This is a genomic window from Paenibacillus zeirhizosphaerae (assembly GCF_030705605.1).
Taxonomy (GTDB): Bacteria; Bacillota; Bacilli; order Paenibacillales; family Paenibacillaceae; genus Paenibacillus; species Paenibacillus zeirhizosphaerae.
In genome coordinates this window covers 1-55,869 of sequence record NZ_JAPCKK010000004.1, presented here as the reverse complement: position 1 = coordinate 55,869, position 55,869 = coordinate 1, and the positions used below count along the sequence as shown (strand labels likewise).

Below are 55,869 nucleotides of genomic sequence, written 5' to 3'. Positions count from 1 at the left end.
CCGGTAATTCAGCCAGGACCCGAACGCCGCGACCCCGATGGTCTGGCCCAGTGTTCGCAAAAATGTGTTGAGCGCAGTGGATGCACCGCGCTGCCGGAAACCGACCGAAGACTGCGCAATGATCGTAAACACGGTCATGGAGAAGCCGAAGCCCAGACCATACATAAAGGTTCCGACAAGCAAATACCATACAGGGGAGGATACACTGATCAACAGCATTATAACCGCAGCAGCCGTGATAAAGCTTAGACCGAGCACAGAAGTAAAACGTGAACCGAGTCGTATAATCATTCTGCCTGCCCAGACTGAACCAAGCAGCCAGCCTACCGCCATGGGAGAGAGCGCAAGCCCTGAAGAAGCCGCATCCCCGCCACGAACCCCCTGAATCCAGAGCGGCAGATAACTCGTCAGGCCGATCAGCAGCGAGCTAACCAGCAGGGCTGCTATGCAGGACACCGCGATATCGCGGATGCCGAACAGCTTAAGCGGAACCATCGGCTCCTGCACCCGTTGTTCGATAATCAGGAACAGAATCAGGAACACGGCCGCAATCGCAGCAAGTCCAAGAAGACCTGGCGAGGACCAGCTCATATACTGCCCGCCCAAGGTCAACACAAGCAGGAGAGCAGCCATTCCTATGGTAAAGGTAACGGCCCCCGGAATATCAATTCTGGCGGTCCGTTTCTCCACCCGCTCGTGAAGATAACGCGCAATAAAGAACATAGCCAATATCCCAAAGGGCACATTGAAACCAAATATCCACTCCCAGCCGAAATAAGAGGAAACGTACCCTCCCAGCAGAGGTCCCAGCAAGGAGGATATCCCCCATACAGAGCTAATCATACCCTGCACCTTGCCGCGCTCCTCAATCGTATACATATCCCCGATAATCGTAAAGGTGACCGGTATGACTGCGCCTGCCCCTATCCCCTGAATTGCCCTGTATAGAATCAGTTGATTCATATTCCCGGCCAATCCGCACAGCAGCGAGCCGATGACAAAAAGAGAACAGCCGATCAGAAAAATGGGCTTACGGCCGAATAAATCGGTAAGCTTGCCGAAGATCGGCGTTGTCACCGCCATCGTCAGCAAATACGAAGTAAATATCCAGCTTAGCAGCGTCACGCTTCCCAGCTCACTGACAATCGTCGGACCGGCGGGCCCGATGACCGTGCCCTCAATGGCTGCCAAAAAGGTGGCCAGCATCACACCGACCAGAACTAAACCGCGCTTCATAGATGGTTGTGTATCCACGATATGCTTCAAATCCTCTCCGGCCGCCTTGTAAAATTCATGTTATATTTTGGAGGTTTACTGAAGCTTTGTCAACCGCAGCGTACGGTCGGGAAGCGCATTCGCCAGCTCGGAATCATGTGTAATAACGAGGAGGGCTGCCCCTGCCTCCGATTGTTCCCTGCACAGTCTCATGAACGCCGCAGTTCCCTTATAATCGGTTCCGGCCGTTGGTTCATCCAGGATATACAGCGTTCTCGGGAGAACAAATTGAGCGGCTGTGCTGAGCAGTCTTTTCTCTCCGCCGCTTAGCAGGTAAGGTGAGGCCTGCAGCTTGTCCTGCAGGCCGATCCTGCCCAGCAGTTCAGACGCCCGCCGCTCATACCGCGCAGGAACGCTCTCATGCCTGCGCAGGCCCAAAAACGCACGGACACTGTAGAGACATTCCTCCCACACAGTCGCAGCGGCGAATTGGTACTCCGGCTGCTGGAATACATAGCCGATCTCTGCGGCCAGCTTCCACACAGGGAGCTTCGCCATATCGGCTCCCCTCCAGAACAAGCGACCGCGTGGCACGGGCAGCAGGCCCATCAGCAGCTTGCCAAGCGTCGTCTTACCTGTACCGTTCTCGCCCAGCAGCACGACGGTTTCGCCCGCCGCCAGCGCAAAGCTTGTGCCGGCCAGCACTGGCCGGCGGCTCCCCGGATAGGTGAAGGACAATTCCTTCACCTCCAGCAGGGGAGCGCCCGAGGTCCGCTGCGCAAGGACCTCGTCAGCAGGCCTGCCCTCATGTGGTGAGGGCAGCAGCCCAAGGGCGGCAAGCTGCGCGCCATGGGAGCGCAGCAGCTCCCCCGGCGGGCCGTCAAGCAGCACGGCCCCGCCAGCCAGGACGATGACGCGCTCGGCAGCCCGCGCGGTCTCGTCCATGCGGCCGGACGCGGTGACGACCGTCCGGCCCTCGTCCCGGAGCCGCCGGCAGAGGCGCACGAAATCGTGCCGGGCCGGCGGGTCCAGGTTCGCCGCGGCGTCGTCAAATACGACGAGCCGCGGCTGCAGCGCGAGCACCGCCGCGATGCCTGTGCGCTGGCGCTGTCCGCCTGAAAGGCGGCGCACCCGGGACTGGCGCTCAGCGGCCAGTCCGACCGTCTCCAGCGCCCCTACCAGGCGACGCTCGATCTCGTCCGGAGACACGCACAGGTTCTCCGGCCCAAAGGCCACCTCATCCTCTACCGTTTCACGGATCAGTTGCGCATCCGGGTCCTGCAGGACCACGCCTGCAGCCGAAGAGACCACGGCAATCTCAGCCTCAGCTGGATCTTGCCCAAATACGGTCAGCCTCCCCATCCGTTCCCCCAGACCTGCCCGGGACAGTGTGCCGTTAAGGAGCTGGCAAAGGGTCGACTTCCCGCTACCACTGGCCCCGATAATAGCTGTATGCTCACCGCCCCTAATCGACAGCGTCAATTCACTAAGGGCAGCCAACTGCTCTCCGTCATAATGGTAACTCAATTGATTCATCACAATAACGGGGGACATGCCGGTACCGTCGGCAGGTCCCCCGTTATTCTCCTTCAATTCAGGCACGCTGGTCACGGCTCCAGGCATAACGACGCAGCAGACCTGTGCGGCCGAGCGCGTCACCAAGCCATTTGGTTAGCAATCCGCACAGCAGCACCCCGCTGACTAAACGCACCACAAACGCAATCGCAAGCACCTGCCAGCCCCAGCTCGTATAACCGAACATATAGGCCGCTACGATAAACCAAATCGGAACCATCGCGCCGCCGACAAGCATGAGCGCCCCCGTATTCCACACCTTGTGGCGCATCAGGGCAAAGACCAGCTCGGCTGCAATCATGTAGCAGAGCGCCGCCGCAATCGCCGACATGAAGCCGTAAGCTGTTCCCATGAACGATTGGACAAGCGCCCCGAACGCATAAGTGATCACAGCCGTGCCAGGCTTGCGAATGATGTAATAAGCCAGCAGACCGTAGATCATATACAGCCCGACAATGGAGGAGGTAGCCACCGGGCCGCCAAGGCTATTCAGCGTCTTGTTCACAACAGACAGATAAAAGGTCATCGCCCCATTTGCTGTGGCGAGCATCGCCATCAGAACAATGTCAAACGTAGTAAATGCTGAAAAACGAATTTTTTTCATAAAATGCCGCTCCTTATCTCCCTATTTTCTAAAAATTCTCTTTCATAGGGTATGACAAGCCTGTTTTATTGTCAACCATTTTAGAATGAACTAGGTTGACAATGAAGTCGCACAAATCCCCTCATGCTCACGAGACAGAGCTTGACCGGCTCCAGGCTCAAACCGCCCATGCCAGCATCAGCGCTGTGGCCGCCAGCGCCGATGCCCACCCTAATCCGGCTGGAGAAGCCTTGACTGGTCTCAGATACGTTCTGTCGGTGTAGGCACCGAACCCGCGGCCCTCCATAGCCGATGCTGTCTGCTGCACACGCCGGATCGCGTTCACCAGCACCGCCTGGGCGTAGCCCCCCCACCAGCGTGCTTTGCCGCCCAGACCGCGCGGTGGCTTGCTTCCACGTACACGCCGCGCCGCAGCGATGACCTTACCTTCCTCCTCCAGCAGCGGGAGAAATGTCAGCGCGATGGAAAGGCCGAAAGCGAACCGATACGGCACTCTCAGCCTCTGGTGAACCGCCTGTACGAAATCGCGCGGATTCGTGGTCGCAATATAGATGAACGAGGCTAGAAATAGAACGAACATGCGCAAGGTCAGAGCCCCTGCCGTATTCCAGCCTTCATATGTGATCACTAGTGGCCCCCACTCCCGCCACACACTGCCTGTGCGGACAGCCAGCAGGGTCAGGACGAAATAAGGAAGGCCCATCCATACGAGAAAGGACATGGCCTTGAACTGCCGTGGAAGGGAGACTCCGGCCAGCAGCCTGGCCGCCAGAATCAGCACCATGAGCAGCACAGCCTGCAGCAGCACCGTATTCCATACCATGCCGAGCAGACTGACACTGATGAGCATGACAAGCTTGCTGAGCGGACCGACGGCATGAAGAGGATAGGCCCCGCTAGTATGGTCAGGAATTCGCATAAGCACCCTTCTCCTTCCTTAACCATTCTTCGTACAGCAGCGAATAGATGAGCATATCTTTGTAGCCTGTTGACGTGTACTGAACCTGTCGAAGCAGTCCTTCCCGGGTCCAGCCGAAGGCTTCCAGCAGACGCTGTGACGGCTCGTTGCGCGGATCAACCATCGCTTCTATCCGATTCAGCCTCATCGTCTCGAATCCGAAGGCATGCAGCAGTCCCAGCACTTCGGACATATACCCCTTTCTCCAGTGCAGTCGGGACAGCTCATATCCGATTTCCCCCTTAAAGGCTCCATCCAATTGCCAGTGATTAAACCCGCAGCTTCCGATCAATTCACCGTTCTCCTTCAGCTCGATACCCCAACGGATCGCGTCCTCTGAACGGGACAGCCGGTTCAGCAGCAGAATCATATCTTCCGCATCCTCCGGTGCGGACATAGATTCTATATTCATATAACGCGTGACTTCACAGTCCGACCAGAACGTGAATACCTGTCGCGCATCCTTCGCCTCCATTTTGCGCAGCCGGACTCGGCTGCCCTGCAATATAGGAATGTTCCCCTTGCATTCATACATGGCCATCTTTCCTCCCACTTCCGGTACACCGCTTGTACTTTCTAACCTTGTACTTTCTAACATTGAAGCATAGGCCGTATGGAAATACAACTCGGTACTCCGGGGAAAATAGAAAGCACATCCTCAGATACGGAGCGGTATACGCATACCTTCCCCGGCTTTAAGAATGTGCTTTTATATGTGCTTTTATATGTGCTTTTATAAAACGGAACTTGTCCTGTCCTCCTACGAAGATATGCCCGACAATGGTTTCCCCGCTCCCTCCACCACTTCACTGCACAGCAAGCCCAATACATTTCGGATCTCCTTTAATTCCTCGATTCCCGTACCTGTAATGCTGAATTGGTCGTCATGGGCAGTCAGGAAGTTTTCCTGTGTCAGATGCTCAAGCTCCTGCTTAACCTCACGCTCACCCACTCGGTATCCCCGTTCCTCCAGAACAGGCTGGATATCTCTCACAGTCAAATCCTGTTGTTGTGCAAAATACAGCATATGGATGCGTAAAAAGAGATTTTGTACCTCTGCATGCATGGTTAGTTCTCCTCTCCGGCTTTAGGCCCGTTATTTACAGTTACTTACCCTTCCGGCACGGAGCAGAAACAAAGCACGTCTCCCATGGTATATTTCTTAGACCTTTCCTCTTGACGAGAGCGGGCAAAACATTATATCTTAAACTAATTAACCGCTGGTAGACAGAGCATATGTTCCCCAACCAGCATGTTATGAATGTCCAGCTATGGAAAGACAGGAGTGAGATAATCATGTTTCAAGCAATGCCCTACGAAGGGACACGTGCTGAGCAATACGCCTCGGTATTGAGTCAGCTCAAAGGACTGATCCATGACGAAACGAACAATATAGCCAACCTGGCTAATGCATCCTCGCTGCTCTCGCACTTTCTGCAGGATGTCAACTGGACAGGGTTTTATCTGTTTGACGGCAAAGAGCTGGTCCTCGGACCTTTCCAGGGCCTTCCTGCCTGCATCCGAATTCCATTGGGGCGTGGTGTATGCGGCACAGCGGCTGCTGAACGCCGGACGATTGTTGTGGAGGACGTGCATAAGTTCCCTGGTCATATTGCCTGTGACGCCGCCTCCAACAGTGAAATCGTCATTCCGCTCATCCAGGGTGGAGAACTGATCGGCGTTATGGATATCGACAGCCCGCTCAAAGGCAGATTCGATAGCGAGGATCAGGCCTTTCTGGAGCAGTTTGCAGAGATTCTCACAGCGCAGCTTCAGATCGGCTGAAGTAAGAAAAACGTCTACCATAATTTTTGCGATTATACAATTTTTCATCTCCGCTGACAACGAAGTGGCTGTCCATCAAAGCATGAAGTGCTTTCGGGCAGCCACTTTTCTGTTTATTAACTAATCCCACATAACAGCACAGCCCAAAGCACCTGCAATTACTTGACTATATGCTTGCATTTTTACTGACGATTGATCACAATCAGCTTCACTTCCAGCATTTCTTCAACTGCATACTTGACACCCTCGCGGCCGATGCCGCTTTGCTTGACGCCGCCGTACGGCATATGATCGACACGGAAGGTCGGAATATCGTTGATCATCACTCCGCCGACATGCAGTCTGTCTGCCGCGTTAAGAGCTGTAGCAATATCCTTTGTATAAATTCCCGCCTGAAGGCCGTAGATGGAATCATTAACTTTGCCCACAGCCTCATCTACGGAAGACACGCGTTCTATCACCACAAGCGGCGCGAATACTTCACGACAGGACACACTTGCCTGTGGATCGACCTGCAGCAGCACCGTTGGGTTCAGTATTGAGCCAGCGGCTTCACCGCCAAGTGCAACGATAGCCCCGTTGTTAACCGCTTCCCCGATCCATTCCTGCACCCGCTGCACATCCTTGGCAGAGATGAGGGCGGATACATCCGTATCCGGATCTAACGGATCTCCCATGCGCAGCTTCTGCGCCGTCTGAACAAATTTGTCCGTGAATTCATCATAGCGGTCTGCCAGCACGTAAATCCTTTGCAGGGAGATGCATACCTGCCCCTGATTGGTGAACGCTCCGCTGACACAACGGGACACAATAGCATCGATGTCCGTGCTGCTGTCGATAATTACGGCAGAGTTGGAGCCTAGCTCAAGCGTAACACGCTTCAGCCCCGCTTTGGCGCGAATCTCCGTTCCTACGGCAGGACTGCCTGTAAAAGTGACGAAGTTGACGCGCAAGTCCGTAACCAGCCTGTCACCAGCCACTCTTCCGTCGCCGCTCACAACGTTCAAGGCCCCGGCGGGCAGTCCAGCCTCCTCAAGCAGCTCGGCCAGCAGATAAGCAGACAATGGCGTCTGCTCCGCAGGCTTGAGTACAACGGTATTACCGGCTGCAATAGCCGGGCCAACCTTGTGGGCAACCAGATTCATCGGAAAATTAAACGGCGTAATAGCCGCTACCACACCGATAGGCTCCTTCACTGTGTATGCCAACCGGCCTTCCCCTCCCGGTGCGGCATCCATGGGAACCGTCTCGCCATGGATGCGCTTGGCTTCCTCCGCCGCGAACTTGTAGGTCTGCACAGTCCGGTCTATTTCGGCTAAGGCCGTCTTCATAGGCTTGGCAGCTTCCAGCGCTATCAGGCGTGCAGCCTCATCCTTTCGTTCCTCCAGGAGCATGGCCAGCTTTTCCAGGATTGCGGCGCGGCGGTGAGCCGGCAGCGAACGCATGACCGACTTCGCTTCCACTGCAGCCTGCACGGCTGCATCAACATCTTCGGCAGAGGCCTCCGCGACTTCAGCTATAACCTCCCCGCTGTACGGCGAGCAAAGCGTCCGGTATTCTCTGGTTTCCACTCTACGGCCGTTAATATATAAATCCTGCTTCATAGAATGTTCTCCTCTCCCTTCCCGGCCCTCCGGGTTAGTGACCCAGCTCCATTCGGAGCTGATGCACATGATGATTGCGGATCATAAGTACCACAACACCGAGCAGAACCATCAGCACTCCGAAATAAAACGGTGTCCTCTGCAGCATACCATTCAGACAATTTTGTAGCCAGCCATAGAGAAGCTGATCCGACAGGCCGTACTCCTTCACTACTTTATCCATTTTGAACAAGCATAGAACGCGCACGCTCAGACACAGAAAAAAGCTCTGACGCCAGTTAGCGCCAGAGCTTATCCTTAACATTGCATTACAATGTTAAAGAGTTACATATTTGGATTTATATAAAGAAAGTGCGGGAGATGATCACCAGCAGGATGAAGAGAACCAGAATTACACCTGTGGAAGTCCAGACACCGCCGTACCCAGCACCGTACCCCGCGCCGTACCCTACGCCTTTACATGCGCTCATTTGCTCGACCTCCTTTCCAAACCGGTTTCCCGTTTAGATCAAGAAAGCTTTGGAGATAATTACCAACAATATAAAAAGCACCAGGATTGCACCAGTAGATGTAAAGCCACCGTACCCCATACCTGCAGCTACAGCCGACATGCTAATTCCTCCCTTCCATCGTTTACATAGGCATCATATGCGCTTATATAGACAAACGAACGGGGCGAATAGCCCTCCTTGCCGCCTATTTTTAAACGAAGTAGAGCATAGCCCAAGTCGTTATGCTTTAATATATGCTAATCCCCGTTTAACAGGAGACCATTAAACAGCAGAAGGCGGGTCTGCTCCGCCAAATGAACAGGGTCATCCCTTCCCGGAAGCAGCTTGGTTAAGGTCAGCCGCTCCATAATGCCAATCAGGGCCTCGGCCGCAAAGCTGAGATCCACATCGGTACGAAAATAACCCGCTTCCCGTTCCAGCTCCATCTTCTCCTCCAGCATCATGGCCAGCTTGGCCTTGATATGAACCGATTCCCTAGACTGGAAAAAGCCGATCCTCGTTAATGCAGGATTTCCTGACAAAAAACGAAACCCGTTGACAAGCGCGGTCTGCACTTCATTACGCACGTCATGTATTGCTTTACCGGGCTCAAGCCGGCTGTTCTCTACTAACTCACTCAATTGCGACTGGAATTCGTCCACAAGCTCGGCGAAGACCTCTTCCTTGCTCTCGAAATACAGGTAGAAGGCAGGCTGGGTCACACCGGCACGGGCTACGATAGAGCTAACCTTGGTCTGGTAGAAACCGCTCAGGGCAAATTCTTCAGCAGCCGCATCAAGCAGGCGCCGTCGACTCTCTTTTCCATTCGTGCCTTTTTTACGCAAGTGAGTCCTCTCCTTTATGCACAAATTGAATCGTATTATACGGTTATCGACGGCTCAGGTCAAGGTTATCGAAGCACGGTGTAGAATCAACGCAGCCGGCTTTTGTAAATACAAAATCCCTGTCTGATGCTCTTCCTTCAGACAGGGATCCGCAAGCTTTTCAACGGAATTATTTCATAATATCACTGATAATCTCATAAGATCTTAGGCGATCCTTATGATCAAACATCATGGAATTAATAATAAGCTCATCCGCGTTGGTTTCCGCGATAAAAGCCTCCAACTGGCCGCGCACCTTCTCCGGCCCGCCCTTCATGGTGGATTTTAACTGCTTTTCTACGACGGATTTCTCATACTCGCTCCAGCGTCCTTCCATATCGGCAGGCGGCTGAACCTGTCCGGTTTTGCCCCGGATGATGTTCAGAAACTGCTGCTGCATGGTCGTGCCCAGCCATTCAGCCTGTTCATCCGTATCTGCGGCCATGGCATTAACGCCTACCATGACATAAGGCTCCTGCAGAACAGCAGACGGCTGGAAGCTGCTCCGGTAAGTCTGCAGCGCACGCTGGATATAGTCAGGCGAGAAGTGGCCGGCAAACGCAAACGGCAGCCCCTTCCGACCGGCGAGCCTAGCGCTGAAGTCGCTGGAGCCGAGCAGCCATATCGGGATATTCAGCCCTTCTCCGGGAACAGCCCGCACCGGGGCATGATAAGACGTGGCCGACGGATCAAAATAAGCCATCAGCTCATCCAGCAACTCGGGAAAATCCTCCCCGCTATCCAGCTCTCTGCGCAGCGCCAGCGTCGTTCTCCTGTCACTGCCAGGTGCTCTGCCCAGCCCCAGGTCGATCCGACCCGGATAAAGCGACTCCAGCGTACCGAACTGCTCGGCTATGACCAGCGGCGCATGGTTCGGCAGCATAATCCCCCCGGAACCCACCCGGATCGTGGATGTGCCGCCGGCAATATGGCCGATGACCACTGAGGTGGCTGAGCTCGCGATCCCCGGCATGTTGTGGTGTTCAGCGACCCAATACCGATGGTACCCCCAACGTTCGGTATGCTGTGCGAGGTCCAGGCTGTTGCGCAGCGCCTCCGCCGCCGATCCATCAACTACGATCGGTGCCAGATCCAGTACAGATACTTTGACATTTTGCAGTGAATTGCCTTTCGGCGATCTATGTTCAGACATCGTTCAGGCCTCCATTTCTACGTGTTCAAGGTAATTTCACAAAATTAAATTACCTATACTATAATATCCGCTTTTTTGGTTCATAACGCAAGAAGCAGTATTCGCAACGCCACGCAAAATAACAGACTATATGCATATAAAATCATCCAAAATTGTATATACTAAATTGATATACTTTAGTATACTAATAAGTGTCATAACCTTTTTTTCTCCTCCAGGTACATGCGTATCTGGAGTTTTTTTGCGCCGTATTATACGAAGCCACAAAGGGGCTTACCCCCACCTACCCCAAAATAGGCAAAAGGACCTCTTCCACAAGTGGAGGATGAGGTCCTTTGCTCCCATTAGTGCTACCATGCGGCTACCGTCCCGTCCGTACGCCACTCCGTCCCGCCGATCAACACACCACTGTCCTGATCGCGCAGTATAATTTGCCCGCGTCCAAAGCCTCCGACACCGCTCGCCCGCTTGATCTGATGCCCTTTGCGTATGAGACTTTGGGCCAGATGCTCGGGGAACGACGGCTCAATCTCAATCGTCTTGCCCTCAATCCACTGCCAGCGCGGTGCATCCAGCGCAGCCTGTGGATTTAACTGGAAATCCACCATATTCATGACCACCTGCATATGCCCTTGGGGCTGCATGAAACCACCCATGACGCCAAATGGGCCGAGAGCCTTACCATCCTTTGTAAGGAATCCAGGAATAATCGTATGGTAGGTTTGCTTGCCCGGCTCCAAACGGTTATCGTGGGACGGATCCAGCGAGAAGGAATGGCCACGGTTCTGGAGCCCGATACCGGTGCCGGGAATGACGATACCTGACCCGAATCCCATATAGTTGCTCTGTATATAAGAAATCATATTACCTTCGCCATCTGCCGCAGCCAGATAAACCGTTCCGCTGCGTACCGGCTCGCCCGGCTCTGGCAGCAATGCTTCCTCACCGATCAGGGACCGGCGCGCCTCTGCATAGGCTGAGGACAGCAATTCCTCTACACTCACATTCATTTTGTCATGCTGTGTAATATATTTAAGTCCATCCGCAAACGCCAGCTTTATCGCTTCCATCTGCTTGTGATGCGTATCCACGGCATCTCGGGCAGAGAAATCGTATCCATTCAAAATATTCAGGGCCAGCAGTGCGACCAATCCCTGCCCGTTCGGCGGAATTTCCCACACATCATAACCTTTGTAGTTTACGGAAATCAGATCGACCCATTCAGGATAATAGGCCGCAAGATCCTCCTTACGCAGGAAACCTCCGTGCTCTCTGGAGAACGCGTCAATCTGCTCGGCCAGCGCTCCACGGTAGAACGATTCGGCGTCGGTCTCGGCAATGCTGCGAAGTGTAGCCGCGTGCCCCGGCGACTTCCAAATCTCCCCGATGCGCGGTGCCCTGCCTTCCGGCGCAAACGTGTCGAACCAGCCTGCAAACTCGGGTCCTTTCAGCGCCTCCGCGAAGCGGCGGTATCCCAGACCCCAGTAATGACCCAGTGTCGGGGAAATCGGGAATCCGTGCTCGGCATAGTCGATTGCCGGCTTTAGCACCTCTGTCAATGGGAGCTTGCCGAACCGGTCCGACAAGGCCCTCCATGCCGAAGGCCCCCCCGGTACGGTTACCGGCAGCCATCCGTAGGCAGGCATTTTATCATGTCCCGCCTGCTTCACCACCTCGATCGAGATGCCTTGCGGGGCAGGGCCGCTTGCGTTCAGTCCATGCATTGTATCGTCCTTCGTCCACACGATGGCAAAGGCGTCACCGCCGATGCCATTGGATGTCGGTTCAACGACCGTAAGGCATGCCGCAGTCGCTATCGCTGCATCTATAGCATTTCCGCCCTTCTTAAGAATATCCAGACCGGCCTGTGCGGCGAGAGGCTGGGAAGCAGCCACCATCCCGTTGCGTGCATAAACGGCGTTTCGCTGCGATGGATAAGGGTAAGATAATGGATCGAACGGTATCATAACATTCACTTCCATTCATATATTTTTCTACTCGACTCATTTTTTACATAATAATCCAGAAACTCAGTTGAATCAACGCTTTCCGACAAAAAAACACAAAAAAACTGACACCCATTTACTTATTTAGTGTCAGCTTGCGGTCCATACCTACAATTACGAAGAAAGGAGCCGCAGCAGGATGAACCTGCTACAGCTCCTTGATGTCGTTAGAACAAAATCGTCTACGTCACTTGTTGTAGAATCATGATGAATTGACGTAAACGATTTGTTCTTTGAATTCTATACCTTACATGAGAAGTTGTCAATTTGTCAGTTATTTGAAATCAATGGACTCGTTCATTTCATCCCAGACATCCTGTCCAATCAGTCCAAGCCTCCAAACGGCAATTCCCTTCAGGTCATAGCGCTTCGCCAGTCCGATTTTGGTGTTGACCGACTGCTTGTTCTCACTGGCCACGGAAATCCCGAGCACCAGCTTGTCCTTCCCTGTCTCCTTTAGTGCCAGCCGTATCGCTTCGTCCACCTTTGCCGCAGGCTCAGGGCTCTTCTCGTCTCCATAAGCATAAGCCATAATAATGAGTTCATCAGCAAGCTTGCCCAAAGTTCCATAATCATAGCCTGTATACGCGCTGTTCAACGGATGAAGAATAACCGTCAGCTTCAAGCCGGCCTGATGGGCGCGGGAGGCCAGATTTTTGACAAAAGCATTGTAATCCGAGCGTGCCTTCGCTTTATCTCCGCTCCAGCCCAAGCCTTCCAGGTCCAGTGCAATTCCCTTAAATCCTTTCTCTGTTGCCGTACTAACCATTTGCGTCACAGTCTGCTCCTGTAGCTGCTTGTCCTCCAAATTTTTGGTCAGTTCCAGATTACCATCGACCGAATACACCATTAGATAAGGGGCCGTCCCTTGTGCCGAAGTATTCTGAATGATAGTTTCAGGTGTGATGTCCCCGGCCGCTTGTGGCCATCCATATTCCTTTGCTCCCGTCGTAAAGCCCCCATCCGTGCCAATGCGGCTCCAGCCGAAGGCTACTGAGTCAAATTCAGGAACCCGGCTGATCTCGCTGTAAGAAGACAAGGCGTAGAAACCAACCGTGTACAACTCCTCCTTAGGCGACGTAATCGAGACCGTCTTGGTCCCCTGGTTCCAGGACACCTCCGCACCAAACTGCTGGCTGAAGAAGCTGAGCGGGATCATGGTCGTGCCGCTGATCATTTGCGGAGCAACGGGGAGCTGAACATTTTGCCCTCCTGCCTGGGCTGTTTGGCTCCCCATGGCAAGTACAACCTGCTGTGTTCCTCCCTCCCCCTGCTTTGTGGCGGTAATCGTTTGTGCAACCTGATTCCATACGACTTGAATGCCAAGCGCTTCCGAGATAGCGCGGAAAGGAACCATGGTCGTACCTTGCATGACCTTCGGTTCCACCGGAAAAGGAAGCGGATAACCGTCTAGCATAATGCCTACACCTGCTGCTCCCGCATTTCCCGCCAACGTGCCGGTCCCCCCGAACCCGAGCAGCAAGGCGGAGCATAGAATCCATTTGTGCCTCTGTTTCATGGACATTCTCCCTATTTTTTGAATTGGAAGGATACTTCCCCCTCCCTATTACTCTATCAAAATAGGACAGATTTTCCACCTGTAATTTGCCTGCTGCGGTACCTCCTAGCTCGGCCAGACGCTTTTCAAATCTGGAATGCGTCCGGCCAATTGCCGATGAGTCTCCATCATCTGTTCCAGCTTAGCGTGATGCTCCTCCCACTCCGGGGACAGCAGCTCTGCGGGCAGCATCGGATCCAGCAGGAACAAATCGCTAATCGACTCCCCGATGGACAGATACAGCAAGAACAGCTCCAAAGCGGCGTCCTCCTGCACATCTGCCCGCCGCAGGAGCGGCTCGAATTCGCTCTTGTACCACTGCCATTTGTCATGATACAGAGCGGCCACCTTATCAAGCTGCCATATTTTCTCCGCATGCTGCGATGTAATGGACCCGATTTCCATCGAGCCGCTAACGCAGGTTACACAGCCGGATAATTCCAGGCTATCGACCAGGCTGCCTACCTCCTGTGCATTATTCCACGGATTAACGTACACCCCGTTATACAGCATCCCAAAGCCAAACTGCAGCAGTCCAACACGCAGGGCATCCCTCTTTCTACGCTGTTCTTCCGGCACTCCCGCCATCACAATGTGCCAGCGCCCGTCCCACGCTTCCCTAACCCGCTGTGGCTTGCCGTTAATGGAGGTTACAAACGACCGGCCAATATCGGTAATCCGATACATGGAGCGGGATGGAGAAATAACGTATCCCCCTTTTTTCAGCCTGGACAAGGAGCTGCGGATGTAGGTAGGGGCATAGCCGCGTTTTTCATAGATGCGCAGCAAATCCTGAATATTCATTTTCTCTGTACGAGACATTAAGAACAGCATTTGCTTCTCAACCGATAACAAAAGATGACCCCCTGCTTGACACGGAATACCTTAAAATATATCTTAAACATGTACGATCGTTATTGTTTATGATATATCTGAAAGACTTAAAATTCACCCTAGAACAACTAAACGCTCAGACCTTCAATGATTCTACTATGTATAAGGAGTGAACCGACATGCAATTAATCTATCACGGACATTCATCCATTCAAATCACGGCAGGCGGCAAATCGCTCGTGATTGATCCTTTTCTCAGCGGCAACGAGCTGGCGGTTACCCAACCGGAGGACATCAAGACCGACGCCATTCTGCTGACCCACGCTCATATGGATCATATTCTGGACGCCGAGCCGATCGCCAAAGCGAATAACGGCATTCCGGTCATTGCCAACGTCGAGCTTGCAACCTACATGTCCTGGAAAGGGCTGAACACGGTCGGCATGAACATCGGAGGCACCTATGACCTTGGATTCGCAACTGCCAAAATGATTCACGCCTTCCACACCTCAGGTATTGTGGATGAAGAGAATCAGACGATTATATACGGCGGTCAGCCTGGTGGTTATATTGTACAGGCTGAAGGCAGGACGATCCTTCATGCAGGCGACACAGGGCTGTTCAGTGACATGAAAATGTTCGGTGAACGCTATTCCATTGATGTTGCGTTCATCCCGATCGGCGGCCATTACACCATGGGACCGGAGGACGCGCTGCTCGCAGCCGAGTGGTACAATGCCAAGCTGGTCATTCCTGTGCATTACAACTCGTTCCCGGTAATCAAGCAGGATGCCGAAGCCTTCGTCTCCCAACTGGAAGCCAAAGGGCTGAAGGGCAAGGTGCTCGCTCCGGGCGAATCGATCGACATCTGATCAGACAAGCCGCTCTTCTATGGCTGCACGAGCCGCTCTTCTATGGCTGCACGAGCCGCCTTGGTCATGCCTTTCAGGACAAGCTCATAGGAATGGTCAATCATGGCATACAGCTCGGACTTTGGTATAGACCCGTCAACTGTAACGGTGTTCCAGTGCTGCTTGTTCAGATGGTATCCGGGACGGATGGCTTTATTCTGCTCCCTCAGATTTTCAGCGATGACGGGATCACATTTCAGTGAAATGAAAGGGATTCCGTCTTCTTCGGTGAGGAGAGCGAATATTTTGCCCCCTACCTTGACCACTAGTGGAGACGGGCCGAAGGGATAGGTTTCGACCGCTCCCTTTTTTTCCAGACAGTATGACTTGAGCTTCTTATACATGCACTGCCTCCTTGTATGAATTTGCTGCTCCTATCGATAATAGTACACAAAAAAGCGCCGAATTCCTATCTTCGGCGCTTTTTTGTCATGCTATATATGAAAAGTTATTTCACAACTTTAACACGTTCTGCAAGCGACTTGAATTCCTTCTCTCCCGGCTGTGCAACAGGCTTGCCAAAAGGCATTTGGGCAATCAGTCTCCAGCTTTCCGGAATGCTCCACTCCTGCTTCACTCTCTCGTCGATCAGCGGATTGTAATGCTGCAGCGAAGCGCCCAGCCCTTCCTGTTCAAGCGCCGTCCAGACCACAAGCTGAAGCATGCCGTTCGACTGGTTGGCCCATACCGGGAAGTTGTCGGCATAAGACGGGAAGCTTTGCTGCAGCCCGGCTACAACATTATTATCTTCAAAGAAGAGCACCGTGCCGTATCCGCTGCGGAAAGCTGCCATTTTCTCTGCTGTAGAAGCAAATGCTGCCTCATCGCCTACAACCTCGCGCAGGATATCTTCCGTATGGTTCCACAGTTTGTCATGCTGTTCACCGAGCAGCACAACAGCGCGGGCGCTTTGGGAGTTGAAGGAAGAAGGCGTGTATTTCACAGCCTCTTCCACGATCTCCTGAATGCGTGCATCCGAGATGACCGATTCCTTGCTGATGCCATAGTAAGAACGTCTGTCTTTAAGTGCAGTGAAAAAATCTTTACTCATGGGTGTTCCCTCCAATAATCATATATTTTTTAGTACCTTACTTTTTTAATCATAGCAGCATTTTATCTCAATATCAAGCTACTTTATTTAAAGTTATTTTACTTTTCTTCCGGTTTTTCAATCGAAAGCCCTTCGACATGCTTGCGTTTCATAAGCTTGCGCTTCTTCCGGTTCTCTTTGGTGTCAAGCACGATATCCAGGTCATAATCGTCCGGATACAATTCTTTACCCTCAATATGCAGACGTAGGCGTTTTTTGTGGATTTTCATTTTATGCTTGCGGATCAGGACACCTACAATTCCTTTGCTATCCTCCGCCTCGCACACAATGCCACTCTGCTTCAGATAAGGAATGGTCACTCTATCGCCGAGCTGGAATGTCGGCAGCTCATTTGCACCGTTCATCTCAGAAAGGTCATTTTCTGGTACGCTGCTGCCAGCTTCCCGCCTGATCACCTCAATAGCCTGCGCCTCTGCTTTCACGGTTTGTTCAATAATATTCGCTGTTTCTCCCGTTTCTATAGCGGGGACAGCCTGTTTTGCAGCAGCAGGATGAGCAGCTCCTTCCTGGGCAATAACACGCGAACGCTGAATGATCGACTCCGGAATGCCCAGCTTCAGAGCAATCTGGAAAGCGTAGCTCTGGCCCGCTTCCCCGATGCGCAGCCGATACAAAGGCTGCAGCGTCTGCGGATCAAACTCCATACGCGCATTTTCAAAGCCTGATGCGGCCGCCGCAAAGCTCTTAATTTCGTTATAATGGGTCGTTGCTATGACAGAGGCCCCTCTCCGGTGCAGCTCTTCCAGGATCGCAATCGAAAGGGCGACACCCTCTCCCGGGTCCGTACCTGAAGCCATTTCATCAATCAGCACCAGCGTCCGGTGATCTGCGGCATCCAGTATTTCGATTACGTTCCGGATATGTGCCGAGAAGGTGCTCAGCGCGTGCTCAATGCTCTGGCCATCACCGATATCGACCGCGATCTGATGAAACACCGCGAATATACTGCCTTCACGGACCGGAACGAGCAGGCCCGACTGCACCATGACCGTTAATAAACCCACCGTTTTGAGTGCCAGTGTTTTGCCGCCGGTGTTCGGACCGGTAACAATCAGCGAGGAATACCCCTTGCCGAGGGCGAAATCCAAAGGCACCATGGAGCGGCCCATGAATGGGTGCCTGGCTTCATACAGTTGTACCACCCCCTGCTCATTCAGCTCCACATTGCCTCCGTCCATGGAAGCGGCATATTTGGCTTTGGCGAACAGAAAATCGTACATGCCTACCGTTTCGGCATTAATGTGAATCCACTGCGCATGTTCTTCCACCAATAAAGTCAGCTCGCTGAGAATTTTCATTTCCTCCCGCGCTTCTTCCGCCTGCAGGGCGGACAAATCATATTGGAGGGTCCTGAGATCCTCAGGTTCAATATAAACGGTCTGTCCGCTAGCCGACTCATCCAGCACTGTACCCTTCACCTGTTTGCGATGCTCCTTTTTGATCGGCAATACATATCTTCCGCCACGGGTACTCACGACATGCTCCTGCAAAATGCTGCGGTGTCTGCTCATCAGGGCATTCAGCCTGCTTTTGCGGCGCTCTTCGATTACAGATATTTTTTTACGTATTCTGGACAGCTCTTTACTGGCCGAATCGATGATCCGCCCGCTGCGAATGCTGTCGTCAATGGCTGACCGGATCTTCTCCAGCTCATACATTGAAGCCGCATAGGCGCTGACGAAGGGCGCGGCTTCACGCTTGGCGTTCATGTACCTCATTAGCTGTGAGCAGCTTGTAAGAAATTGAAGGATTTGCGCAAAATCCTGCTCACTGAAAATATACCCTGTGCCCAGAAGGCCAAGAATATGCTCCATGCCTTCCATGGAAGGCACCGGCACGCTTGCCCCCTGCTGCAGAAGCGCCTTGGCTTCCGCCGTTTCATCCAGCGTCTTGCGGATCAGCTTTCCGTTAGTCATAGGTGCCAGCCTTGACACCTGCCGTTTGCCCAAATACGACACGGCGTACTGCTCCAGCTCTTCTTTTACTCTGCCGTATTCCAGCCGCTTTAAATCCTGTGCATTCATTGGTTTGAGGACTCCCTTATAAGTGTATTGGGTAACAAAAAAAGGCGGAGAATGAGCAAGCTCATTCTCCGCCTCAAAAGAAGGATAGGCTGAATAGACGGTGATCCCGTCATCCAATTACCGCCAAAAAGTGCCTTAAACAAAAAAACCGTGCTGAACTCAGCACGGATCAAGGCACAATGACAGTCCTATTCCAAAGGCATTGTATGATATCCGCTGTTCTTAACTAATTCCAGGGCTGTTCGCAGGTACCACAAAGAAACACTGCTCCCGCAGCATTTTTTTACAGCAATACGCTGAACACCCTTACGTATGGAATTTGATTAGTTAAGAACACTCACCGACATCAAAATCTCTCCTCTGATAAAAGGTACCTACACTATAGCTGAAGATGGAAGCCATTGTCAACCGCTGCAGTTGAATCAGAATCAACAACTCTTAGATCAAAATCAAAAACAGATGTCTCTCCAAATCGATAACGTTTTACAAGCTGTTTTACGTATTGAGGATAGCCAGCCTAAAGACATTTGTAGTAGACAGCTTGTTTCATGTCTTCGGTAATCAATCATTGGTGTAAGGCTCGCTTTAAAGCCTCTTTATATTCCTTTACAAATCTCTGGCTGATTTCAGCAGCAGGAGCGTACTCCTCAAAGCCGTGAAAACATCCAGGGTATAAATGAAACTCTGTTGGCACACCAGCCTGCGTTAGCCTTAACACATAATCGATGATTTCATCACGAAATGGATCCAGGTCACCAACACATGTGTATGTAGGTGGAAGCCCTGACAAATCAGTTGCACGTGCTGGAGCAGCATAGGGGGAAACTTCACGGTTATCTTCTAAATACATTTCCCACCCAAGCTGGGTTTTGGCTTTGCTCCATACTCTTTCATCTGTGATTTCATTACTGGATTTGCTTGTGCCCCGGTCATCCAACATGGGGTAAAGAGGCATTTGAAATGCTATAGAAGGCCCTTTCCGATCTCTTGCCAAAAGAGAAAGAGCAGCCGTTAATCCACCGCCGGCACTGGCGCCAACCACTGCGATTCTGGATGAATTCACTCCCAACTCTTCAGCATGTTCAGAGAACCATTGGAGTGCAGCATAGCAATCTTCGAGTGGGGCCGGAAAAGGATGCTCCGGAGCCAGTCGATAATCCACGGACACGATGACACAATTAAGTTCCGATACCAGTTGTTGCATGGCATGGTCCATCATATCAGCAGAACCAAGGATATAACCGCCACCGTGAATATACAGGATGCCTGGCAGAATTTCATCCTCCACTTTTGGTTCATAGATTTTGATCCTGACATCCGTGTCCCCTGCTGCTCCCGGAACATACCTCTCTGAAGTTAGAACTTCATCATTAACGGGCAGAGATGCAGCCAGGCCGGCAAACATCTCGTGCATCTCTTTCCTTTTGGCACCTAAATTCTCGCGGGTATAAATGACTTCCGGTAAAACTGAAAACAATTCTTTAAGTTCAGGGTGCAGTTTTTCTTCCATAAACCAACCATCCTTCGTTAACAGTGTCATAAATGTATTAATCACTTTGTTACATGAACCCTCTTGATAAATAGAGCGAAAATTAACCCTAAGATAGCAACAATTAATGGGAATACAAAGCTATGCTGAATACCTGCAATTATGGATAAAGGGCCATTGACGGGATCTGTTTTGTCTGAAACGTCATTCATAAAACGATTTACACCCGCTGTCATGATACTAACCGCAACGGCTGTGCCTACAGCCCCCGCCAACTGTTGGAATGTATTCATAATTGCACTACCATCCGGGTATAGTTCTGGAGGCAGTTGATTTAATCCATTCGCCTGCGACGTCCACACCATACAATTACTGATCATAATTAAAGAATGAAATAAAACGATTAAAGCAACAGAGGACGAGGTGTTAAGACCAGTGAAGAACCAAAGCGACGTGGAGGTCAAAACCAGCCCCATAGGCACAATCAATTTGGGACCAAATTTATCAAATAATTTCCCCATTACCGGGGACATCACTGCTTGTAAAATCCCTCCAGGCAACAAGACAAGCCCTGCCTTTAACGTGCTGAAACCAAGTCCTTGAATTAGATACATAGGTAATGCAATAATCGTGGTTAACAAAATAATCATGCAAACCACCAACATTAATGTGCCAATGGTAAACATAGGATGCTTAAAAGCCCGTAAATTCAACATCGGTTGGCTCATCGTCAACTGACGAATGATAAAAATAATCAAAGCAAGTATACCGATGGACATAGAAATGATGACTTCCGTGCTTCCCCAACCACCATCGCCTTCACCTACTTTACTGAAAGCAAACACGATTCCACCAAAGCCAAATGTAGATACGACAAGTGATAAGATATCAATTTTGGGCTTAGTAATAGTGGATACATTTTGCAAATTGAGAGAACCAAATAAAAGTGCAATGGCTAAAAATGGAATAGACAGCCAGAAGATCCACTGCCATCCTAAAGTATCAATCAAAAAACCTGATACCGATGGCCCAACGGCAGGTGCGACTACAAGAACAAGTCCAAGGATACCGATGATAGTCCCTCTTTTTTCTGCCGGAAAAATGTGGAGGATTGTATTAAATATTAGCGGAAGAAGAAGTGCCATACTTGCGGCTTGTATGATACGTCCAATCAATAATGCTTCAAATCCGGGTGCAAGCGCCGATACAAGCGTCCCTAAGATAGAAAAGCTGAGTGCAGCAATAAATAGCTGCCGAGTCGTGAACCACTGTAAAAGTAAGCCCGATACCGGTACAAGAACACTGAGTGTCAACAGATAGCCGGTCGTAAGCCATTGCGCCGTCGATGCGGAAATATGAAATAGGTTCATCAAATCACTTAATGCAACATTTAGCGCCGTCTCACTAAACATTCCGATAAAACCGCTTAACAACAATGAAATCATAATAGGTATGACTTTATAGTTTTGTACTGCATTTTGTTTTACTTCAGATGTTGTCACATGCATCTCTCCGCTCTTCAACTAATAAATAGATTTCAAAGCCCTTTTATATCCCTAATTACTCATGAATAGATCAATTCAAAGTTCTCATTTCCCCCTCAATAAAAGACTTTACGAATCTATAATAGATTTTATTCAAATTCATTGTCAAGTATTTTATTTTAAGTCCAAGGTTCGAATCTGTTTAAATCACCATCTAACCGGAAATGAAACTATGTTCTTGTTGCGTGAAAAGTCGTCAAGCCTTATTCACTTCAATTATTTATTTTAGCTTTGATTCATCTTTTCTCATGTGTTATCATATTCATAAATAAAGACCAAGTGCGGTCAACACTTGGTCAGTACAATTGGCTTGGATGGTTTATCCCTTCTTAAGTCATCGGAATAAAAGCCCACCTTCGGCGGTCAACCTTGGGGTGGGTTTTTACTTTCTCTTGTTGTTATTGATGTACGTTAAAAGTGCAAGAATAAATGATCCAAATAATAACATCAGCGTCATCGCATCTTTCACTTCCATGGTTTCACCTCCTTTCGAAGGGAAACCATACCCACCCAAGATTCAATTATATCTATATTTTACCTATGTTTACGCCCGCGTACAAGTGTTCTCATCTGTTTTCTTTTATTTTTTCTATCTTTGATCCACACTTGTGTTTCATTTCTATCATATAACATTCTTGTATTTACGAGCGACCCAGCCTAAGATAGCAAGGCTGGGTTGTGTGTTATCTAGATTTTCCATAATTATACACATGACAATCTAGGGAGCGAAAGTTACACAGCGTGAACTCATTGTTATCTGATTCTGGTACCTTCTTCAAATTCCCCCACAAAATGCTCTTGAACATGATTATTTAAAGTGGTATTTCGAAAATTCAGTCCATCCAACAAACCCTGTCTGTAGATTATTTCGTTTGCAAACGTCGCCTGATAATTCACCTTTTCTTCGAAATCAAATAACAATTCTCGGCATGAATCCGGAATGCTCTTCAACATTTCCTCGAACGAACATCTTTTACTATTCACTAGCTTCCTGTAGTATAAATTTCTCATTAAAATCAGTTGCCCAATTTCTTCAGTTCTTTTCCCAACAAAATAATCAAAATAACGCTCTAATTCTTGAAGCATTAAATCCCCTCCAATTAGTGATGTCACTTAGAAATCACCCGACACTTCCATTCTATGGTGAATTCATAGTGATGTCAATATGAATGTATTCTTGATGATTTCTAAGTGATAATATAGTGATATCACCAAAAAGGAGAGACAATTGTGGCAACTAATAAAAGGGTCTTTACTTTACGATTAGAGGATACGAATTTTCAAAAAATAAAATATATTGCAGACAAAAATAAACGTTCCATTGCTATGCAAATTGAATATCTAATTGAGCAGCATATTCATGACTACGAGAAGAAAAATGGTCCTATTCCTGGAGATAATTAGTTTAATCCTCTAGCAGGGCTGTTGATTATCCAGGATATGTAACTGAGCTATCACCATGAGCAAGGTTAACCATACGTCTGAATCTGCTACAAAAATATAAATAACAACTAGCCCTACCTCATTAGGACGGGGCTAGTTGTTATTTATATATGGATCCTCACTCGGATCTTCAAGCGCACTAAATATTCTTTTTATCATTGCTTGGCCACAACTTTGTTCTTATCATTTAGGTGATGTTCAAGACGTCCGACGAAAAACGAAAAAGAACCGGTGCGCCCGGCTCTCTTTTCCATAAAAACTGTTATTTACTCCCGTTATCAGCCACCAAGGCATCTACAATTTTTTGTCCCGTCTGCACCCCATTCGCGATACAGTCCGGAATGCCGACCCCGTAGTAGGAGCAGCCCGCAAGAAAGACTCCAGGATGACTTGCCGCCAGCTTGCTCTCCAGCGACCGGACAATGTCCGGATGCCCAAGATGATAGTTCGGGATGGAATCCCGCCATTTCGTCACATCGCAGGTTACATGTCTGTCAGTGATGCCAATGCTTTTCTCCACATCACTGACAGCCACACTTATCAGTTCTTCCTCCGTCATTTGCTGCAGCTTGTCAAAATGCGGATTGGAGCTCTTGTAGAACATCCGGATCAGAAGCTGCTGTCGTGCGGAGGTATGCTGCCATTTGCGGCTTGTCCAAGTACTAGCATCGCACATGAGACCGCTGTTCGGTGCGGCAATAAAACCGGTGCCGTCCTCCGGCAGCCGCTCATCCGGGACATTATAGCCCAGATACACACTGATCAGCGATCGGCTGCTCAGCCTGTCGAAGTCACGGTTCAGCCCCTCATCCTGCAACAGCGAACGCGCAGAGGTATGTGCCGTGCTCAGAACAACAAAGTCCGCTTCCAGGATGCGTCCACCCGTTAAAGCCACCTCATAACGCTCCCTTGTTTTCGTTACGCTCAGGGCCTGTGTGCCTTTCAAAATTTCCACATTGTTCAACCGGGCTTCCAGCCTGTCGATCAGGTCGGATACCCCGCGACGGAACGAAACAAACTTGCGTCCGTCCTTTCTTAAGAATCTGTCTCTGTTCTCGGCCAGGCCCTTCATGATGCTGCCGTATTTATTTTTGTATTCCAGAAGGAAAGGAAAGGTAGAAGCTATTGTCAGATTGTCCAGTTCACCTGAATATACGCCGGAGATAACCGGCGAAATTTGCTTGCGTACAAGCTCCTCGCCAAGAAAATGCTCCAGAAACACCCCCAGTGAGTCATTCTCCGTAAACGTCTCGTTCGGAGTGTAATAGTCCTTGAGTGCGGCCACCTTGCCCTCCGCCGAGATCAGCTCGCTTTCAGCCAGCGCCTGCAGACTGACGGGGATGCCGAATACCGCGTCCGCAGGGATCTTTTTCAAGCCTCCGTCCAAATAAATAAAGGATCTGCCTGTTGCATTATATACAATCTCACCAGCCAGCCCCAGCTCTTCCATCAGTGCGGAGTCATTTTTACGGGCTACGATCGAGTCCGCGCCGGTCTCCATCATAAAATCGTCCTGACGGACGGTTCTGATTTTGCCACCGAGCATTTCGTCCGCTTCCACCAGCATGAGCTTCAGCCGCTGGTTCTGCTCCTTCATGGCCTTTTGCAGAGTATACATAGCCGTCAGACCCGTAATTCCGCCACCTATCACCACGACAGTTTTCAAGTGTGTGCACCTCAATATTAGAAATTAAGTCCACAGAAAAGTATAACACAAGCTTAACGGACGTTTCCGTTACAAAAATCATTATCGGGAATCATATCAGAATAGATACTCCGCCTGATCCAGGGGCGAGCTTGACATTTTTATTTATTGTAACTATTATAGTTACATCACAGATTACATGAATGATGAGTAATAACAATTCCAACCCCGGGAGGTTAACGAAAATGAAAATTGCAGTTATTGGGGCCAGCGGCAAAGCCGGAAGTCTGATCGTTAAGGAAGCGGCTGACAGAGGACATGAAGTGACAGCCATCGTCAGAGACGCATCGAAGGTGAGCAATACGGCAGTTCTTGAAAAAGATGTTTTCAGTCTGACAGCAGACGATCTCAAGGATTTTGACGTCGTCGTGAATGCGTTCGGAGCGCCTCCAGGCCAAGAACATCTGCATGTGGAAGCAGGACACGCGCTGATCAACGCCCTGAAAGCAGCGCCGCAAACACGCCTGATCGTTGTCGGCGGAGCAGGTAGTCTGTATGTGGATGAAGCCAAAACCGTGCGCTTGATGGATACGCCGAAGTTCCCGAAAGAATATCTGCCTACTGCTTCCAACCAGGGGCAAAATCTGCAGGATTTGCAGAGCTCAAACGGCATCCAATGGACCTTTATCAGCCCTGCCGCCTTCTTTGATCCTCAAGGCACAAGGACCGGAGCCTACCAGACCGGCAAAGACAATGTATTGGTCAACGCAAAAGGCGACAGCTACGTCAGCTATGCGGATTTTGCCATCGCCGTTGTGGATGAGGCCGAGCAGGCCAATCATGTAAATGAACGTTTTGCTGTTGTAGGGGAAGCACAATAACGAAATAGCCATTGGCTCTGCTGTAGTGGGAGCATTCCCTCTTCCGGCAGCCGGTTCATTCCGCTAAAGACCTGCGGCTTGAAGAGGAATTTTCGCTTCCTTTTGAAGGATAAATATAGGTGCTATATTGGAACCGAAACTATGGTAAAATAACCATACTTCATTATTTTTCACGCGAAAGGAAGCTGTGAGCAATGATCAGTACCCGTTTTGCCGTAGCCGTCCATATCCTCTCCCTGCTGGAGTACAATAAAACGGGTGTGAATACATCCGAATTTATAGCAAGCAGTGTGAACACCAATCCGGTAGTCATCCGCCGTATTATCGGCATGTTGAACAAAGCCGGACTCGTTGAGGTTAAAGCCGGCGTAGCCGGTGCCAAGCTGCTGCGCAGCATAGACGACATCACCCTGCTCGACGTGTACCGTGCAGTCAATGTCGTGGAGGAAGACGCCCTCTTCTCCGTGCATGAAACGCCCAATCCGGATTGCCCTGTCGGACGCAACATCCAGTCCTCTATCGTACCGGTATTCTCCAATGTGCAAAGAGCGATGGAAGAAGAACTTAGACACATCAAGCTGAGCGAGGTCGTGTATGACATATCGGCCAAAGAACAGGCTCACACCCAATAACGCTCTTCTCCTTGCGGAGAGAGCGTTATATTTTTGGTCAATCCTGCACAAGCTCGAACAATTCAACCACCAGAATCGTATCGTCGTTCAGCTCCATGCCTGCCTCGATCAAATCCTGCCAGGCCAGCCGATGATCCGCCTGAAATTGTACGGCATTATCGCCGTTTCCTTCTCCGTGCACAAGCCGCAGATCCGGATTGCCAAAAGTCGTTTCAAACACCTCAATCAGTTTTACGTTGCAGCGCGGCCGATCTTGCTTATCATACACCGTCATGAGCTGCCCGACCGGCGCGTAGGTCTGCCGCAGCTCCTCGGCGGAATATTCCGATTTAGGAGCACAGGTGGCCGTCTTTTCGCCCCGGATAATTTGCTGGATCAGCATTTCTCCAAGGCCGTTATCCTTCTCCCATCCGAAAACCATTTTGTAAGGCTGTATTGGAATCGATGACATCCTAGTTCCTCGCTTTTTATTATGTTAAAAACGACCTATCGCAACAATCAAAGCTAACACCAAGAAAACGATATTCACGCCAATCTCCTTATATTCTTTACGCTGCACATGAAACAAGGCTCCGAGTAGAACGATGACAGCAACTCCCGTCGCGGCAAGCGGTGTCAATACAGGAGCGATATTCAACGCTTGCGGCAAAATCAAACCAACCGCTCCAACCAATTCCACAATCCCGATAAAAGAGACAAATCCTTTCGGAACGTCACTCACCCAATGCCAGGATGCTTTTGCCTTTTCATACTGAAACGCCTTCATCCAACCGGAATACAAAAATCCTAATGCTGCAAGACCTTGCACAACCCATAAAGCAATATTCATTATTCTTCTAACTCCTCTCTTGTATCCACCGACCGCTAAGGTGCATAATAAACCCTAGATAACCTTCTTGGAAGTAGTTACTTTAACTAAACATAGTATGAAAAAAGTAACCTTGAGCAGGTTGCGGATTTGGAGGGCAATAGATGACAAGTTATTGCAAGTTCGAAACAGCTTTAGAAATTCTCGTGGGGAAATGGAAGCCGGTTATTTTGCTGCGCCTTTTTGAAAACGGCACCATGAGATTTAGCGAGTTGCAAAAAACAATCCCGGATATCACCAAAAAAATGCTTACCCAGCAATTAAGGGAACTGGAGTATCACGATATCGTTCACCGCGAAGTGTATCAGCAGGTGCCGCCAAAGGTTGAATATTCCATTACGGAATACGGCCGAGGTCTGCACACCGTGCTGCAGGCGATGAATGACTGGGGTGTGGGTCATATTGAGCATTTGAATGAGCTGTACGGGGAAAATCGTTGAGAGTAGAGAGCTGAAATTTCATTGGAGGACGTATGCCCTCCTTTTACTTTTTCGGATGTACCAGCCGATCTTGTTAACTAGTTTTCATCCGAATTCCTCCCAAATAAAAAGGACCCTCGTCATGAGAGCCCTTCAATGCTATAATTTGGCTTGCACAACACGCCTGAGTAGGCACACTCTCAAACCCTCGTAGTCCAATACTGGAGGGAACGCCCCACTCAAGTTGTTATACTGGGGACCAGTAGCCACTGTTTTTTTTCCATTCTTAGCTCCCCGTTCATCACTTTGCGTCTGTACTTGAGAATGAATACGATATGATACGTGCAATCCCATGTCGTATGTAATAGACTCGAATTGTCCATGGATGCTCCTCTGCTGCTGACTTTGGCCTGCGAAACCTTAAATAAACAGATATTTTACAACACCACAATACAAACTTGTGTTATATTGACTTCTATTATATCTAACACACATTTTTAAAATTCTGTAAATTTATTCATTCTACAGAAATGAACTTAGGTGGAACATAATCCGCCAACCATATTACTTTATTGACTTGATAAAATTTTATGCCATCCTTTGAAGCCTTTTCAGCTTGTACCTGTAGCAGTGCAGGGTTTGAATCTTTACGTTTTCCTACTATATTAGGGGGCATGCCTTAAAGCATAAGAAATCTCTCTACTAAGTTTATAAAAATCCATAGCTTATCTTCTTCCTTAATCAAATTCAATCATTTCATTCATAGCATCCCTAAACCAATCCCAAAAATCAATATACTCCTTCCCCTTTCATTAGTTCAAAACAAGCTAAATCGTCGTTATCTAATCTCCTTGCAAATGGAATCAGTACTCTTGAAGGGTATCGCTCCTTTAATCCCTCCATTCTCGAAATTACATGATCGCCGTTCATTATAAGCCAAGGGTCAAGATTTACTAGATTTAACCCTACTACTTTCAAAAAAGATTCTGGATATCTAAACCCATTTGGCAACATTGATTTATTAGGCAACTTTATATCCATGTTTACTTACCACCCCAACCTGTAATATTTGAATCATTTGGATACGTTGTTCTATAGGATGAATTTTAATTGGAAAATATCAAAAAAACCGAAACTCTGCCTAGCAGAATTCCGGTATATGATCATCCGTATGTGATTAGGCGAGTATGTATCTTACAACTCTTTGGTCATAAATACGCTGTTCGGATCTTCTATGTAGTCTGCAAACGGTGCACAGTACTCGAAACCGAAGCTTTCGTACAGCTTTCTGGCCGGTGCGAAAGCCTCCATGGAGCCGGTTTCCAGACTTAACCGCTCATAGCCCCGTCCCTTGGCTTCTTCGATAATATGGGCAAGCATCTGTCTGGCGACCCCTTTGCGCAAATGCTGTGAAGCGGTACGCATGGACTTTACCTCTCCGTGAAGCGGGTCAAGCTCCTTCAGCGCTCCGCATCCCAGCAGTTGCTCCTCTTCCCAGGCGCTCCAGAACGTGACGTCCGGCTTTTTTAAGCCGTCAAGATCCAGGGCATGAACACTCTCCGGCGGAGAGGTAAGATGCATGTCCTGCAGATGCTCTCCAATTAATGCGATAATCTCAGGTCCGCTTAGATCATCCTTTTTAATATCCATCTCAAACCGCTCCTCTTCACTATATTAATTCAGGATCATATCATGTTATACAGCAAATTAATATAGTGAATTTTTAAGAGGATATATTGTCCGGAGTAATGAATCTGTACCCGATTCCGGGCTCGGTAATAATCAGCTTAGGCCGGGTCGGATCTTCCTCCAGCTTCTTTCTGAGGTGGCTGATGTAGACCCTTAGATAATGGCCTTCGGAGGATTCATGGTGATGACTGCCCCACACCTGCTGCAGCAGTTGCCGTTGGGTAATGACCTTGTCCGCATTGGTGGCCAAAATTTTCAGCAGGTCGTATTCCGTCGGTGTCAGCTTGACCCGCTCATCCCCCAGCATGACACTGCGCTGTGCCAAATCGATGACCAGTTCGTCGAACTTGAGGACAGGCTCATGGACCGATTTCGCCACATGCCGCAGCGCGACACGGATTCGCGCGAGTAGTTCTCCCATGCCAAACGGTTTCGTGACATAATCATCCGCCCCGCCGTCAAGCGCGGCGATCTTGTCCTCTTCCCGTTCTTTGGCCGTCAGGACCATAATCGGCACACTGGACCATTCGCGAATGCGATGGAGAACCTCCATACCCGGCATATCGGGCAGCCCCAGATCCAGTACGATCAAATCAGGATGGGCGACCGTGGCTTTCACGATGCCCTCCTCACCGGTCGCCGCCTCTTCAATTTCAAATTGATGAGCCTGTAGGGTCACTTTAAGCAGCTTGCGAATCTGGGGCTCATCGTCGATGACGAGAATTTTGGCCCCTGTTTCGGATGTCGTCATAGGTTCTTCATTTCCCCTTCTGAATGCATGGACATGCTCTTGTTTTCGTCACTTAGCGGGAGGCATATCGTAATGATTGTTCCCTGATCCGGTGCAGGCCCCGCCGATATGGTGCCATCGTGCAGCTCCACGATTCCTTTGCAGATGGCAAGACCAAGACCAGTCCCCGGCACATGCTTTGTCCGATCCGCCCGGTAAAACTTGTCGAATATCCGCTCTTGATCGGCTGCCTCAAGCCCCATTCCCCTGTCCCGGACAGAGATGACGATTGAATCCGCTTCAGCGTGAACTTCAATCGTCACTTCGCTGCCGTCCGGCGAGTATTTGATCGCATTGCTGACCACATTAACCAGCATCTGCTCCAGCAGAACCTCGTCTCCCTGGATTAGCGGAACATGGTCCGGCATATGCACCAGCAGCTTCCGCTGCTGCTGGAAATCCTGCACCTGCTGCAGCACAACCCCGAGCAGATCCTCGATGTCACACCATTTTTTCCGCAGCTTCAGCATGCCGCTCTCCAGCCGGATCATGCCGAGCAAATTGGACACAAGCCGGTTCATGCGCAAAGCCCCATCCCGGATTGTGGCGAGCAGGTCCATTCGATCCGCTTTGGAAAAAAGGCTATCTCCTTCAATCAGGGCTGTCGCGGAACCGATCACCGTTGCCAGAGGAGTCCGCAGCTCATGGGAGACGGAATCCAGGATCGCCGTGCGCAGCTTTTCCGACTCTGCGGTCAGATGAGCCAGCCTGGCTTCCTCGCCCAGTTTCAGGCGGGCAATGGCACTGGCGGCAATCTCGGTAAGCGCCTCAAGCAGTCTCGCCGTCTCCGGGGACGGCATCGCTGACCTGAGATTTACACCCAATACCCCATAGGTTTTCTCTTCGATACGCAACGGGATGTACAATCCGGACGACTCGCGCAGCTTCTCCGCACCTTTTCCGGCCCTGACGCCATGCCGATACACCCATCTGGCGATAACCATCTCCGCTTCGCTTCTTCCCCAAGCTGAAGAACCCGGGGAAGAAGCGGCCAATTCCAGCTCATCCTTGCTGTCCGGCAAGTAAATGACGACCTCGGATTCCGTGGAACGGGACACCTGAAGCGCGGCATGGTCCAGCAGAGCATGAATGTCGGCAATGGCGTTCATCTCTTTGCTTAACGCATACAGTGAGGCCGTATGCGCCTCTCTTTGTCTCGCATATTCAAGCTGCTTTTTCAATCTGGCGGCCAGGCTTCCCGTTAATGCGGCAACGGACAGGAAGATGATAAATGACACCACATAGCGCAGATCTGCCACCGTTAAGCTCAATTGTGGGGGAACGAAGAAAAAGTCAAACGCCAGAACACCCAAGCCTGCCGCATAGAACGAAGATCCTTTACTCCCATACACAGCGCTTACCAGCACCGGTAATAAATACATAAGGGCAATATTCACCAGATCAAAAAAAGGGACGATCCATTTCAAAATAAAGGTTAGCAATATTATAGACAAGGTAACCCATACATATGGGCGCTTTTGCACCATTCATGTCACATCCTAAAAATCTCTGCCTACAAAAATAGTATGAACAAAGCTTCTGAATTAGGCAACTCCACATGTGCACCGCTTATCGCTCCTTCTGGCTAAAGCCCGATACGACCAGCACATCCATATGCCGCCCGTATTTAAGAATCGACTTAACCGTGCTGCCCGTCAACATGCGCTGCCATACATTCTTCTTCGTCTGCCCGATGATCATTTGTGTGCTGGCATAAAGATTAGCTTTCTCAAGCAGCTTCTGAGCTACTTGTCTTGGCTTCTTGGCGTATTGAAGCTCAAAGTGTCCCCCAAAACGCAAGGTTAACTGCTCCAAATCATGAATGCGCTTCTGCTGTTCCTCCGTGAACTCGCTCTGCAGCGCGACATAATGGACATACCAGTTCGCTTTCAATCGGTGCGCAATCCGAAATCCTCTGCGAATCAGGCTCTCCGCCCGCACGCTCAGCGTTACACAGACGAAGATCACCTCCTGACGGCGCCACGGTCCCCGCAGTGACCCTCGTCGCTCCCATGCCTCCAGCCGTTCATCCACATCATCAGCGATTTCCCGCAGGGCAAGCTCACGCAGGGCGATCAGGTTGCCTGTCCTGAAAAAATGATTAAGCGCCTGATCCACCTTACTCTGTGCATAGATTTTCCCTTCCCTTAACCGCTGCTGCAGCGCATTCGGGGCAACGTCGATCAACTGGACCTCATCCGCGAGACGAAGGATGCTGTCGGGCACCGTTTCCCTCACTCTTACGCCGGTAAGCTGTTCTACGGAATCATTCAGGCTTTCCAAATGCTGTACGTTCATCGTTGAAATCACAGAGATGCCCGCGTCCAGAATTTCCAGAATATCCTCGTATCTTTTCTTATTCTTACTGCTGGGCACATTGGTATGGGCAAGCTCATCTACGAGCACAACCTCCGGATTATACCGTATGATTTCCTCTACATCCATTTCTTCCAGCCGGGTTCCGCGGTAATCGACTACTTTTCTGGGAATGGTGTGCAGGTCTCCGATTTGTTCAAGCGTTTCCTGCCGTCCATGTGTCTCCAGCAGTCCGATGACCACCTGAATCCCTTTCCGCAGCAAAACATTCCCTTCCCGCAGCATCGTATACGTTTTCCCCACACCCGGGGCTGCCCCGATATAGACCTTGAAGGTGCCTCTCTTGATCCGGCTGATTTGCTCCTTCACTTCGGTCTCACTAAGACGTCTATATGGATTCGGGTTATTCTTTTGCGGGATGGAGGTCGGCAGAATCCGTTCCCCCCTCACCTCAGCAGTATCGGCAATAAAGAACAAATCCACATGGTCGACCAGCTTCATCAGCGTATTGGCGATTGAGCCTTTTATCCATTCCTGCCAGGGCGTCTGCTTGGAGTGTCCCAGTACGATGCGTGTCACCTTGTTTTCGATCGCATAGTCTACAATCTGCCTGGGAATTGCCCGCTTGGAGATGTACTGGAGCTCGCTGAATGCTGCTTCGGTTTTCTCGGTGAGCTTCAAGATTGAACGTTTAAAAGCCGCCTGCTCCTTGGAAAGCCGCTTGTTCGGGTCCACGAAGGTGATGACCAGCATTTCACCGTTGAGCCTTTTGGCGATTTGTTGTCCGCGGCGAATATAGATCGATCCGTTCCAATGGTATTGGGTGGATACCAGTATGCGCTCCGACGCGCCGGAAGGTCCGTTTAAGCCCAGCTCCTCCCGATGCTTCTCCAGCGATTCATTCACATCCTCAGCGACAAGCCGGAGAGCCAGCTCCCTTAATTTGCCTAGGTTATTCCGTTTCGAGAGCGAAGCTTGAATCGTTTCCAATGCCCCCTCCGACAGACGGGTGAGAATCGATTCGGGTGTCACGTCGATCAGCCGTATTTCATCGGCCAAATCCAGGGTATCGGTAGGGACGGTGTCTTCGACCTTGATGCCTGTCAGCTTCTGGGCCAGCTCATGGTAACCCACCAGCTCATACACATTGATCGTAGTGATGACACTAATGCCAGCCTTGAGCAGATACTGAATATCCTGAAGACGGGTACGGAAGCGGGCTTCGGCCCGATTTCGATGAGCCAGCCCATCAACAAGTACAACCTCCGGGTTACGCTCCAGCAGCGCCTCCAAATTCAGGTCCTTCTTCTCTACTCCCCCTTGGTGCCAATGGATGCTCGGGACTCGTTCAAGGCAGCCGATCTGTTCGATCGTCTCTTTGCGCTGCATGGTGGAGACGGCGCAGATCACCACGTCAATCCCCTTCTGCCTAAGGCTATTGCCCTCACGCAGCATGTGATAAGTCTTACCGGAACCGCTGAACGGGCCAATATAGATTTTCAAACGGCCGCGCTTCAGTTCCCGAATTGATTTCAATATTTCTTCAGGGGTTTTCCTTCTGAATCCTTCCTCCATATGAACCACCCGCAATTATCCAAAATAATAAAGCTCCGCAAAAAAAACCATGACCCCGCCCAGAAAAATCTCCTGAGCGGGGTAAGCGTCATTGCATTTGTTCGCGTAAAGCCAGGTTCAGCTTCAGCACATTCACCACAGGTTCTCCCAGAAAACCAAGCTCTCTGCCGGACGTATGGTCCGCTACAAGCTCATTCAGTTGATCTGCAGAAATTCCCGTCAGCTTACTGATTCTTGGAATTTGCGCCTTCGCTGCTTCCGGGCTGATATGCGGATCAAGACCGGAACCGGAGTTGGTGATCAGGTCCATCGGCAGCTCGCTGACCGGTACGTCCGGGTTGTCCTTTTTCCACATCTCAACCGACTCCTGTGTACGGGCCAGCATATCCGGATTGGAAGGGGCATAGTTGCCGCTTCCCGAGCCTGCCGCATTATAGTCAATTGAAGAAACACGTCCCTGGAAGAACTTAGGGTCCGCGAAGCTCTGTCCGATCAGCTCCGAACCGATAACGTTATTCTGCTCATCATACAACAGACTGCCGTTCGCCTGCTTAGGCATCAGTGCCTGTGCAATGCCTGTCACCACAAGATTATAAAGAAGTCCGCAGACCACCATGAACACAAGACTTAAGCGAAGGCTGCTCACAATCACTTTCATTTTCATCATCCGCCCTTTCTACCTATACCCACAGATGGATAACCAGATCGATCAGTTTAATGCCAAGGAATGGCACGATCACGCCGCCCAGACCGTAAATGAACAAATTGCGCTGCAGTAGCTGAGAGGATGACATCGGCTTATATGCCACACCCTTCATCGCCAGTGGAATGAGCAATGGAATGATGACTGCATTAAAGATCAAAGCCGACAAAATCGCCGAGCTCGGCGAGCCAAGCCGCATAATATTCAATACGTCCATTTGCGGAATGGCGACCATAAACAGTGCAGGAATAATCGCAAAATATTTGGCAATATCGTTCGCGATACTGAAGGTCGTCAGCGCGCCGCGTGTCATGAGAAGCTGCTTGCCGATGGCTACAACCTCAATAATTTTGGACGGGTCCGAATCCAGATCCACCATATTCGCCGCCTCTTTGGCAGCCACCGTACCGCTGTTCATCGCGATTCCTACGTCCGCCTGCGCCAACGCTGGCGCGTCATTGGTGCCGTCACCGGTCATCGCGACCAGCTTGCCTTCAGCCTGCTCCTTGCGAATGACGGCAATTTTATCTTCAGGCGTGCTTTCCGCGATGAAATCATCGACACCGGCCTCCAATGCAATCGTCGCCGCAGTCAATGGATTATCCCCCGTACACATAATGGTCTTAATCCCCATTTGCCGCATTTGCTCGAAGCGCTCCTTCATGCCAGGCTTGACCGTATCCTTCAAATAGATGAGACCGAAAATTTCCTGATCAACCGCCACGGCCAGCGGAGTCCCCCCGGCTTTCGCAATCCGATCACTGTTCTGATCCAAATCTTTGGGGATTTTCCCTCCATGTGCAGTCACCCACTTTTTGACGGCATCCACTGCGCCCTTGCGCACCTTACGTCCGTCCTGCAGATCCATGCCGCTCATGCGGGTCTCTGCCCTGAATTCAAGAAACTCGGCTCCTTCCCCCAAAGACGCTTCATACTCAAATCCCAGCTTTTTCATCAGCTCCAGCACCGAGCGTCCTTCTGGCGTCTCATCCTTGAGCGAGCTGATGGCAGCCCAAGCGGCCGTTTCGCTTTCCTCATGTCCCCCGACAGGCACAAACTCGCTCGCCATCCGGTTCCCGAACGTGATTGTACCGGTCTTGTCGAGAATAATCGTGTTGATATCTCCAGCCGCCTCGACCGCTTTCCCGGACATCGCCAGCACATTGAACTGAGTTACACGGTCCATGCCGGCAATGCCGATGGCGGACAGTAAACCGCCGATGGTCGTAGGAATCAGGCACACCAGGAGCGCGATGAGCATCGGGATTTCCAATGAAATATTTAAATAAGCTCCAAAGAACGGCAAGGTGACGACAACGATCAGAAAAATGAGTGTCAGGCTTGTCAGCACAGTGCTTAGCGCAATTTCGTTAGGCGTTTTCTGCCGCTTCGCGCCTTCCACCAGAGCGATCATCCGGTCAAGAAAAGACTCGCCGGGATCGCTGGTGATGCGCACCTTGATCTGGTCGCTGACCACGCGGGTGCCGCCAGTGACGGAGCTGAAATCGCCGCCTGCTTCTTTGATCACCGGAGCCGATTCCCCGGTAATCGCCGATTCATCCACCGAAGCCAGACCTTCGATCACCTCACCGTCCCCGGGGATCATTTCTCCTTGCGTGACAATGACAACATCCCCCTTGCGCAGCTCCGAGGACGACACGACCTTGACCACATCAGGCCCTGTCATTTTATTCGCTTGAATATCCTGCTTCGTCTTCTTCAACGTGTCTGCCTGCGCTTTGCCCCGTCCTTCGGCAAGCGCTTCGGCGAAGTTGGCGAACAGCACCGTAAAGAGCAGGATCAAACCAACAGCCAGATTATATGCCCTTGATGCCGTTCCGCCGAACAGATCGGGTATGAAAATCAGTAAAAGTGTAATGACGAAACCTATTTCTACGACAAACATGATCGGATTGCGGATCATGACACGCGGATCAAGCTTCAGAAATGATTCCTTGATGGCCTTCTGAATGAGTTCAGCGCTCATCATTGATTTTTTTGCTTTCATGGCCAGGTTCCTCCGTTACTTTCTTTCTATGGTTAAGGCATCAACGTAAGCTGTTCGGCAACCGGTCCGAGCACGAGCGCCGGAAAAAAGGTCAGAGCTCCCACTATCAGCACCGTGACCAGGAACACACCTGCGAACAAGGCGTTATCGGTCCGGAACGTGCCGGACGTTTCCGGTACGGGCTTTTTAACAGCCAGTGAGCCGACAACCGCCAGCATCGTCACCATCGAGAAGTACCGTCCCAGATACATGACAATACCTGTCGTGATGTTCCAGAAAGGCGTATTGTCGCCAAGCCCCTCGAAGCCGGAGCCGTTATTCGCTGCAGAGGACGTGAATTCATACAAGGCCTGTGTCAGCCCGTGGAACCCGGGATTCGAGATCGTATCCGGATTCGTGTGCAGGGCAAGCGCCGTCGGCGCCAGGATAAGCAAGGGCTGGATCAGCATCGTGACCGCAATCAGCTTCATCTCCCGGCCTTCGATCTTCTTGCCGAGAAACTCGGGCGTCCTCCCGACCATAAGACCGGATAAAAACACACCGATCATCGCATACATCAGCACGTTAATGAAGCCGACACCGACACCGCCGAACACCGTATTCAGCATCATGTTCGCGAGGGTGATCAATCCGGCAATCGGTGTTAGCGTGTCATGCATCGTATTGACGGCACCCGTTTCCGATGCGGTGGTGACCACGGAATACAGGGAGGACTGCGCCACGCCAAAGCGGGCCTCTTTCCCCTCCATACTGCCTTGCTCGTGCTGGATTCCCAGAGCATTCAGGGCAGGATTGCCCGCACTCTCTGCGCTCAGGGAGATGCCCAGCATAACGATGAAAAGCATCGCCATCGACACGAACAGGACACGCCCCTGCTTCGCATTGCCGACCATTTTGCCATACGTAAAAGGAAAAGCCGTCACGAGCAGCAGCATCAGCACAATCTGCAGTGCATTACTGATGCCGTCCGGATTCTCGAACGGGTGGGCCGAGTTGACCCCGAAGAAGCCCCCGCCGTTGTTGCCCAGCTCCTTAATCGACAAGAACGAGCCTACCGGACCACGCGCAATCTCCTGCACCGCACCACCAATCGTCTGCGCTGTAGCCGTAGCATCCAGCGTCTGCGGCACACCAAGCGCGATAAAAATAAATGCCGTAACAAAGGCAATCGGCAAATAGATACGTGTAATCGAGCGGGTCAAGTCTACAAAAAAGTTGCCGAGCGGCTTGCCCGCAAGTCCTCTAATGAAGGCAATGCCCACCGCAAGCCCCGTAGACGGCCCCGTAAACATCATAAATACGATAGCGATCATCTGCGACAGATAGGAAAGACCGCTTTCCCCGCTGTAGTGCTGCAGATTCGTATTGGTCATGAAGCTTATCGCCGTGTTAAAGGCCAGCATTGGCTCCATATTCTCAATGCCGGACGGGTTCAGCGGCAGAAATTTTTGAACCCGGAAAATCAAATATACCAACAGGATCATGACCAGATTGCTGAGCACGGCGGACAGCGCATACTGCTTCCAGGACTGATGGTCCCGGCGGATGCCGCCCAGTGCAAAGATCGGCTTCTCGATCCATCCGAACCATTTATCCAATCCGGATGGTTCGTAGTTAAATACCCGGGCCATATAAAGACCCGTCGGACGTGCCAACAGCAGGACCAGCAGCAGCGTCACCCCGATAGACAGTACAGCGAACATAATGATTGAACTCCTCTCTCTACGACCCCAATTAGAATTTTTCCGGATTAAGCAGCACGTAAGTCAGATACACGCCGACTGCAAGTACAACGATGCCAAGCAGCCACATCATGAGCGTTCACTTCCTTCGTCGGCAACCTTGCCAGCCCAAGCCAGCAATCCAACCATCATTAGAGCTAGAAGAATTAAAGAAGCTACCATTACAATGTCCAGCATGATTCATAACCTCCTGTTATAAGAGCAGAAAAGCTCTGTGAAGAGAGATTTTGTCGAGCATCTCCCCTTGGCACAGAGCTTATGATAATACGGTTCGGTATAAAAATGGGGTTAAGATCTAAGCGGGGGGCGTAAAAAAAGTGTAAAAATCCATAGTGTCTTAACAAGCCGCTGAAAGTGCCAGTTATAGCAAGAAAGACATGCGTTTTTTTAAACGAATCGCTAAAACAAGGCAAATCCACCGGATTTCCCTCTAATATCGGAAGCCGCTTATTTTACACTATCCGCGATCATCACCTAATATATTCTCCAGTTCGAATGGAAAAATACACGCTATGTCGTAATCGCTGAATTCCCGGAAATGGGAAGCGGGGGAACCAGAACGGCTTAACCAGCCTCGGGGTGAATCATGGAAGAATTTCATGCAGGGCTTCTCGGCCCGAATCCGACAGCTAACCTCGCAAGCGCCAGAGACCTGAAAGAAGGGAAATGAAACATGGAGAGTTACACGTTAGACTACCGGCTTAAACCTTTGATGAGCTTGAAGGGAATCTCCACGACTGAGGCACATATTACAGGGATTCAGCTCTTCGAGTTTGACATCGATACCTGTTACCAGACGGGAAGAGGAATGTTGAGTAGCTGCCGCTATGGTTTACTGCAGATTAACTGTGGCACCTACACAGGCTGGGGTGAATGTGTGATGTCAGCGAACGACAAACACTTCGATATGGTCAAATGGGCATCTTTCCTGCATCGGCTGAAAGGAATGACCCTTCGTGAAGCCCTAGCTACCACAAGATTACACCGGATTTTATGGGGAGAAAACAAGGCGGATATGACTCTAACCGCTCTACTGGACGTCAGAGCACGTATGAAAAACAAGTTTATTGCTGCGGAAATCCTGATGCGGACAAGCACACAGTATCTAATGAGGAATGCGGCTATACGGGGCAACAGGAAACGCATTTGTCATATTCATCCTGGCGACAAAAGCTCCCTGATTGAAACCATGGCTTACGCCAAACACTTATGGTTAGAAGGCTATTCACTTGAAATCCACAAGGATTACCTGATCGGACCTGCCTGCACCGCCTTGAAGCTGCTATCCCATACTCTGGAGGCAACATGGCAGGAGAATGAGGAATACCCGGAGCCTGCGTCTTTGCATAATTTCGTAACACACACGGTCGGTACAGGTTTTGACCTGGAGTCTAAAGAGTTGTTTCAGAAATCAAGTGCTTACTATAGTGTCTTAACAAGGTAAACCAAAAAGGCTCTGCGATCCACATGCCCGCAGAGCCTTTTACATCCCATACAACCCGCACATAAAACGAGTCAACGCATTCCAGGTTGCTATCCTGGCTCATATAATTAAACAAGATGCCAAGATAAGCACGTTTCCGCAGATCGTCAGCCACTTGACGATATCCCCTCTTACACTTCTTGGTCAACAGATTCTTGATAGATGTCAGCGTAAGTTTTTGAATCTTTGATTAGATCGTCGCAGAAAGCCGCTACGTCACTGCCTGTCACTTCGAGCACGCCTTTCCCCAAGGCCGCGCCTTCTTCAAAAAGATCGATAATCCCCGAAAGCAAGCCCGTCCCGTCGGTTAGCTCAATAGGGCCGACCTTAAAGAAATATTTTTGAATCTCTTTATACACAATCTGATAATCTTGCGGGAGTGCTTTGACACGCGCCACGTGCGCTCGCCACTCTTTTTTGCCTTCGATGATATCTTGAATTCTCATTTTCATCCTCCTATTTACCTAATTTTTTAGTGATATTATGGTTGAGTTGCTCACGCCACTTGTCGCGAAAAGACTTTGCCCCTTCTTCGCCGACCAGCGCTGAACAGAAGCCCTTGATATCGTCACCCAAAACCTCTTGGACACTCTGGCCGTCCGCCGCCGTTTCTTCGAGCAGGCCAAGCACACCGTCAAGAATTGGCATGAGGTTGCGACCGGTGAAATCTGAGTGAGGCCAAAGATTGGCATTCATTTGTTCCCATGCCGCTTGATAATCAGCCGGCAGCTTTTTGGCTCGCGATTCAAAAGCTTTCAATTCTTTAGTCATGTCGCTGCCTGTGATCTTTTCCCAAAAATTCATTATTTACTCTCCTTTAACTCATTAATTTTTGATGATACGAACTCCCATTTCCCCAGAACTTCCGTAGTTCCTTGCACGGCCTTCAAGCACGCCTTTGAGCATTTCCGTTAGGTTTTCCAGCACAATCATCCTTACTATTCAGTAAGACAGATATTACGTATTACTTATTACAGCTATATAGTAATACGTAATAGGTAGTCTGTCAATAGCTATTATTCATTTCTATGTAACCCGGTTAAACGGGGTAGATCAGCAAGCTAGGGATTCACAGTTACAATAACCCCGTCCATGTTGTTGCCTGATATTTCATAATCGCGATTCGCAGGTACATGGATGGACGTTCTGATGACAACCGGATAATAAGCAATCTCGTACTCCTCACCATCAATAGTAGCCGAAATGTACCTTTTTTCTTTCAGATAATTCAAATATTCCTCCAGTGCAAAGCCTTTTTCCAGCATAATCATACTGTGCGGCAGCCCCACATAGCGGAAATGCCAGGGTTCATATTCAATGCCTGTGATCGCCGTTTTGTCCTCAGGATATCGCAAAATGAACCCATATTTCCATGCATTCTCTTTCAACCATTTTCCTTCAGGAGCTTGGCCCATCTGCCCTTCTGAAGAGCCAATATCCAGAGACAAACCCAGGTTATGCTCGCTGTATCCCGCCGGCAAAGCAACATCAGCGCCCATTTCTTGATATAACTGCTCCTGTTCCATCTCGTCCCGATAACCGCTGCTAATTAAAAAATGATTGACCCCATCTTGGTTAGCGGCATCAACCATCGTTAAAAATTTTTGCGCCACGCTCTCAGACAGCCGGATTGTGTTATCCAGCAAACCATAACCTTGCATTAGCTCTTCATGCTGAGACAAATTGACCACATCCGATTTCACCCCCTGTTGATGCACAGGATGCTCTCTGTTCACCAGCAGCAGATTGCCTTCGTAAATCTGTTCTTCTGTCACATGGATTGCAATCCCATCCTTTCGGGAAAATGTCTCCAGAGCTTTGCCATCCTCTATTCTTAGAGCATCCCCTACAGATTCCTTCAGATAATGACTGCCCCCCGCTCCCAACAGCACAATCAGGACAAACAAAATAACCCACTTCTTCATTGTTTAATTTCTCCTTAACCTCTCACCCATTCAGGATAGGAAAAACTATTTAAAAAGGAAGTGGGGTAAATATAAAGTTTTTCTTAAGATTATAATGGTAAACGCACTTCAAAAAAGCGTACGGATCACAAGCTTCATCAGCCCATTATAGACTGGATTAATAATATAGCCCGTCGGATTGATCGCGTACCTTTTACCTGAATTGAGCCGGTTGATCGTTTCCATGTCATCGCCAGTCAGTGCAAAATCAAATATTTCACTATTTTCTTTGATTCTTTTCGGGTTGGATGACTTGGGGATAATGATGATTCCTCGCTCCAGGTGCCAGCGTAAAATGACCTGAGCCACCGTTTTGTTATGATTGCGCGCAATTCGCTGCAGTTCCGGATTTTCAAAAAGAGCTTTATTTCCTTGCCCCAGTGGTGCCCATGCCTGATGCAGGATTCCATGTTTATTAAGATACTCATGCAATTCATTTTGCGGGAACTCGGGATGGGTCTCGATCTGGTTGATCATCGGCGGAATTTTGGCGTGTTTCATTAAATGCTCAAGATGCTGAGTTTCAAAATTCGCAACCCCGATGACTTTAATCTTCCCCTCCAGATATAGCTCCTCCATAGCTTTCCATGTTTCTACATAATGAGGTGAGGCAAAATGAATTAAATACATATCCAGGTAGTCTACGTTCAGCTTTTTTATCGTTTTCTCAAAAGCTTTCCTGGCCGCTTTATACCCGTGATCCGTATTCCACACTTTAGAGGTGATAAAAAATTGCTCACGCGGAACCCCGCTTTTTTGAATCTCCCGTCCCAAGGCCTCCTCATTTCCATAAATTTTGGCTGTATCAAAATGCCGGTAACCTAAACGAATCGCCTCACCGATCGCTCGCTCAAATTCTTCCTGCTTCGTAATTTTGTAAACTCCAAATCCCAACTGAGGGATTTTAACACCATTGGCTGCCGCTACGTATTGGTTATTCAAGTTCATAGAAGGAGTGCCCCTTTCTTATTCAAACAGTATATTCTATATATTAAATATATATAGTTTTGTACAAAAAAAAGTTAACCCGCGCTTATTCCAATAGATCGGTTAACTTCATATCCTTTAGAGAATTATGCATAGCCTGCTCGGTTGCTGACAGGTGATTGACGATTTTTTGTTTAACCTCGTCAACCTCCGGCCCAGAAAGATTAACATCCAAATCGATTTTGAACAAACCCTTTCCAGGCTCAACCGCCAGAAACACATCCAAAAACGTGATCTCGGATAACGGCCTAGCCAGCATGATCCCGCCTTTAGCCCCTTCTTTGGCGACAGTCAGTTGGGCACTATTCAGGCTGCGGATGACTTTGGCCGTGGTCGGGACAGGGATATTTAGTTGCTCCGAAATCACCTTCGTGGATAAATAATGATAGCAGCGTTCCTCCGCCATCGTGTGAATAAAGAGCAGTATCGAAATCCCTTGCGATAAAGCTGTAGAGTATGCCATGTCTTTCATCCTAACTATTTCGACTTTTTCTAAGTATACTCTATATCTATTATATATAGATTTCAATAAATAAAATGTACCAAATATCATAACCACCTGCATCAAGTTGTTGAAGGCTTCGTTATTTGCAGTATGCAACAACTTAATGTATAAATGATTTAAAGGAGTGACACGAACGTGGAGAACACACGAGAACTATTCCAAATTATGACCCGCCGATTTGGCCTGTTGAATAAAAACTGCTGTACCGTTGGAGGAGTTGATATTTCCCTGGTTCAAAGCCACATCTTGTATGAAATCGATCGTCAACATCATCCTTCCATGCAACAAATCGCCGAAACTTTGGGCACAGATATCACTACTTTCAGTCGGCAAATACAATCCTTAATTAAATTAAATCTGGTGAAAAAAACGCCAGATGCATCTGACCGGCGAGTGTACACTCTCTCGCTGACCGTTGAAGGGAAATATGTAGCCAGTAACATTGATCAACAAATGAACGCGTACCTGGACGAGATATTTTCTTATATGAGTGAGTTCGAAAAAGACATGGTCATTCGTTCGATTAAATTAATGAATGAAGCAATGGCAAAGTCAGACAGGTGCTGCCGACCTGTTAAATAACTAAAACAGCAAGGTTTCATAATTCATTTTGGTGCTTATATAAAGAATAAGCATAATTATGCCCAGTATTTCTCACAATATTTGTGCTCTCAAAAACCGTCTAAGGAGATTGATGAAAATGACGAAGAAAGTTGTATTAGAAGCGGCTGCACAGAAATTTGTGGAAGACACTGCGAATCCTCCTTATCTATTTGACCTAGGTCCTGAGGAAGGCCGCAAAGCAGTAAATGAGGTCCAGTCCGGTGATGTATTTAAACAACCGGCGGATGTTCAGGATGTAACGGTTGAAGGCGGACCGAGCGGAAGCGTGCCAGTACGTATCATTCGTCCCGAAAATGCAGCCGCGAATCTGCCCGTCATTTTATATATTCATGGTGCAGGCTGGGTGTTTGGTAACTCCCATACACATGACCGACTTATCCGTGAGCTCGCCGTGGGTTCTAATGCGGCTGTTGTCTTCCCCGACTATAGCCTGTCACCAGAAGTCAAATATCCTACGGCTATTGAGGAAATTTATGCTGTACTGCAATGGATTGAAGCGAATGCGGAGAGTGAGCATTTTGACTTAAGCCGTCTTTCTGTCGCAGGCGACAGTGTAGGCGGCAATATGGCCGCAGCTATCACCCTGCTCGCCAAGGAACGCAAAGGACCTGCCATTCACAAACAGCTCCTCTTTTATCCTGTTACCGATGCAGCCTTTGAAACAGAGTCTTACCGCCAATTTGAAACAGGGTACTTTCTGCGCAGGGATGGAATGCAGTGGTTCTGGGACCAATATACAACCGATGCTGCTGAACGTAATCAGATCACGGCTTCTCCATTAAGAGCAGCCAAGGAACAACTGGAAGGCTTGCCGCAGGCCCTGATCATCACCGCAGAAGCAGACGTTTTACGCGATGAAGGTGAGGCTTATGCAAATAACCTTCGTGAAGCCGGTGTAGCTGTAACCGCCGTTCGCTTCCAAGGTATTATTCATGATTTCGTCATGCTGAACGCCCTGGCAGAGACGAATGCGGCCAAAGGCGCAATACTTTTAGCAAATACGTGGTTAAAACAGTAATTAAAATGACCAAAACAGCAGCGGCAGCCAGGGACGAGAAAATGAATCCCTGGACTGCCGCTGTTTTTTTAAACTCTCAAAGATCCGCTTCTGCTTTGTGGCACTCTTCGTAAAACTCGTTCAGCATCCCTTTCAAATCCATATTTTTCGTATAAACCATGAGCATCTCGTGTGCCTAATAACCCGGTCATCCACTCATATTCTTCCGAATTCACTATGACTTCAACAAGTTTTTTTCCTATTCCCTGTCCCTGGAACTCCTCCAGAACAAATACATCACAGAGGTAGTAGAAGGTTGCTCCATCTGTTATGACCCTCGCAAACCCGACTTGTTTATCCTGCAGATAGACTCCATAACATTTAGAGGCTTCAATAGATTTCAAAACTTTTTCGACCGGCCTTTTGTCAGCCCAATAGCTTCTCGCTAAGTAGTCAACAACTACGTTTTGATCTATTTTTTCTTTATTGTCTGAAATCAGAAATTCTTTGAAGATTATCTCCATTCTGTCACCTCCGCTATGTATTTCATTTATTCTAATGCACTATTCGAAAAATGGATATATGAAATTATCCATGCGGTCGGCGTTTTGGCACGGGGCAAGTTCATATTCATACTTTCATGTAGACTAAATTCGAGATCATCACAAATCCTGGGACAGCCGAATCATATCTCTGCACTGTATCCCGTTTTCATATATTTCCTCTTCATAATGACGAACGAAAAAATTCGGATCAACCCCAACAATTCTGAAGCCACTCTTTTGATAAAGGGCCAGTTGTCCTATGCTTGAGTTTCCTGTGCCAACTTCAATCGTTTTGTATCCTTTGTCCTTAGCTGTCTGAATGGCATGTAAGATTAACATTTTCCCTATTCCTTGCCCCTGCACCCTTTCCGCTACCGCAATATTCACCAATTCAACGGTTTCAGGTCTCGTAGGAAGGAGCACATAAATCCCCAAAATTTCGTGACCCTCTTCAGCTATGAAGCTTTCTCCTCTGTTGATGTATTCCTCAACAAGCTTTCGTGATGGGTCCGCTAATAACAAAAGTTCCATTGGGTAAGTTTCGTTTGTTTGTAGTTTTCTAATGTTCATTTTTTTCTCCTTAATCTAAACACAGCAACCAGAGCGATATGCACAATGGACTGAATCATTTTCCACTCCTCCAAATCAAGTTATGGTTTCATTTATAAAAAATCAGGAATCTATATGATTAACAATCAGTCTCATGTGTGATAAAATGTAATTAAGAAGTATATACTAAAAAAGAGTGAAGGATGCGCGAACATCCCCACTCTTGGCAACAGCCGCTTTTAAGGGCGGTCGGCTGTTCAAAATATTAGTCAGTAGAAATAGACCATACCTTGCCGGGGCGGTCTATTTCTTTTGGTTCAGAGCAATCACTATCGTAACGACCACACCGATAAGCGCAACAATTAACGCTCCAAATGCAATCATCAAAGACAGTGCTTGAAAAACCTCCATAGCATCACCTCCCTTCCGGGAGACTAGCCGACCGCCCATCCAAGCCATTCTGTTATTAGGTATATTATACCATGCTTATTAGATGGTTAATAGAGTGTTCATCAATGATGCTATAGCTATATTAAGTATGCCACGCCCAGTTTCCCCATCTTACCGTCAATCATCTTATATAAAATCCGGTCGACTTCGCTCGTCAGTTGATTGAGGCCAACTCCAGTCAGTTCCCGAACATTCTCCTCATTCCAATCTTTCAATGGATATGGCCTCCTTATTCCTTCCGCGTTTAAAGCCAACATGGTGAATCATTATTCCATCTTTCACTACTATCCCTGTTTTACCGTGAGCTTTTCAGAAGTCATTGTCTCAATTATATCCTGATCCGGAATTTCATCCAAAAATCCCTAATCCCAAGCATCAAAAATTACTGCTTGCAATTTTGAACCGAAAGGTACATAATATCCTCATACTTAAATATGAACCGAACGGTTCAAAAATAAATTGAGAGGAGTTTTACATTTGAATACGACAAGTACAACGAATAAACCGTTAGCTGGCAAAAAAGCTTTGGTCACCGGAGGAGCTCGCGGCATTGGCGCAGCCATCGTGAAAAGGCTCGCAGAAGACGGTGCGTCGGTTGCTTTTACTTACGTCAGCGCGCAAAACAAGGCAGATGAACTGGTACAAGCAATTAAAAGCGCAGGTGGTCAGGCTTTGGCGATTCGCGCGGACAGCGCCGATGCCGGGGCAGTGAAAGGCGCCGTCGAAGAGGCAATCCAAACATTTGGCGGTATCGATATTCTTGTAAATAATGCCGCCATTGCAAGTTTAAAGCCTTACGACCAATATACTCTTGAAGAATTCGATCAAATGGTTGCGATTAATTTGAAAGCGGTATTCGTTGCCGTTCAAGCCGCTGGTCCGCAAATGAAACAAGGCGGTCGCGTCATCAATATTGGTAGTGTTGCCGCCGAATTTAATCCATTCCCTGGAAACAGCCTGTATGTCTCGACAAAAGCCGCGGTAGCCGGATTGACACGGGCGCTGGCGCGCGATCTAGCGCCTCAAGGCGTTACAGTCAATAACATTCAACCGGGAATGATCGATACGGATATGAATCCTGCGAACGGCCCCTCTGCTTCAGCCATACAAATGATTCCGCTAGGGAGACACGGAAGCGCATCCGAAATTGCAAGCATGGTGGCTTACATCGCTTCACCTGAATCCAGCTATATTACCGGCGCAAGCCTGAATATCGACGGAGGCGGGAGCATTTAACCACAAGCATTTTCTTAAGATTATAGAGTTTATAAGTTTTCAGCGAAGCTGAACAATTCTATAATCGCAAGAAAAACTTCCGCTAAACGCGGTCTGGCTTCTATGAATGTACGTCGATAGACGTTTTTCTTAACGAAGGCAGAGTGAACGAGAAACAGACTATCTAAACCAAAAGATCCAAACTGTCAGGAGATCGGATGGCCACCGATCTTTCCGGGCAGTTTGAATCTTTTTCATATTTTCCGAAAGCATTGCAAATTCCGAGCTGTGTAGTAAAATATCACTTATCTGATTTATGAAAGGTGAGATGATTATGGCAGCCGGACGTCCGCGGGAATTTGACATTAAACAAGCCCTTGAGCGCGCCCAGGAGATTTTTCGGCAAAAGGGGTATGAAGGGACTTCGTTGTCCGACCTGACCGAAGCCATGAAAATCAACCGTTCAAGCTTTTATGCGACCTTCGGCAGCAAAGAGAAGCTGTTTCACATGGCGCTTGATTTATATATGAACGAAGGGCCGATTCTAGCTTCAGTGGCTGCGCTGAACGAACCGACAGCTCGATTAGTCATCGAGAAGCTTCTTCGTGCAACAGCGGATTCGGTGGTCAATCCCGATTATTCTCCAGGCTGTTTAACAATCAAAGGAGCCCTTACGGACAGCAAGGAATCCGATCCGATCAAACAATTATTGACCGATCTACGCGTTCAAACCGAAAAAGCGCTAAGTACCCGGTTAGAGCAAGCAAAGAAGGATGGGGATTTGCCCAAGCACGCCGATCCTGTCGCCCTGGCCCGGTATGTCGCAACCCTCGTGTACGGTATGACGGTCCAGGCCGTAAACGGGGCCAGCCGTGAAGATCTCGAAGAAATGATCAACATCGCTCTGTTGGCATTGCCGTACGTCGAAAACGGGGGGTGAGCGTTTAAGTTCATCATTCATTTCGAAAGAGCCGCCCTCAGGGTTCACTTGATATACCAGCCGCATCCTCTTCTGTTTCGTAAATCTCAATAAACTTATCCCCTTGCGGGTATTTCTCAAGTAATGTTTTCATAGGAAAACGATCCTTCTCGGCAGGATTCACATGAGCTACGTAATCCATTAGCTTCATAACCGTCCCATTCTGTCCAAATGAGCCTGTTGGAAGCTTACGACGCCTAGAGTAACTTCGCTTTTCTGCCTGCAAATAAAGATCCTTCTCCTCCTCGGATTCCATCGCCCATCTCTGGGATACGATTGTTTGATCTCCATAGCCCTGTCCATAATCCGGTCAAAAAGATCAAATCCAGGTGATCGTAGCCATGATTTGAATCCGTATCGAATAAAAATCGAGTTCCATAACCGTCTCCCTAACATTTAATTTACTTTCCGAATAACAGGCAGAGAATTCGAGTTGTGGGATATGTGAGCGGGTACAAATTCACTTCACTCGTGCAATGACCCGCGCAATGGAAGAGTCCGCTTTGATGTAAAGGGGCAGCGCGATCACCTCAAATTCATCAAGTTTACCTACATTCGTTAAATTCTCTGCGATGAGGATCTTATGACTGAACAAATGTTTGTGTACTTCAAACGGATATTTATCTGGCGATGGCATGTCCAATCCAACCATTTTCACCTGCTTTCTGACCAGCAGCTCAGCGAACGCCAGGGTCATCACCGGATGATCTGCAAAATATTTTGGTTGTCCAAAAAACTTGCTATATCCAGTATGTATCAAAACGATTTGATCTTTCTCAATAATTCCCTCATACTCTTCCTTATAAAGGATTTCTTTTTCCCCAGATACATCAATTACAACACCCTCTCCAATAAACCTCTCCAGAGGAAACTCATTTAGATATTCTTTGACGTTCAATAAATGCATTGGGCCATCGATGTGTGTACCAGCATGCATATTGATAGTCAACTGGTGATTGTTATAGTGGTCTGTCTGTAATTCGCTGGAATGCCGCAATACAGTAGCTGTATCTCCTGGATATGGCGGCATGCCATCCTCAATCAGATGAGTAAGATCAATAATCATCGTTGCACCTCGCTTTTTTCTTTCGATTCTGGGCAGAGATGGAATTTCATAAATCAGGAATTCTATTTTCTTACGTCTATCCCTGCGCAGAAAAAAAATATGGTATCCTGCCTAAAACATCCTGCTCTTTCAGATTATGAAGCTGCCACTAAAAACTGAACAAGCTGCCGATCAAATCGGCAGCAATTCATCCACTTACCCTTTATTGCTTCACAATCTGCCAATGTACCCCGAACTTGTCTTCGATTTCACCGTAGTGGGCACCCCACGGCTGTAAGTCAAACGGAAACTTGACCGCACCGTCCTTGGCCAGATTCGTAAAAGCTTGGCGGGCATCTTCTTCATTTTCATAGGTGAGCGCCAACGAAATGAATCGCTTTCCCCGAACCGGCTCAAAGGAATCGGAAAGAAACAACAGGTTCCCGCCTGCTATAGAGAGCACCATATGCATCACCTTATCCTTGGTGGCTTCCGGTGTTCCGGGCATTTCCCCGTAAGTCATAACCGAAAGAACTTCCCCTCCCAGTGCTTGCGTGTAAAACGTTGCCTGTGCTCTTGCTTGCTCCGAATGAATGTAAGCGTTCAGTTGTGCCGTCATGTTCAACATCCTTTCTACAATGGTTATTTGAGCTTCTATTAAGACGACGAACCGATGATGGCATAATCGACATGTCTAAAATGAAAATCGAAAAAAAAATTTATTCGCTCATTAAAAACAGGCCCCCGGATTGATTTCGGATGACCTGCCTTAGCCTATTGAAGCAAATATGCAAATATAATTGGTAATATCTCTCGACTACAGCGTCGATGCCGCCTGCTGGAGTAAAGAGGTTAACATTTCGCCGTCAACAGCTTGGCCTTGTTTAAGCTTGATCGTTTTCCGTTCAGGCGGACCATCGAATTCCTCTGGAAGTGCGAGCTCCGCCGCATTAAAGATCGTGAAGCTGACGGCCGCTTTAGACGTTGAAATCACAGCGGCATATTTGCCGTTTTTCAGAAAATGGGGCTTCTTGTACTGCATTCGCTCCTGCACATCCGGAATGGCCGCATGCACGACATCCCGCAGTTCAGCGCAAATCGGGTGTTGCCACGAATCACCCAGCGCCTCGATAAATTGGTTGATTTCTTCGTTCATCATTATATCCCCTTTCAATCTGTTAATCCGCATGAAGCGGCGCGCTTTTGCAGCAGTTCCCGCTCCCGCTCATTTCGCGTCATCTCAGCCGCACGTTCGAATGCAGCACGTGCTTCATCCATTCTGCCCAACTTGAATAAAAAATCCCCCTTAACACTTGGAAGCAGATGGTATTCTTTGAGCGCCGGTTCACTCTCCAACTGCTCAACAAGCTGAAGTCCAAATGCGGGACCAAATGCCATCCCGATCGCCACCGCCCGGTTCAGCTCGACGACCGGCGACGGCATGACGCGTGACAGTGCCTCATAAAGTGCGGCAATTCGCATCCAGTTAGTTTCCTCCATAGTACGAGCCTCGGCATGACAAGCCGTTATGGCAGCCTGCAGAGCATAGGGTCCAAGCGGCTTGCCGAGCGACTGCGCACGTTCCAATGCGGCCAATCCCCGCCGAATCAGCAGCCGATCCCACAAAGAGCGATTCTGATCAGCTAACAGAATCGGCTCTCTCGCAGGGGTCACACGAGCCTTGAGGCGCGACGATTGCAGCTCCAAGAGCGCAGCAAGACCATGCACCTCGGGTTCATGGGGTACAATCTCCGCCAGAATGCGGGCGAGCCGCAGCGCCTCCTGACAGAGCAAGGGACGGGTCCAGCTATTACCCGCAGTAGCCGTATAACCTTCATTAAACATGAGGTAAATGACCTCAAGCACAGCCACAAGCCGTTCCTGCAGCTCTTCGCGGGACGGCGTATCGAAAGCTGCTCTCGCCTCCCGCAAGGTCCGTTTGGTGCGTACGATCCGCTGGGCAACCGTCGGTTCGGGCACGAAGCAGGCACGAGCGATTTCCTCTGTCGTTAATCCCCCAAGCAGGCGCAGCGTCAGCGCGACGCGCCCCTCTCGGGAGAGGACCGGATGACAGGTCATGAAGATGAGCCGCAGGAGATCGTCGCCAATCTCTCCGCTGGCTGCAGCATGCAAATCTTCCTCGGAGTACAGCAGCTTTGTGCTGCGCCCGACTTCTTCATATTTCTGACCGCGCAGCTTGTCTCGGCGTAACAGGTCAATCGCACGGCGTTTCGCCGCTGTCATCAGCCATGCACCAGGATTGTCCGGAATGCCGATTACCGGCCACTTCTCCAGTGCAATAACAAGCGCATCCTGAGCGACATCTTCGGCAATGCCAACGTCGCGTATCATCCTGGTCAGGGCGGCGATTAGCTTGGCCGATTCGATTCGCCAGACGGCCTCGATCGCGCGTCGGGAAGCGATATCCGTCACAACCGTCCCCGTCTCCGTAATTCTTCGGTCAGTGACGAATGGCTTTCCAGCATGTCAGGATCGTCAGTCAGCTCCGGTCCTTCGAACACTTGCCGAAGCTCGATCCGCCCCTCGCCGAAGCCATGCGGATCCGGCATCCGCAGCGCCCATTCAATCGCTTCTTCCCGCGTTTTTACCTCGATCAGTGTATAACCGGCAATGAGCTCCTTGGTTTCGGTGAACGGTCCATCAACGATCTTCGGTTTACCTCCTGGCTCCGGGTAAGAAATTCGAACAGCGTTGCTGCTTGGATGAAGCCCGTCGGCCGCGAGCAGAACGCCCGCCTTGGCGAGCTCCTCGTTGTACCGCATCATCGCTTCGAACAGCTCCGGGTTTGGCGGATTGCCCGCCTCTGAATCTTCGGTCGCTTTTACAATCATCATGAACCGCATAAATATTCACCTCTGTAAAATAGTTAGAGCAACAGCGCCTAAAGAATTGGTCATTTCACGTGCTTCTATATGTACGACGAATGAGCAATCAGAACATCGACATTCCTTTGAAAAAAATAACATTTCCGATAATGACAGATTCGTACTCGCTGCCGGTCACGTTGATCCAATTATTACATTGAAATTCTCACCTGGAGTAACCCATTAACTTAAACCTGTCATTCTTTATGATTTCCTTGACGAGTTCCTCCGGCCGCTTGAGATCTGTATTTAGCAGAAACGGCCCGTTGGCCGGAGAAGCCATCAGCTTGTTCCGCAGGAAGAGCGAACGTTCGATATATTGCTCATCTCCTCGCTGATGGAGTCGGGCGGCGAGGGTGTCCGGTTCCGCGTATAGTACAGCATAGTACAGCGTCACGTCGAGATCCGATAGCTGACCGCAGAACCAATCAAGTTCCTCTTCAACGACGAAATCAATGACAACCTTGAACCCGTGCCGGAGAAAATTCCGCGTCACCGCGGTGATATTAAACCAAGCCAACCGGAGCCGTTCCTCCCAAGGCGGCTCGGTATCCCCTCGGTAAACATGGAGCAGGAGATCACCTTCGATAAGCGTACATTGCTTCATCGTATCGGCGAGCGCCTTGGAAACGGTCGATTTCCCTACACCGAGTGGACCGGAGATGAGATAGACGACTGCTGATTCTTTACTGTCCGACAAGTTCATCACCTCCTTTGGAAAGTCGTAAAACATGGTCATTCTTTCAGAAGTCGAATGATCATCCCTTACGGGTTCGCTCTTATTCCCACGTTCTCCTTTCATTAATCTCCATTTTCTGTTTGAATGCCTGATCCAGGTCGATGCCAAGCTTGTTGGCCAGGTCAAAAATATTCCACACCACATCATACATCTCGTGCCCCAGGTTTTCTTTCTTCTCCGCATCCGGATGGAAGGAGACGGATAGAACCTCTTTAGCCAGTTCCCCGACTTCCGTCATGAGGTAAAGTGTCCTTTGCTCCATCGTACTCTCATCGAATCCCTTGGTTTTGCTGTATTCCCTGACGTATTGTTGAAACTCTGCTGTGTTCATTCCCCGTTCCTCTCTTCTTGGACATACATGCTATATACAATAAAAAAACAATAGTTCTGTTCTTTATAATATTCCAGCTTTACAAGCGATTGCCTTCTGTATATTGATGATTTTCTTCAGATGATACAGCTTTATTTTAATTATAAAACAAGCCGAGATTTCTCCCGGCTTGCTTGTTGTTTATTATTCCCCTGTTTCGGCAAATTTCTTAATGCGCCCGCCGACTTCATCACGTACACGCTGGAACACAGCCCATTTTTCTTCGTCCGTACCCTGTGCTTTCGCAGGATCATCGAATCCCCAGTGCTCACGTCTCACTTGCGGAGGAGTGACCGGGCATTTATCTGCTGCATCCCCGCACAAGGTCACGACCAGATCGGCGCTGTTCAGCAGCTTCGGATCGATAATATCCGAAGTCTGGTTGGAAATAGCAATACCGATTTCTTTCATGGCTTGTACAGCATTGGGATTTAGCCCATGGGCTTCGATTCCTGCACTGTACACATTCCAGCTAGCTCCCAAGTGTTTTTTTGCCCACCCTTCGGCCATCTGACTGCGGCAAGAATTTCCGGTACACAAGAAGTAAATTGTCTTTTTTCCCATGATTGGTTGTCTCCTTTATATTTAAATCACAAGATGGATAACCACAGATACAAGCCTAACAACGTAATAAACAAGGTTGGAATTGTCAAAACGATCCCTGTTTTAAAGTAAGTCCCCCACGAGATCTTGACTCCTTTGGATGTGAGGACATGCAGCCATAGCAGCGTGGCAAGCGAGCCAATCGGGGTAATCTTCGGACCAAGATCAGACCCGATAACGTTAGCATAGATCAAAGCTTCTTTGATCGTCCCGGTTGCCGTTGTAGCATCAATTGCAAGTGCATCAATCATCACTGTTGGCATGTTATTCATAATGGACGAAATAATGGCTGCAATAAAGCCCATACCCATTGTAGCCATGAACAAACCTTGATCAACCGCTGCTTGAATCACAACGGCAAGTAAATCGGTCAGGCCCGCATTTCGAAGACCGTAAACCACTACATACATGCCGATAGAGAAAAATACAATGGCCCAAGGTGCTCCTTTAACCACTTCCGCAGTAGGCACTGCTGGGCTTTTGTTGGCCATAATTAAGAAGAAGATGGCAATAACCCCTGCAACAATTGATACCGGAACAGCAAAAAATTCACTGGCAAAATATCCAATCAACAGCACAGCCAGGACGATCCAGGACAGACGGAACATTTTCATGTCTTTAATCGCGTCCACCGGCGGTTTGAGCTGTGATGAATCAAACTTCTTGGGAATACCTTTTCTGAAAAAGAGATACAGCACCAGAATACTCGCACCGAGCGAGAATAGGTTCGGTATAACCATCCGGCTGGCATATTCCGCAAAAGTAATACCAAAGAAATCAGCGGATACGATATTCACCAAATTACTGACGACAAGTGGCAGCGATGTGGTATCCGCAATGAATCCACTTGCGATAATAAACGGGAACACCCTTTTCTTATCAAACTGAAGTGCCCGCACCATCGCAAGTACAATCGGTGTCAGGATCAGTGCTGCCCCGTCATTCGCAAAAAAGGCTGCTACGATTGCGCCCAAGATTGAAACATAGATAAACATTCGCACACCGTTTCCACGAGCAGCTCTGGCCATATGCAGCGCAGCCCATTCAAAGAAACCAATCTTATCCAAAATCAATGAAATCAGGATGATCGCCACAAAAGCTAATGTTGCGTTCCAAACAATCTGAGTCACATCCCAGACATCCTGAAAGTCAACCACGCCAGCCAATAGAGCCAGCACAGCTCCGCCGCAGGCAGACCAGCCAATCGATAAGTTCTTAGGCTGCCAAATCACCAGCGCCAGTGTCACCAGAAAAATGATACATGCCATGATTACAGACACCACAACTTCAAACCCCCAAATTTGGCGAGTCTTATCGCCTAAAAGCTTTAATCTCTCAGCCGCTTCGTCAACAACTCATGACTCAAGTCACGAGCTTGTCTCTGCCTACTTTCGTAGACAGTGCTTGTGTTTCGCACAAGCCTTTTAGACTTATTCCTAACCGGTAGTGCAAACGCACCTCACAGTGCTCCT

The 55,869-nt window shown here is 49.2% G+C and carries 65 protein-coding genes and 1 riboswitch (1 of these 66 only partly in view); of the genes, 11 read left to right on the top strand and 54 right to left on the bottom strand.

Going from position 1 to position 55,869, the window contains the following annotated elements; genetic code table 11:
• The 6 genes from OIN60_RS02220 to OIN60_RS02195 form a co-directional block, all read right to left on the bottom strand.
• Window positions 1–1,236 carry the 5' portion of an MDR family MFS transporter gene (locus OIN60_RS02220; RefSeq protein WP_305753286.1) on the bottom strand. The gene continues 267 nt to the left of window position 1, outside the view, so 1,236 of the gene's 1,503 nt are visible here — the first part of the coding sequence; the start codon lies at window positions 1,234–1,236; its stop codon lies off the left edge, out of view.
• Between the two features lie 75 nt (window positions 1,237–1,311).
• On the bottom strand, window positions 1,312–2,817 hold the full coding sequence (locus OIN60_RS02215) for an ABC transporter ATP-binding protein (RefSeq protein ID WP_305753246.1): 1,506 nt from the start codon (window positions 2,815–2,817) through the stop codon (window positions 1,312–1,314).
• Complete coding sequence (locus OIN60_RS02210) at window positions 2,810–3,394, bottom strand: ECF transporter S component (protein WP_305753245.1); 585 nt, start codon at window positions 3,392–3,394, stop codon at window positions 2,810–2,812. The genes OIN60_RS02215 and OIN60_RS02210 overlap by 8 nt, the downstream gene beginning before the upstream one ends.
• A gap of 157 nt (window positions 3,395–3,551) precedes the next feature.
• The gene (locus OIN60_RS02205) at window positions 3,552–4,313 is read right to left on the bottom strand and encodes an energy-coupling factor transporter transmembrane component T family protein (RefSeq protein WP_305753244.1); all 762 of its coding nucleotides are present in this window, start codon (window positions 4,311–4,313) and stop codon (window positions 3,552–3,554) included.
• Window positions 4,300–4,893, bottom strand: coding sequence for a GNAT family N-acetyltransferase (locus OIN60_RS02200; RefSeq protein ID WP_370872350.1), 594 nt, complete (start codon window positions 4,891–4,893; stop codon window positions 4,300–4,302). The genes OIN60_RS02205 and OIN60_RS02200 overlap by 14 nt, the downstream gene beginning before the upstream one ends.
• Before the next feature lie 219 nt (window positions 4,894–5,112).
• Window positions 5,113–5,418, bottom strand: coding sequence for a hypothetical protein (locus OIN60_RS02195; protein ID WP_305753242.1), 306 nt, complete (start codon window positions 5,416–5,418; stop codon window positions 5,113–5,115).
• 230 nt (window positions 5,419–5,648) lie between these two features.
• On the opposite strand from OIN60_RS02195, the gene msrC reads away from it, so the two are divergent.
• Complete coding sequence (gene msrC / locus OIN60_RS02190; protein ID WP_305753241.1) at window positions 5,649–6,137, top strand: free L-methionine (R)-S-oxide reductase MsrC; 489 nt, start codon at window positions 5,649–5,651, stop codon at window positions 6,135–6,137.
• A gap of 182 nt (window positions 6,138–6,319) precedes the next feature.
• Here msrC and OIN60_RS02185 read toward each other — a convergent pair whose 3' ends face one another.
• The 9 genes from OIN60_RS02185 to OIN60_RS02145 all read right to left on the bottom strand — a co-directional run bounded on the left by OIN60_RS02185 (window position 6,320) and on the right by OIN60_RS02145 (window position 14,688).
• Window positions 6,320–7,741 carry an aldehyde dehydrogenase family protein gene (locus tag OIN60_RS02185; protein ID WP_305753240.1) on the bottom strand — a complete coding sequence of 474 codons (1,422 nt, stop codon included), beginning with the start codon at window positions 7,739–7,741 and terminating at the stop codon, window positions 6,320–6,322.
• 34 nt (window positions 7,742–7,775) lie between these two features.
• Window positions 7,776–7,964, bottom strand: a complete 189-nt coding sequence (locus OIN60_RS02180; protein ID WP_305753239.1) for a hypothetical protein — start codon at window positions 7,962–7,964, stop codon at window positions 7,776–7,778.
• Between the two features lie 115 nt (window positions 7,965–8,079).
• Window positions 8,080–8,211: a YjcZ family sporulation protein gene (locus OIN60_RS02175; protein WP_305753238.1), complete on the bottom strand. Its 132-nt coding sequence runs from the start codon at window positions 8,209–8,211 to the stop codon at window positions 8,080–8,082.
• A gap of 33 nt (window positions 8,212–8,244) precedes the next feature.
• Complete coding sequence (locus tag OIN60_RS02170; RefSeq protein WP_305753237.1) at window positions 8,245–8,352, bottom strand: YjcZ family sporulation protein; 108 nt, start codon at window positions 8,350–8,352, stop codon at window positions 8,245–8,247.
• Between the two features lie 137 nt (window positions 8,353–8,489).
• Window positions 8,490–9,077, bottom strand: a complete 588-nt coding sequence (locus tag OIN60_RS02165) for a TetR/AcrR family transcriptional regulator (protein ID WP_305753236.1) — start codon at window positions 9,075–9,077, stop codon at window positions 8,490–8,492.
• Window positions 9,078–9,246: 169 nt separating this feature from the next.
• On the bottom strand, window positions 9,247–10,269 hold the full coding sequence (locus tag OIN60_RS02160; protein ID WP_305753235.1) for an LLM class flavin-dependent oxidoreductase: 1,023 nt from the start codon (window positions 10,267–10,269) through the stop codon (window positions 9,247–9,249).
• Between the two features lie 350 nt (window positions 10,270–10,619).
• Window positions 10,620–12,236, bottom strand: coding sequence for a gamma-glutamyltransferase family protein (locus OIN60_RS02155; RefSeq protein WP_305753234.1), 1,617 nt, complete (start codon window positions 12,234–12,236; stop codon window positions 10,620–10,622).
• Window positions 12,237–12,549: 313 nt separating this feature from the next.
• Window positions 12,550–13,794, bottom strand: coding sequence for a stalk domain-containing protein (locus OIN60_RS02150; RefSeq protein WP_305753233.1), 1,245 nt, complete (start codon window positions 13,792–13,794; stop codon window positions 12,550–12,552).
• A 105-nt stretch (window positions 13,795–13,899) separates the two neighbouring features.
• Window positions 13,900–14,688, bottom strand: a complete 789-nt coding sequence (locus OIN60_RS02145; protein ID WP_305753232.1) for a PaaX family transcriptional regulator C-terminal domain-containing protein — start codon at window positions 14,686–14,688, stop codon at window positions 13,900–13,902.
• 158 nt (window positions 14,689–14,846) lie between these two features.
• Between OIN60_RS02145 and OIN60_RS02140 the strand changes: the two genes are divergently transcribed.
• Window positions 14,847–15,539: a metal-dependent hydrolase gene (locus OIN60_RS02140; protein WP_305753231.1), complete on the top strand. Its 693-nt coding sequence runs from the start codon at window positions 14,847–14,849 to the stop codon at window positions 15,537–15,539.
• Window positions 15,540–15,556: 17 nt separating this feature from the next.
• Here the strand turns inward: OIN60_RS02140 and OIN60_RS02135 are convergent, their stop codons facing one another.
• The 7 genes from OIN60_RS02135 to OIN60_RS02105 all read right to left on the bottom strand — a co-directional run bounded on the left by OIN60_RS02135 (window position 15,557) and on the right by OIN60_RS02105 (window position 22,832).
• A complete protein-coding gene (locus tag OIN60_RS02135) occupies window positions 15,557–15,922 on the bottom strand; it encodes an MmcQ/YjbR family DNA-binding protein (RefSeq protein ID WP_305753230.1) in 366 nt (121 codons plus the stop codon).
• A gap of 104 nt (window positions 15,923–16,026) precedes the next feature.
• On the bottom strand, window positions 16,027–16,629 hold the full coding sequence (locus tag OIN60_RS02130; RefSeq protein WP_305753229.1) for a nitroreductase family protein: 603 nt from the start codon (window positions 16,627–16,629) through the stop codon (window positions 16,027–16,029).
• A 98-nt stretch (window positions 16,630–16,727) separates the two neighbouring features.
• The gene (locus OIN60_RS02125; protein WP_305753228.1) at window positions 16,728–18,713 is read right to left on the bottom strand and encodes an endonuclease MutS2; all 1,986 of its coding nucleotides are present in this window, start codon (window positions 18,711–18,713) and stop codon (window positions 16,728–16,730) included.
• Between the two features lie 565 nt (window positions 18,714–19,278).
• The gene (locus tag OIN60_RS02120) at window positions 19,279–20,223 is read right to left on the bottom strand and encodes an alpha/beta hydrolase (RefSeq protein WP_305753227.1); all 945 of its coding nucleotides are present in this window, start codon (window positions 20,221–20,223) and stop codon (window positions 19,279–19,281) included.
• 41 nt (window positions 20,224–20,264) lie between these two features.
• Window positions 20,265–21,710, bottom strand: a complete 1,446-nt coding sequence (locus tag OIN60_RS02115; RefSeq protein WP_370872348.1) for a DHA2 family efflux MFS transporter permease subunit — start codon at window positions 21,708–21,710, stop codon at window positions 20,265–20,267.
• 418 nt (window positions 21,711–22,128) lie between these two features.
• The gene (gene comI, locus OIN60_RS02110; RefSeq protein ID WP_305753226.1) at window positions 22,129–22,221 is read right to left on the bottom strand and encodes a competence inhibitor ComI; all 93 of its coding nucleotides are present in this window, start codon (window positions 22,219–22,221) and stop codon (window positions 22,129–22,131) included.
• Between the two features lie 278 nt (window positions 22,222–22,499).
• On the bottom strand, window positions 22,500–22,832 hold the full coding sequence (locus OIN60_RS02105) for a hypothetical protein (RefSeq protein WP_305753225.1): 333 nt from the start codon (window positions 22,830–22,832) through the stop codon (window positions 22,500–22,502).
• Between the two features lie 144 nt (window positions 22,833–22,976).
• Here OIN60_RS02105 and OIN60_RS02100 point away from each other — a divergent pair, with 144 nt between their 5' ends.
• Complete coding sequence (locus tag OIN60_RS02100; protein WP_305753224.1) at window positions 22,977–23,150, top strand: Arc family DNA-binding protein; 174 nt, start codon at window positions 22,977–22,979, stop codon at window positions 23,148–23,150.
• Between the two features lie 301 nt (window positions 23,151–23,451).
• Here OIN60_RS02100 and hemG read toward each other — a convergent pair whose 3' ends face one another.
• On the bottom strand, window positions 23,452–24,855 hold the full coding sequence (gene hemG, locus OIN60_RS02095) for a protoporphyrinogen oxidase (RefSeq protein ID WP_305753223.1): 1,404 nt from the start codon (window positions 24,853–24,855) through the stop codon (window positions 23,452–23,454).
• 224 nt (window positions 24,856–25,079) lie between these two features.
• On the opposite strand from hemG, the gene OIN60_RS02090 reads away from it, so the two are divergent.
• A complete protein-coding gene (locus OIN60_RS02090) occupies window positions 25,080–25,715 on the top strand; it encodes an NAD(P)-dependent oxidoreductase (RefSeq protein WP_305753222.1) in 636 nt (211 codons plus the stop codon).
• A gap of 194 nt (window positions 25,716–25,909) precedes the next feature.
• Complete coding sequence (locus tag OIN60_RS02085; protein ID WP_305753221.1) at window positions 25,910–26,347, top strand: Rrf2 family transcriptional regulator; 438 nt, start codon at window positions 25,910–25,912, stop codon at window positions 26,345–26,347.
• A 37-nt stretch (window positions 26,348–26,384) separates the two neighbouring features.
• On the opposite strand, the gene OIN60_RS02080 is transcribed toward OIN60_RS02085, so the two are convergent.
• A complete protein-coding gene (locus tag OIN60_RS02080; RefSeq protein ID WP_305753220.1) occupies window positions 26,385–26,798 on the bottom strand; it encodes an ASCH domain-containing protein in 414 nt (137 codons plus the stop codon).
• A 24-nt stretch (window positions 26,799–26,822) separates the two neighbouring features.
• A complete protein-coding gene (locus OIN60_RS02075) occupies window positions 26,823–27,176 on the bottom strand; it encodes a DoxX family protein (protein ID WP_305753219.1) in 354 nt (117 codons plus the stop codon).
• A 143-nt stretch (window positions 27,177–27,319) separates the two neighbouring features.
• On the opposite strand from OIN60_RS02075, the gene OIN60_RS02070 reads away from it, so the two are divergent.
• Window positions 27,320–27,655 carry a winged helix-turn-helix transcriptional regulator gene (locus OIN60_RS02070; protein ID WP_305753218.1) on the top strand — a complete coding sequence of 112 codons (336 nt, stop codon included), beginning with the start codon at window positions 27,320–27,322 and terminating at the stop codon, window positions 27,653–27,655.
• A 218-nt stretch (window positions 27,656–27,873) separates the two neighbouring features.
• Here the strand turns inward: OIN60_RS02070 and OIN60_RS02065 are convergent, their stop codons facing one another.
• The 10 genes from OIN60_RS02065 to kdpF all read right to left on the bottom strand — a co-directional run bounded on the left by OIN60_RS02065 (window position 27,874) and on the right by kdpF (window position 38,527).
• On the bottom strand, window positions 27,874–28,017 hold the full coding sequence (locus OIN60_RS02065; protein WP_370872347.1) for a transposase: 144 nt from the start codon (window positions 28,015–28,017) through the stop codon (window positions 27,874–27,876).
• Between the two features lie 406 nt (window positions 28,018–28,423).
• Window positions 28,424–28,675, bottom strand: a complete 252-nt coding sequence (locus tag OIN60_RS02060) for a hypothetical protein (RefSeq protein ID WP_305753217.1) — start codon at window positions 28,673–28,675, stop codon at window positions 28,424–28,426.
• 153 nt (window positions 28,676–28,828) lie between these two features.
• On the bottom strand, window positions 28,829–29,284 hold the full coding sequence (locus OIN60_RS02055) for a GNAT family N-acetyltransferase (RefSeq protein WP_305753216.1): 456 nt from the start codon (window positions 29,282–29,284) through the stop codon (window positions 28,829–28,831).
• A 73-nt stretch (window positions 29,285–29,357) separates the two neighbouring features.
• Window positions 29,358–30,074, bottom strand: coding sequence for a response regulator (locus tag OIN60_RS02050; protein WP_305753215.1), 717 nt, complete (start codon window positions 30,072–30,074; stop codon window positions 29,358–29,360).
• The gene (locus OIN60_RS02045; protein WP_305753214.1) at window positions 30,071–31,600 is read right to left on the bottom strand and encodes an ATP-binding protein; all 1,530 of its coding nucleotides are present in this window, start codon (window positions 31,598–31,600) and stop codon (window positions 30,071–30,073) included. Before OIN60_RS02045 ends, OIN60_RS02050 begins: the two co-directional genes overlap by 4 nt.
• An 82-nt stretch (window positions 31,601–31,682) precedes the next feature.
• Window positions 31,683–34,004 carry a histidine kinase gene (locus OIN60_RS02040; RefSeq protein WP_305753213.1) on the bottom strand — a complete coding sequence of 774 codons (2,322 nt, stop codon included), beginning with the start codon at window positions 34,002–34,004 and terminating at the stop codon, window positions 31,683–31,685.
• 88 nt (window positions 34,005–34,092) lie between these two features.
• Window positions 34,093–34,662, bottom strand: a complete 570-nt coding sequence (kdpC, locus tag OIN60_RS02035; protein WP_305753284.1) for a potassium-transporting ATPase subunit KdpC — start codon at window positions 34,660–34,662, stop codon at window positions 34,093–34,095.
• Between the two features lie 22 nt (window positions 34,663–34,684).
• Window positions 34,685–36,715 carry a potassium-transporting ATPase subunit KdpB gene (kdpB, locus tag OIN60_RS02030; RefSeq protein WP_305753212.1) on the bottom strand — a complete coding sequence of 677 codons (2,031 nt, stop codon included), beginning with the start codon at window positions 36,713–36,715 and terminating at the stop codon, window positions 34,685–34,687.
• A gap of 32 nt (window positions 36,716–36,747) precedes the next feature.
• Window positions 36,748–38,424, bottom strand: a complete 1,677-nt coding sequence (gene kdpA / locus OIN60_RS02025; protein WP_305753283.1) for a potassium-transporting ATPase subunit KdpA — start codon at window positions 38,422–38,424, stop codon at window positions 36,748–36,750.
• Window positions 38,425–38,449: 25 nt separating this feature from the next.
• Window positions 38,450–38,527, bottom strand: a complete 78-nt coding sequence (gene kdpF / locus OIN60_RS22550) for a K(+)-transporting ATPase subunit F (protein WP_370872351.1) — start codon at window positions 38,525–38,527, stop codon at window positions 38,450–38,452.
• Between the two features lie 442 nt (window positions 38,528–38,969).
• A riboswitch (cyclic di-AMP (ydaO/yuaA leader) is annotated at window positions 38,970–39,116 on the top strand.
• Window positions 39,117–39,130: 14 nt separating this feature from the next.
• On the opposite strand from kdpF, the gene OIN60_RS02020 reads away from it, so the two are divergent.
• The gene (locus tag OIN60_RS02020; protein WP_305753211.1) at window positions 39,131–39,901 is read left to right on the top strand and encodes a hypothetical protein; all 771 of its coding nucleotides are present in this window, start codon (window positions 39,131–39,133) and stop codon (window positions 39,899–39,901) included.
• Between the two features lie 170 nt (window positions 39,902–40,071).
• On the opposite strand, the gene OIN60_RS02015 is transcribed toward OIN60_RS02020, so the two are convergent.
• From OIN60_RS02015 to OIN60_RS01995, 5 genes are all read right to left on the bottom strand, one after another.
• On the bottom strand, window positions 40,072–40,386 hold the full coding sequence (locus tag OIN60_RS02015; protein ID WP_305753210.1) for a DUF1048 domain-containing protein: 315 nt from the start codon (window positions 40,384–40,386) through the stop codon (window positions 40,072–40,074).
• 10 nt (window positions 40,387–40,396) lie between these two features.
• The gene (locus OIN60_RS02010; RefSeq protein ID WP_305753209.1) at window positions 40,397–40,744 is read right to left on the bottom strand and encodes a DUF1048 domain-containing protein; all 348 of its coding nucleotides are present in this window, start codon (window positions 40,742–40,744) and stop codon (window positions 40,397–40,399) included.
• Between the two features lie 257 nt (window positions 40,745–41,001).
• Window positions 41,002–41,865 (bottom strand): M15 family metallopeptidase, encoded by an 864-nt coding sequence (locus OIN60_RS02005; protein WP_305753208.1) that lies wholly within the window; start codon window positions 41,863–41,865, stop codon window positions 41,002–41,004.
• Window positions 41,866–41,973: 108 nt separating this feature from the next.
• A complete protein-coding gene (locus OIN60_RS02000; RefSeq protein ID WP_305753207.1) occupies window positions 41,974–42,852 on the bottom strand; it encodes an aldo/keto reductase in 879 nt (292 codons plus the stop codon).
• Window positions 42,853–42,937: 85 nt separating this feature from the next.
• Entirely contained in the window at window positions 42,938–43,354 is a 417-nt protein-coding gene (locus tag OIN60_RS01995) for an RrF2 family transcriptional regulator (RefSeq protein WP_305753206.1), read from the bottom strand.
• Window positions 43,355–43,531: 177 nt separating this feature from the next.
• On the opposite strand from OIN60_RS01995, the gene OIN60_RS01990 reads away from it, so the two are divergent.
• Both OIN60_RS01990 and OIN60_RS01985 read left to right on the top strand, forming a co-directional pair.
• Window positions 43,532–43,978: a MarR family winged helix-turn-helix transcriptional regulator gene (locus OIN60_RS01990; RefSeq protein WP_305753205.1), complete on the top strand. Its 447-nt coding sequence runs from the start codon at window positions 43,532–43,534 to the stop codon at window positions 43,976–43,978.
• A 118-nt stretch (window positions 43,979–44,096) separates the two neighbouring features.
• Complete coding sequence (locus tag OIN60_RS01985; RefSeq protein WP_305753204.1) at window positions 44,097–45,038, top strand: alpha/beta hydrolase; 942 nt, start codon at window positions 44,097–44,099, stop codon at window positions 45,036–45,038.
• Between the two features lie 68 nt (window positions 45,039–45,106).
• Here the strand turns inward: OIN60_RS01985 and OIN60_RS01980 are convergent, their stop codons facing one another.
• The 4 genes from OIN60_RS01980 to OIN60_RS01965 all read right to left on the bottom strand — a co-directional run bounded on the left by OIN60_RS01980 (window position 45,107) and on the right by OIN60_RS01965 (window position 46,776).
• Complete coding sequence (locus OIN60_RS01980; RefSeq protein ID WP_305753203.1) at window positions 45,107–45,541, bottom strand: GNAT family N-acetyltransferase; 435 nt, start codon at window positions 45,539–45,541, stop codon at window positions 45,107–45,109.
• 138 nt (window positions 45,542–45,679) lie between these two features.
• Entirely contained in the window at window positions 45,680–46,132 is a 453-nt protein-coding gene (locus OIN60_RS01975) for a GNAT family N-acetyltransferase (protein WP_305753202.1), read from the bottom strand.
• Between the two features lie 282 nt (window positions 46,133–46,414).
• Complete coding sequence (locus OIN60_RS01970; RefSeq protein ID WP_305753201.1) at window positions 46,415–46,522, bottom strand: putative holin-like toxin; 108 nt, start codon at window positions 46,520–46,522, stop codon at window positions 46,415–46,417.
• A gap of 116 nt (window positions 46,523–46,638) precedes the next feature.
• The gene (locus OIN60_RS01965; protein WP_305753200.1) at window positions 46,639–46,776 is read right to left on the bottom strand and encodes a hypothetical protein; all 138 of its coding nucleotides are present in this window, start codon (window positions 46,774–46,776) and stop codon (window positions 46,639–46,641) included.
• Between the two features lie 262 nt (window positions 46,777–47,038).
• Here OIN60_RS01965 and OIN60_RS01960 point away from each other — a divergent pair, with 262 nt between their 5' ends.
• Window positions 47,039–47,797, top strand: a complete 759-nt coding sequence (locus OIN60_RS01960; protein WP_305753199.1) for a 3-oxoacyl-ACP reductase family protein — start codon at window positions 47,039–47,041, stop codon at window positions 47,795–47,797.
• 313 nt (window positions 47,798–48,110) lie between these two features.
• Window positions 48,111–48,716, top strand: a complete 606-nt coding sequence (locus tag OIN60_RS01955; RefSeq protein WP_305753198.1) for a TetR/AcrR family transcriptional regulator — start codon at window positions 48,111–48,113, stop codon at window positions 48,714–48,716.
• A 37-nt stretch (window positions 48,717–48,753) separates the two neighbouring features.
• On the opposite strand, the gene OIN60_RS01950 is transcribed toward OIN60_RS01955, so the two are convergent.
• The 10 genes from OIN60_RS01950 to OIN60_RS01905 all read right to left on the bottom strand — a co-directional run bounded on the left by OIN60_RS01950 (window position 48,754) and on the right by OIN60_RS01905 (window position 55,665).
• Entirely contained in the window at window positions 48,754–48,906 is a 153-nt protein-coding gene (locus OIN60_RS01950; RefSeq protein WP_305753197.1) for a hypothetical protein, read from the bottom strand.
• Between the two features lie 309 nt (window positions 48,907–49,215).
• On the bottom strand, window positions 49,216–49,821 hold the full coding sequence (locus OIN60_RS01945) for a cyclase family protein (RefSeq protein WP_305753196.1): 606 nt from the start codon (window positions 49,819–49,821) through the stop codon (window positions 49,216–49,218).
• A 202-nt stretch (window positions 49,822–50,023) separates the two neighbouring features.
• On the bottom strand, window positions 50,024–50,419 hold the full coding sequence (locus OIN60_RS01940; protein ID WP_305753195.1) for a VOC family protein: 396 nt from the start codon (window positions 50,417–50,419) through the stop codon (window positions 50,024–50,026).
• 198 nt (window positions 50,420–50,617) lie between these two features.
• Window positions 50,618–50,956: a DUF1801 domain-containing protein gene (locus OIN60_RS01935; RefSeq protein WP_305753282.1), complete on the bottom strand. Its 339-nt coding sequence runs from the start codon at window positions 50,954–50,956 to the stop codon at window positions 50,618–50,620.
• A 14-nt stretch (window positions 50,957–50,970) separates the two neighbouring features.
• Window positions 50,971–52,233, bottom strand: coding sequence for an RNA polymerase sigma factor (locus tag OIN60_RS01930; protein ID WP_305753194.1), 1,263 nt, complete (start codon window positions 52,231–52,233; stop codon window positions 50,971–50,973).
• On the bottom strand, window positions 52,230–52,664 hold the full coding sequence (locus OIN60_RS01925) for a YciI family protein (RefSeq protein WP_305753193.1): 435 nt from the start codon (window positions 52,662–52,664) through the stop codon (window positions 52,230–52,232). The genes OIN60_RS01930 and OIN60_RS01925 overlap by 4 nt, the downstream gene beginning before the upstream one ends.
• 187 nt (window positions 52,665–52,851) lie before the next feature.
• Entirely contained in the window at window positions 52,852–53,385 is a 534-nt protein-coding gene (locus tag OIN60_RS01920) for a P-loop nucleotide/nucleoside kinase family protein (protein ID WP_370872345.1), read from the bottom strand.
• A gap of 79 nt (window positions 53,386–53,464) precedes the next feature.
• Window positions 53,465–53,755: a MazG nucleotide pyrophosphohydrolase domain-containing protein gene (locus OIN60_RS01915; RefSeq protein WP_305753191.1), complete on the bottom strand. Its 291-nt coding sequence runs from the start codon at window positions 53,753–53,755 to the stop codon at window positions 53,465–53,467.
• A 183-nt stretch (window positions 53,756–53,938) separates the two neighbouring features.
• Window positions 53,939–54,358, bottom strand: coding sequence for an arsenate reductase (thioredoxin) (arsC, locus tag OIN60_RS01910; protein WP_305753190.1), 420 nt, complete (start codon window positions 54,356–54,358; stop codon window positions 53,939–53,941).
• Between the two features lie 26 nt (window positions 54,359–54,384).
• The gene (locus OIN60_RS01905) at window positions 54,385–55,665 is read right to left on the bottom strand and encodes an arsenic transporter (protein WP_305753281.1); all 1,281 of its coding nucleotides are present in this window, start codon (window positions 55,663–55,665) and stop codon (window positions 54,385–54,387) included.
• Window positions 55,666–55,869: the final 204 nt, after the last annotated feature.

Coding starts and splice junctions, on each gene's coding strand:
- OIN60_RS02005 (WP_305753208.1), bottom strand. CDS start 41,865: ATGAAGAAGTGGGTTATTTTGTTTGTCCTGATTGTGCTGTTGGGAGCG.
- OIN60_RS02175 (WP_305753238.1), bottom strand. CDS start 8,211: ATGAGCGCATGTAAAGGCGTAGGGTACGGCGCGGGGTACGGTGCTGGG.
- kdpF (WP_370872351.1), bottom strand. CDS start 38,527: ATGTGGCTGCTTGGCATCGTTGTACTTGCAGTCGGCGTGTATCTGACT.
- OIN60_RS02120 (WP_305753227.1), bottom strand. CDS start 20,223: ATGGAAGAAAAACTGCACCCTGAACTTAAAGAATTGTTTTCAGTTTTA.
- msrC (WP_305753241.1), top strand. CDS start 5,649: ATGTTTCAAGCAATGCCCTACGAAGGGACACGTGCTGAGCAATACGCC.
- OIN60_RS02060 (WP_305753217.1), bottom strand. CDS start 28,675: ATGGATATAAAGTTGCCTAATAAATCAATGTTGCCAAATGGGTTTAGA.
- OIN60_RS02170 (WP_305753237.1), bottom strand. CDS start 8,352: ATGTCGGCTGTAGCTGCAGGTATGGGGTACGGTGGCTTTACATCTACT.
- OIN60_RS02000 (WP_305753207.1), bottom strand. CDS start 42,852: ATGAACTTGAATAACCAATACGTAGCGGCAGCCAATGGTGTTAAAATC.
- OIN60_RS01995 (WP_305753206.1), bottom strand. CDS start 43,354: ATGGCATACTCTACAGCTTTATCGCAAGGGATTTCGATACTGCTCTTT.
- OIN60_RS02115 (WP_370872348.1), bottom strand. CDS start 21,710: ATGCATGTGACAACATCTGAAGTAAAACAAAATGCAGTACAAAACTAT.
- OIN60_RS01985 (WP_305753204.1), top strand. CDS start 44,097: ATGACGAAGAAAGTTGTATTAGAAGCGGCTGCACAGAAATTTGTGGAA.
- OIN60_RS02185 (WP_305753240.1), bottom strand. CDS start 7,741: ATGAAGCAGGATTTATATATTAACGGCCGTAGAGTGGAAACCAGAGAA.
- OIN60_RS02090 (WP_305753222.1), top strand. CDS start 25,080: ATGAAAATTGCAGTTATTGGGGCCAGCGGCAAAGCCGGAAGTCTGATC.
- OIN60_RS02065 (WP_370872347.1), bottom strand. CDS start 28,017: ATGGACAATTCGAGTCTATTACATACGACATGGGATTGCACGTATCAT.
- comI (WP_305753226.1), bottom strand. CDS start 22,221: ATGGAAGTGAAAGATGCGATGACGCTGATGTTATTATTTGGATCATTT.
- OIN60_RS02140 (WP_305753231.1), top strand. CDS start 14,847: ATGCAATTAATCTATCACGGACATTCATCCATTCAAATCACGGCAGGC.
- OIN60_RS01935 (WP_305753282.1), bottom strand. CDS start 50,956: ATGAACGAAGAAATCAACCAATTTATCGAGGCGCTGGGTGATTCGTGG.
- OIN60_RS02040 (WP_305753213.1), bottom strand. CDS start 34,004: ATGGAGGAAGGATTCAGAAGGAAAACCCCTGAAGAAATATTGAAATCA.
- kdpC (WP_305753284.1), bottom strand. CDS start 34,662: ATGAAAGTGATTGTGAGCAGCCTTCGCTTAAGTCTTGTGTTCATGGTG.
- OIN60_RS01905 (WP_305753281.1), bottom strand. CDS start 55,665: ATGGCATGTATCATTTTTCTGGTGACACTGGCGCTGGTGATTTGGCAG.
- OIN60_RS02160 (WP_305753235.1), bottom strand. CDS start 10,269: ATGTCTGAACATAGATCGCCGAAAGGCAATTCACTGCAAAATGTCAAA.
- OIN60_RS02125 (WP_305753228.1), bottom strand. CDS start 18,713: ATGAATGCACAGGATTTAAAGCGGCTGGAATACGGCAGAGTAAAAGAA.
- OIN60_RS02205 (WP_305753244.1), bottom strand. CDS start 4,313: ATGCGAATTCCTGACCATACTAGCGGGGCCTATCCTCTTCATGCCGTC.
- OIN60_RS01945 (WP_305753196.1), bottom strand. CDS start 49,821: ATGATTATTGATCTTACTCATCTGATTGAGGATGGCATGCCGCCATAT.
- OIN60_RS02010 (WP_305753209.1), bottom strand. CDS start 40,744: ATGAATTTTTGGGAAAAGATCACAGGCAGCGACATGACTAAAGAATTG.
- OIN60_RS02015 (WP_305753210.1), bottom strand. CDS start 40,386: ATGAGAATTCAAGATATCATCGAAGGCAAAAAAGAGTGGCGAGCGCAC.
- OIN60_RS02180 (WP_305753239.1), bottom strand. CDS start 7,964: ATGGATAAAGTAGTGAAGGAGTACGGCCTGTCGGATCAGCTTCTCTAT.
- OIN60_RS02210 (WP_305753245.1), bottom strand. CDS start 3,394: ATGAAAAAAATTCGTTTTTCAGCATTTACTACGTTTGACATTGTTCTG.
- OIN60_RS02195 (WP_305753242.1), bottom strand. CDS start 5,418: ATGCATGCAGAGGTACAAAATCTCTTTTTACGCATCCATATGCTGTAT.
- OIN60_RS02045 (WP_305753214.1), bottom strand. CDS start 31,600: ATGGTGCAAAAGCGCCCATATGTATGGGTTACCTTGTCTATAATATTG.
- OIN60_RS02050 (WP_305753215.1), bottom strand. CDS start 30,074: ATGACGACATCCGAAACAGGGGCCAAAATTCTCGTCATCGACGATGAG.
- OIN60_RS02085 (WP_305753221.1), top strand. CDS start 25,910: ATGATCAGTACCCGTTTTGCCGTAGCCGTCCATATCCTCTCCCTGCTG.
- kdpB (WP_305753212.1), bottom strand. CDS start 36,715: ATGAAAGCAAAAAAATCAATGATGAGCGCTGAACTCATTCAGAAGGCC.
- OIN60_RS02155 (WP_305753234.1), bottom strand. CDS start 12,236: ATGATACCGTTCGATCCATTATCTTACCCTTATCCATCGCAGCGAAAC.
- OIN60_RS01925 (WP_305753193.1), bottom strand. CDS start 52,664: ATGCGGTTCATGATGATTGTAAAAGCGACCGAAGATTCAGAGGCGGGC.
- OIN60_RS02055 (WP_305753216.1), bottom strand. CDS start 29,284: ATGGATATTAAAAAGGATGATCTAAGCGGACCTGAGATTATCGCATTA.
- OIN60_RS01975 (WP_305753202.1), bottom strand. CDS start 46,132: ATGAACATTAGAAAACTACAAACAAACGAAACTTACCCAATGGAACTT.
- arsC (WP_305753190.1), bottom strand. CDS start 54,358: ATGGGAAAAAAGACAATTTACTTCTTGTGTACCGGAAATTCTTGCCGC.
- OIN60_RS02020 (WP_305753211.1), top strand. CDS start 39,131: ATGGAGAGTTACACGTTAGACTACCGGCTTAAACCTTTGATGAGCTTG.
- OIN60_RS02075 (WP_305753219.1), bottom strand. CDS start 27,176: ATGAATATTGCTTTATGGGTTGTGCAAGGTCTTGCAGCATTAGGATTT.
- OIN60_RS01955 (WP_305753198.1), top strand. CDS start 48,111: ATGGCAGCCGGACGTCCGCGGGAATTTGACATTAAACAAGCCCTTGAG.
- OIN60_RS02200 (WP_370872350.1), bottom strand. CDS start 4,893: ATGGCCATGTATGAATGCAAGGGGAACATTCCTATATTGCAGGGCAGC.
- OIN60_RS02080 (WP_305753220.1), bottom strand. CDS start 26,798: ATGTCATCGATTCCAATACAGCCTTACAAAATGGTTTTCGGATGGGAG.
- OIN60_RS02150 (WP_305753233.1), bottom strand. CDS start 13,794: ATGAAACAGAGGCACAAATGGATTCTATGCTCCGCCTTGCTGCTCGGG.
- OIN60_RS02135 (WP_305753230.1), bottom strand. CDS start 15,922: ATGTATAAGAAGCTCAAGTCATACTGTCTGGAAAAAAAGGGAGCGGTC.
- OIN60_RS01950 (WP_305753197.1), bottom strand. CDS start 48,906: ATGAAGCTAATGGATTACGTAGCTCATGTGAATCCTGCCGAGAAGGAT.
- OIN60_RS02130 (WP_305753229.1), bottom strand. CDS start 16,629: ATGAGTAAAGATTTTTTCACTGCACTTAAAGACAGACGTTCTTACTAT.
- OIN60_RS02105 (WP_305753225.1), bottom strand. CDS start 22,832: ATGCTTCAAGAATTAGAGCGTTATTTTGATTATTTTGTTGGGAAAAGA.
- OIN60_RS01970 (WP_305753201.1), bottom strand. CDS start 46,522: ATGGAGGTTTTTCAAGCACTGTCTTTGATGATTGCATTTGGAGCGTTA.
- OIN60_RS01980 (WP_305753203.1), bottom strand. CDS start 45,541: ATGGAGATAATCTTCAAAGAATTTCTGATTTCAGACAATAAAGAAAAA.
- OIN60_RS02070 (WP_305753218.1), top strand. CDS start 27,320: ATGACAAGTTATTGCAAGTTCGAAACAGCTTTAGAAATTCTCGTGGGG.
- OIN60_RS01915 (WP_305753191.1), bottom strand. CDS start 53,755: ATGAACACAGCAGAGTTTCAACAATACGTCAGGGAATACAGCAAAACC.
- OIN60_RS01940 (WP_305753195.1), bottom strand. CDS start 50,419: ATGACGGCACAACTGAACGCTTACATTCATTCGGAGCAAGCAAGAGCA.